53 protein-coding genes (1 of these 53 running past the window's edge) are annotated in these 56,486 nt (G+C 63.5%); 12 read left to right on the top strand and 41 right to left on the bottom strand.

What is annotated here, in order from left to right; translation table 11 throughout:
• The 3 genes in view from AAG793_RS11950 to AAG793_RS11940 are tightly spaced (at most 11 nt apart) and all read right to left on the bottom strand, a layout consistent with a single transcriptional unit that may run on beyond the window.
• Positions 1 to 118 carry the beginning of a hypothetical protein gene (locus AAG793_RS11950; protein ID WP_341908513.1) on the bottom strand. Its footprint begins 692 nt before the window's first position, so only the first 118 of its 810 coding nucleotides appear in the window; the start codon lies at positions 116 to 118; its stop codon lies off the left edge, out of view.
• Positions 119 to 129: 11 nt separating this feature from the next.
• Positions 130 to 1,263: a DUF3696 domain-containing protein gene (locus AAG793_RS11945; RefSeq protein ID WP_341908512.1), complete on the bottom strand. Its 1,134-nt coding sequence runs from the start codon at positions 1,261 to 1,263 to the stop codon at positions 130 to 132.
• Complete coding sequence (locus AAG793_RS11940; protein ID WP_341908511.1) at positions 1,241 to 2,461, bottom strand: DUF262 domain-containing protein; 1,221 nt, start codon at positions 2,459 to 2,461, stop codon at positions 1,241 to 1,243. The genes AAG793_RS11945 and AAG793_RS11940 overlap by 23 nt, the downstream gene beginning before the upstream one ends.
• Before the next feature lie 464 nt (positions 2,462 to 2,925).
• Here AAG793_RS11940 and AAG793_RS11935 point away from each other — a divergent pair, with 464 nt between their 5' ends.
• Entirely contained in the window at positions 2,926 to 3,084 is a 159-nt protein-coding gene (locus AAG793_RS11935; RefSeq protein WP_341908510.1) for a hypothetical protein, read from the top strand.
• Between the two features lie 227 nt (positions 3,085 to 3,311).
• On the opposite strand, the gene phnE is transcribed toward AAG793_RS11935, so the two are convergent.
• Genes phnE through AAG793_RS11920 form a run of 3 tightly spaced genes read right to left on the bottom strand, consistent with a single transcriptional unit; the run spans position 3,312 to position 5,866 of the window.
• Positions 3,312 to 4,121: a phosphonate ABC transporter, permease protein PhnE gene (gene phnE / locus AAG793_RS11930; protein ID WP_341908509.1), complete on the bottom strand. Its 810-nt coding sequence runs from the start codon at positions 4,119 to 4,121 to the stop codon at positions 3,312 to 3,314.
• Positions 4,114 to 4,938, bottom strand: coding sequence for a phosphonate ABC transporter ATP-binding protein (locus tag AAG793_RS11925; protein WP_341908508.1), 825 nt, complete (start codon positions 4,936 to 4,938; stop codon positions 4,114 to 4,116). Before AAG793_RS11925 ends, phnE begins: the two co-directional genes overlap by 8 nt.
• 34 nt (positions 4,939 to 4,972) lie before the next feature.
• Positions 4,973 to 5,866 (bottom strand): PhnD/SsuA/transferrin family substrate-binding protein, encoded by an 894-nt coding sequence (locus AAG793_RS11920; protein WP_341908507.1) that lies wholly within the window; start codon positions 5,864 to 5,866, stop codon positions 4,973 to 4,975.
• Between the two features lie 172 nt (positions 5,867 to 6,038).
• Here AAG793_RS11920 and AAG793_RS11915 point away from each other — a divergent pair, with 172 nt between their 5' ends.
• Both AAG793_RS11915 and AAG793_RS11910 read left to right on the top strand, forming a co-directional pair.
• A complete protein-coding gene (locus AAG793_RS11915) occupies positions 6,039 to 7,265 on the top strand; it encodes an alpha-D-ribose 1-methylphosphonate 5-triphosphate diphosphatase (RefSeq protein WP_341908506.1) in 1,227 nt (408 codons plus the stop codon).
• A gap of 92 nt (positions 7,266 to 7,357) precedes the next feature.
• Positions 7,358 to 7,912: a DUF427 domain-containing protein gene (locus tag AAG793_RS11910; RefSeq protein ID WP_341908505.1), complete on the top strand. Its 555-nt coding sequence runs from the start codon at positions 7,358 to 7,360 to the stop codon at positions 7,910 to 7,912.
• Between the two features lie 3 nt (positions 7,913 to 7,915).
• Here the strand turns inward: AAG793_RS11910 and AAG793_RS11905 are convergent, their stop codons facing one another.
• The 15 genes from AAG793_RS11905 to AAG793_RS11835 form a co-directional block, all read right to left on the bottom strand.
• A complete protein-coding gene (locus tag AAG793_RS11905) occupies positions 7,916 to 8,137 on the bottom strand; it encodes a DUF4287 domain-containing protein (RefSeq protein ID WP_341908504.1) in 222 nt (73 codons plus the stop codon).
• 58 nt (positions 8,138 to 8,195) lie between these two features.
• Positions 8,196 to 8,498 carry a HigA family addiction module antitoxin gene (locus AAG793_RS11900; protein WP_341908503.1) on the bottom strand — a complete coding sequence of 101 codons (303 nt, stop codon included), beginning with the start codon at positions 8,496 to 8,498 and terminating at the stop codon, positions 8,196 to 8,198.
• A gap of 24 nt (positions 8,499 to 8,522) precedes the next feature.
• Complete coding sequence (locus AAG793_RS11895) at positions 8,523 to 8,801, bottom strand: type II toxin-antitoxin system RelE/ParE family toxin (RefSeq protein ID WP_341908502.1); 279 nt, start codon at positions 8,799 to 8,801, stop codon at positions 8,523 to 8,525.
• A 109-nt stretch (positions 8,802 to 8,910) separates the two neighbouring features.
• Positions 8,911 to 9,378, bottom strand: coding sequence for a GNAT family N-acetyltransferase (locus AAG793_RS11890; protein WP_341908501.1), 468 nt, complete (start codon positions 9,376 to 9,378; stop codon positions 8,911 to 8,913).
• A gap of 80 nt (positions 9,379 to 9,458) precedes the next feature.
• On the bottom strand, positions 9,459 to 10,121 hold the full coding sequence (locus AAG793_RS11885; RefSeq protein ID WP_341908678.1) for an HAD family phosphatase: 663 nt from the start codon (positions 10,119 to 10,121) through the stop codon (positions 9,459 to 9,461).
• Between the two features lie 83 nt (positions 10,122 to 10,204).
• A complete protein-coding gene (locus AAG793_RS11880; RefSeq protein ID WP_341908500.1) occupies positions 10,205 to 12,022 on the bottom strand; it encodes a 7TM diverse intracellular signaling domain-containing protein in 1,818 nt (605 codons plus the stop codon).
• 150 nt (positions 12,023 to 12,172) lie between these two features.
• Positions 12,173 to 12,592, bottom strand: coding sequence for a YchJ family metal-binding protein (locus AAG793_RS11875; RefSeq protein ID WP_341908499.1), 420 nt, complete (start codon positions 12,590 to 12,592; stop codon positions 12,173 to 12,175).
• 159 nt (positions 12,593 to 12,751) lie between these two features.
• Positions 12,752 to 13,879: an acyl-CoA dehydrogenase family protein gene (locus tag AAG793_RS11870; protein WP_341908498.1), complete on the bottom strand. Its 1,128-nt coding sequence runs from the start codon at positions 13,877 to 13,879 to the stop codon at positions 12,752 to 12,754.
• Between the two features lie 4 nt (positions 13,880 to 13,883).
• Positions 13,884 to 14,555: an SDR family oxidoreductase gene (locus AAG793_RS11865; protein WP_341908497.1), complete on the bottom strand. Its 672-nt coding sequence runs from the start codon at positions 14,553 to 14,555 to the stop codon at positions 13,884 to 13,886.
• 20 nt (positions 14,556 to 14,575) lie between these two features.
• Positions 14,576 to 15,772, bottom strand: a complete 1,197-nt coding sequence (locus AAG793_RS11860) for an acetyl-CoA C-acyltransferase (protein WP_341908496.1) — start codon at positions 15,770 to 15,772, stop codon at positions 14,576 to 14,578.
• Positions 15,773 to 15,832: 60 nt separating this feature from the next.
• Positions 15,833 to 17,647 (bottom strand): bifunctional isocitrate dehydrogenase kinase/phosphatase, encoded by a 1,815-nt coding sequence (aceK, locus tag AAG793_RS11855; RefSeq protein ID WP_341908495.1) that lies wholly within the window; start codon positions 17,645 to 17,647, stop codon positions 15,833 to 15,835.
• 9 nt (positions 17,648 to 17,656) lie between these two features.
• Positions 17,657 to 18,313: a carbonate dehydratase gene (can, locus tag AAG793_RS11850; protein WP_341908494.1), complete on the bottom strand. Its 657-nt coding sequence runs from the start codon at positions 18,311 to 18,313 to the stop codon at positions 17,657 to 17,659.
• A gap of 37 nt (positions 18,314 to 18,350) precedes the next feature.
• Entirely contained in the window at positions 18,351 to 19,550 is a 1,200-nt protein-coding gene (locus AAG793_RS11845; RefSeq protein WP_341908493.1) for an isovaleryl-CoA dehydrogenase, read from the bottom strand.
• An 18-nt stretch (positions 19,551 to 19,568) separates the two neighbouring features.
• A complete protein-coding gene (locus AAG793_RS11840) occupies positions 19,569 to 20,024 on the bottom strand; it encodes a PaaI family thioesterase (protein ID WP_341908492.1) in 456 nt (151 codons plus the stop codon).
• Between the two features lie 125 nt (positions 20,025 to 20,149).
• Positions 20,150 to 20,545: a MerR family DNA-binding transcriptional regulator gene (locus AAG793_RS11835; RefSeq protein WP_341908491.1), complete on the bottom strand. Its 396-nt coding sequence runs from the start codon at positions 20,543 to 20,545 to the stop codon at positions 20,150 to 20,152.
• A 132-nt stretch (positions 20,546 to 20,677) separates the two neighbouring features.
• On the opposite strand from AAG793_RS11835, the gene AAG793_RS11830 reads away from it, so the two are divergent.
• Positions 20,678 to 21,775 carry an MBL fold metallo-hydrolase gene (locus AAG793_RS11830; protein WP_341908490.1) on the top strand — a complete coding sequence of 366 codons (1,098 nt, stop codon included), beginning with the start codon at positions 20,678 to 20,680 and terminating at the stop codon, positions 21,773 to 21,775.
• Positions 21,776 to 21,837: 62 nt separating this feature from the next.
• Here the strand turns inward: AAG793_RS11830 and AAG793_RS11825 are convergent, their stop codons facing one another.
• From AAG793_RS11825 to AAG793_RS11770, 12 genes are all read right to left on the bottom strand, one after another.
• Positions 21,838 to 23,508 (bottom strand): ATP-binding protein, encoded by a 1,671-nt coding sequence (locus AAG793_RS11825; RefSeq protein ID WP_341908489.1) that lies wholly within the window; start codon positions 23,506 to 23,508, stop codon positions 21,838 to 21,840.
• A gap of 47 nt (positions 23,509 to 23,555) precedes the next feature.
• Complete coding sequence (locus AAG793_RS11820; RefSeq protein ID WP_341908488.1) at positions 23,556 to 24,197, bottom strand: response regulator; 642 nt, start codon at positions 24,195 to 24,197, stop codon at positions 23,556 to 23,558.
• 147 nt (positions 24,198 to 24,344) lie between these two features.
• Complete coding sequence (locus AAG793_RS11815) at positions 24,345 to 28,664, bottom strand: PAS domain S-box protein (protein ID WP_341908487.1); 4,320 nt, start codon at positions 28,662 to 28,664, stop codon at positions 24,345 to 24,347.
• Between the two features lie 66 nt (positions 28,665 to 28,730).
• Complete coding sequence (locus tag AAG793_RS11810; protein WP_341908486.1) at positions 28,731 to 29,171, bottom strand: response regulator; 441 nt, start codon at positions 29,169 to 29,171, stop codon at positions 28,731 to 28,733.
• 259 nt (positions 29,172 to 29,430) lie between these two features.
• The gene (locus tag AAG793_RS11805; RefSeq protein ID WP_341908485.1) at positions 29,431 to 30,378 is read right to left on the bottom strand and encodes a SprT family zinc-dependent metalloprotease; all 948 of its coding nucleotides are present in this window, start codon (positions 30,376 to 30,378) and stop codon (positions 29,431 to 29,433) included.
• A gap of 23 nt (positions 30,379 to 30,401) precedes the next feature.
• A complete protein-coding gene (locus AAG793_RS11800; protein ID WP_341908483.1) occupies positions 30,402 to 31,163 on the bottom strand; it encodes a lysophospholipid acyltransferase family protein in 762 nt (253 codons plus the stop codon).
• A gap of 23 nt (positions 31,164 to 31,186) precedes the next feature.
• Entirely contained in the window at positions 31,187 to 31,765 is a 579-nt protein-coding gene (gmhB, locus tag AAG793_RS11795; protein WP_341908481.1) for a D-glycero-beta-D-manno-heptose 1,7-bisphosphate 7-phosphatase, read from the bottom strand.
• A gap of 15 nt (positions 31,766 to 31,780) precedes the next feature.
• Positions 31,781 to 33,898 (bottom strand): glycine--tRNA ligase subunit beta, encoded by a 2,118-nt coding sequence (gene glyS, locus AAG793_RS11790; RefSeq protein ID WP_341908479.1) that lies wholly within the window; start codon positions 33,896 to 33,898, stop codon positions 31,781 to 31,783.
• 4 nt (positions 33,899 to 33,902) lie between these two features.
• Positions 33,903 to 34,808, bottom strand: coding sequence for a glycine--tRNA ligase subunit alpha (gene glyQ / locus AAG793_RS11785; protein WP_341908477.1), 906 nt, complete (start codon positions 34,806 to 34,808; stop codon positions 33,903 to 33,905).
• Positions 34,809 to 34,945: 137 nt separating this feature from the next.
• Positions 34,946 to 36,589 carry an apolipoprotein N-acyltransferase gene (gene lnt, locus AAG793_RS11780; protein WP_341908475.1) on the bottom strand — a complete coding sequence of 548 codons (1,644 nt, stop codon included), beginning with the start codon at positions 36,587 to 36,589 and terminating at the stop codon, positions 34,946 to 34,948.
• A gap of 18 nt (positions 36,590 to 36,607) precedes the next feature.
• Entirely contained in the window at positions 36,608 to 37,474 is an 867-nt protein-coding gene (locus AAG793_RS11775) for a transporter associated domain-containing protein (RefSeq protein WP_341908473.1), read from the bottom strand.
• A 643-nt stretch (positions 37,475 to 38,117) separates the two neighbouring features.
• Positions 38,118 to 41,093 carry an L-glutamate gamma-semialdehyde dehydrogenase gene (locus tag AAG793_RS11770; protein ID WP_341908470.1) on the bottom strand — a complete coding sequence of 992 codons (2,976 nt, stop codon included), beginning with the start codon at positions 41,091 to 41,093 and terminating at the stop codon, positions 38,118 to 38,120.
• Between the two features lie 122 nt (positions 41,094 to 41,215).
• Between AAG793_RS11770 and AAG793_RS11765 the strand changes: the two genes are divergently transcribed.
• From AAG793_RS11765 to AAG793_RS11750, 4 genes are all read left to right on the top strand, one after another.
• Positions 41,216 to 41,695: an Lrp/AsnC ligand binding domain-containing protein gene (locus tag AAG793_RS11765; protein WP_341908468.1), complete on the top strand. Its 480-nt coding sequence runs from the start codon at positions 41,216 to 41,218 to the stop codon at positions 41,693 to 41,695.
• 149 nt (positions 41,696 to 41,844) lie between these two features.
• A complete protein-coding gene (locus tag AAG793_RS11760) occupies positions 41,845 to 42,984 on the top strand; it encodes an ABC transporter substrate-binding protein (protein ID WP_341908466.1) in 1,140 nt (379 codons plus the stop codon).
• Positions 42,985 to 43,104: 120 nt separating this feature from the next.
• The gene (locus tag AAG793_RS11755) at positions 43,105 to 43,662 is read left to right on the top strand and encodes a DUF3617 domain-containing protein (RefSeq protein WP_341908463.1); all 558 of its coding nucleotides are present in this window, start codon (positions 43,105 to 43,107) and stop codon (positions 43,660 to 43,662) included.
• Between the two features lie 47 nt (positions 43,663 to 43,709).
• Complete coding sequence (locus AAG793_RS11750; protein ID WP_341908462.1) at positions 43,710 to 43,973, top strand: DUF3253 domain-containing protein; 264 nt, start codon at positions 43,710 to 43,712, stop codon at positions 43,971 to 43,973.
• 19 nt (positions 43,974 to 43,992) lie between these two features.
• On the opposite strand, the gene AAG793_RS11745 is transcribed toward AAG793_RS11750, so the two are convergent.
• Positions 43,993 to 44,715, bottom strand: coding sequence for a YggS family pyridoxal phosphate-dependent enzyme (locus AAG793_RS11745; RefSeq protein WP_341908460.1), 723 nt, complete (start codon positions 44,713 to 44,715; stop codon positions 43,993 to 43,995).
• An 83-nt stretch (positions 44,716 to 44,798) separates the two neighbouring features.
• Between AAG793_RS11745 and AAG793_RS11740 the strand changes: the two genes are divergently transcribed.
• The 4 genes from AAG793_RS11740 (at position 44,799) to AAG793_RS11725 (ending at position 48,555) form a co-directional block, all read left to right on the top strand.
• Complete coding sequence (locus tag AAG793_RS11740) at positions 44,799 to 45,842, top strand: type IV pilus twitching motility protein PilT (protein ID WP_341908458.1); 1,044 nt, start codon at positions 44,799 to 44,801, stop codon at positions 45,840 to 45,842.
• A 150-nt stretch (positions 45,843 to 45,992) separates the two neighbouring features.
• Positions 45,993 to 47,129, top strand: a complete 1,137-nt coding sequence (locus AAG793_RS11735) for a PilT/PilU family type 4a pilus ATPase (protein ID WP_341908455.1) — start codon at positions 45,993 to 45,995, stop codon at positions 47,127 to 47,129.
• 95 nt (positions 47,130 to 47,224) lie between these two features.
• The gene (locus AAG793_RS11730; RefSeq protein ID WP_341908453.1) at positions 47,225 to 47,608 is read left to right on the top strand and encodes a tautomerase family protein; all 384 of its coding nucleotides are present in this window, start codon (positions 47,225 to 47,227) and stop codon (positions 47,606 to 47,608) included.
• A gap of 44 nt (positions 47,609 to 47,652) precedes the next feature.
• Entirely contained in the window at positions 47,653 to 48,555 is a 903-nt protein-coding gene (locus AAG793_RS11725) for an NAD(P)-dependent oxidoreductase (protein ID WP_341908451.1), read from the top strand.
• Between the two features lie 151 nt (positions 48,556 to 48,706).
• Here the strand turns inward: AAG793_RS11725 and AAG793_RS11720 are convergent, their stop codons facing one another.
• From AAG793_RS11720 to AAG793_RS11690, 7 genes are all read right to left on the bottom strand, one after another.
• A complete protein-coding gene (locus AAG793_RS11720; protein WP_341908449.1) occupies positions 48,707 to 49,360 on the bottom strand; it encodes a BON domain-containing protein in 654 nt (217 codons plus the stop codon).
• Complete coding sequence (locus AAG793_RS11715) at positions 49,357 to 49,956, bottom strand: phosphoheptose isomerase (protein WP_341908447.1); 600 nt, start codon at positions 49,954 to 49,956, stop codon at positions 49,357 to 49,359. Before AAG793_RS11715 ends, AAG793_RS11720 begins: the two co-directional genes overlap by 4 nt.
• 144 nt (positions 49,957 to 50,100) lie before the next feature.
• Positions 50,101 to 50,886 (bottom strand): 5'-methylthioadenosine/adenosylhomocysteine nucleosidase, encoded by a 786-nt coding sequence (locus tag AAG793_RS11710; protein ID WP_341908445.1) that lies wholly within the window; start codon positions 50,884 to 50,886, stop codon positions 50,101 to 50,103.
• Between the two features lie 156 nt (positions 50,887 to 51,042).
• Positions 51,043 to 52,731 carry a long-chain-fatty-acid--CoA ligase gene (locus AAG793_RS11705; protein WP_341908677.1) on the bottom strand — a complete coding sequence of 563 codons (1,689 nt, stop codon included), beginning with the start codon at positions 52,729 to 52,731 and terminating at the stop codon, positions 51,043 to 51,045.
• A 163-nt stretch (positions 52,732 to 52,894) separates the two neighbouring features.
• On the bottom strand, positions 52,895 to 53,548 hold the full coding sequence (locus tag AAG793_RS11700) for a 3'-5' exonuclease (protein ID WP_341908443.1): 654 nt from the start codon (positions 53,546 to 53,548) through the stop codon (positions 52,895 to 52,897).
• Complete coding sequence (locus AAG793_RS11695; protein ID WP_341908441.1) at positions 53,545 to 55,455, bottom strand: DUF294 nucleotidyltransferase-like domain-containing protein; 1,911 nt, start codon at positions 55,453 to 55,455, stop codon at positions 53,545 to 53,547. The genes AAG793_RS11700 and AAG793_RS11695 overlap by 4 nt, the downstream gene beginning before the upstream one ends.
• A gap of 76 nt (positions 55,456 to 55,531) precedes the next feature.
• The coding region (locus AAG793_RS11690; RefSeq protein WP_341908439.1) for an NAD(P)(+) transhydrogenase (Re/Si-specific) subunit beta at positions 55,532 to 56,486 on the bottom strand (955 nt) is incomplete at its 5' end.

Genomic DNA, 56,486 nt, shown 5'->3' with positions numbered 1-56,486 from the left:
ACTCGAAGGCGCTCCGCGCAAGTTCAGACCACGCTGCGTTTCGTTCCAGATCTTCAGGCGTTGCATCTTCGGGAACAGATATCTCGTTCCAATGCAGGAGGAGCGTTCGTTCTGCCACGGTCTCAGTATCTAGTCCAAAAGGGCGTCGAGACTCTTGTCCCATTGGTCGAAGAATCCGTCTGGCCAGCGATCCAATTGCCCATCGGGAAGAATCCTCGGGGATTCAACATTGCTTTCACCGCTGCGCACATCGCGCTTGAAGTAGTGCAACGCAACGTTCTCGGCATCAATCGCTTGCTGCTTCACGGCGACCCGGATTCCATTCAACAGATGGTCGCTGTGTGTCTCGACAATGATCTGTACCCCGTCTGCACAACACATCGCCAGGAGCCGCCCAAGGGCAGCCTGCCCTCGCGGATGGAGATGTGCTTCGGGGTTCTCCAAGAGCAGGAGTCCTCCTTGATCTGCGGCCAAGCATGCAACGATGATTGGAAGGCTGTAGGTAAGGCCAAATCCAACATTGCTAGGGCGATGTTCTCTGGTGCCGGATGAAATCTCAGTGCTCGTATATTGGAATCGAAGGGACGTCGCATCGGCAAGGTCCACCGGGATTGCACGCAAGCGCACTCCAGGGCTGAGCATCTGCATCCACGCTGCGGTTTGATCAGCAAGCTTCGCCGTAGGCGCAATTAGTTTGAGGAGCGCCGAATCAAGCCCAAACACATCTCCTGGGCAATGCCTACGGTCTGCGACTCGCTTACCCTCATTCCTTTGGAGGTAGTCAACAGTGAACTCACCTCGACAGCCAAGCCACCCACGCTGCTGATCAGGCGTACTCGCCTGGTCGTACTGGGCAGCTGGAGTCATCCGGTCTGCCTGGATGAACTGGAACCATCTGTTGAGTTGCTGTCTCAAGGATGCGCTGTCTCCTTCGACATAAAGATCCAGGGTGTCCGCCTCATCTTTGGCGCCACTCGAAAATCGCACACGACCCGCCGACGAGCCAACTACTAGTGTCAACTCCGACGAGTCTGCCCCCTCGAAGTGAACATCTTCGCTTCGGCCTAGACGCACAAGAGCTCCACGAAGCGGGAGTGTAGAAGGAGATTCTCCTTGATCAAGGGTCTGCTTCACAAGACCAAGCGCCTGAAGAACCGAGCTCTTGCCCGAGCCATTTAAGCCGGCCAGAACAGTCAGCGAACGAAGTTCAACGCCAAGATTCTTGGCCGATTTGAAGTTCTTAAGCTGCAGGTGATTCAGCATCGATAACCTCGCGCATGATGACGATCAATGTCTTGATCCTAGTGTTGGATGCGTTGGCTGAACCAGTTGCGTACAAGAGAGACTGGATGAAGTCATCATCGTAAGTCAGAGCATCGGCAAACTTCTGCTCGACTAGACTGCGCCTTGCTTGAACTTTCTCAAGATTCTCTGGTTTAAGCAGTCCGCATACAACAAGTTGCGCTTCAAATAAGCCCCGATTGATTGGCAAGCGTCGCTGTCCCGAAATGCTCTTGCGAAAGGCGTGTTTACCGAAGACCGATCGCGCCGCATCGATTGCATGGATAAAGGCCCTCTCCGCCTCCTGCCACTTTGTTTCAGTCCATTGGCAAAGTTGTTCCTCGACGACCGCGTTTAGGAACTCGTCCAGCGTCTGGTTAGCGGGACGCTCGTACGGCCTGCCCAGCTGCCATAGCGCGATGAAGCGAAGTACGAGTTCAACGTCTTGCTGACGCTCTGTTCTAACCTTACCGTCTGTCGCCTTAGTGAATGCGTCGGACTCGGCAAATGTCTTAATCCTCTTGCGCCATTGCCCAGGGAAAATCGCATTTCGAATTTCCTGCGCGTTTAGAGGCATACCCCCTTGATTCAGGCGCGCAAACACGTTGAACTTTACAGCTGGAGGGGTATTCGCACGAATGATGTTGGCAGTAATCTCCAGCTCCGAAATGCGTCGCTGAAACTTTCGATCCAACTCTTCGAATGTCTTGCCGTTTAGTTCTTTCAGGTATTGAAGGTCCCGAAGCTCCAAGGCGGGAAGCTTCACTCCTGTAGCGGCTGCTAGTGCCTTCGGCTTCATGAAGTGGAAGATTGCGCACAGGCGTTGGAGTCCATCAACGACAGCATAAGTGCCTTCTCCGTCTTCGCTGAAGTAGAACGACGGAAGCGGAATCCGAAGAAAAATGGACTCGATGAGTCGCGCTTTCCGTTTTGCATTCCAGACGTTGGCTTGTCGCTGGAAGTCTGGCGTGAGATCCAGCTCCATATTCTCAAGTCGAGTCTCAAGGCTACCAATCGTCATTGGTTTGACAATGATGTCGATTTTTGTCGGGTCAAATGGGACTTCGATCTCAGACCCCTCGTCTCCCTCTGGGTCCAGCCCGCTTGCATCCGACTCCTCGGCATCAACGAGATCGTCATCTTCGTCGCTTCGCGTGTTTGTTGTTTTGGGTCTGGACATATCTAAGTGACTGTGGCAAGGTGGAGACGCAGAAAAGCCCACTCAGCTTCGGTTCGCAACTCAGTGCTGCAGTTGGATATCAGCTTCACTTTAACGAATAGAGTTGTATGGTGTCGTGGATGTTTGATAGTCTATTCGATTACTACTTAGCGCGTGCCTGTAGACAGAGACGACAGTTCTTCTGCGTGCAACGGTTGATTAACGGCTGACATCCGCGCAGTTGGCGTACAAGGAGGCGGCAGGCGACGTTCGTGCGCTCAATACTGCCACTATCCGGGTAACGAGGGCGGATTACCGCGCTCGGCGAGCTGCAGAAATTGGGGTGCGTAAGTCAAGAACTTACGGGCGATCTAAATTGACAGCTCAGGAGCAGTCTCTCGCCAACGTCCGCTTCCGACCCGACACCAGCCGCTACGCAAGGTAGCGGCGCCTCATACCGAGATCCTGTCAAGTAAACCGCAGACATGCCCACCATCCCTACCTGGCTCGAATCAGCCCGCGCCCAATGGAACTGGCGCGGCCAGTCGCTGCCGCCGTTTGCCATTGCGCCCGGGCCGGGCCAAGTGTCGGTGTGGGACTTTCCCGGCCGCCACGGCTGGTGCCCGACTCACGCGAAGTGGTGATTGCCTATGGTGGCGTGGAAGTGGCTACCTCCCGCAGCGCAGTGATAGCGCTGAAAACAGCGCACCCACTCAGCTTTTAGTTACCGTCGCGTGATGTGAACCGGGCCTTGTTACAGTCAGTGCGCGGTAGCTCGCTCTGTGAATGGAAAGGGCTGGCGAGTTACTGGTCGCCCGCCAGTAACTGCGTCTGGCCGAGATGCCGGGCATCCACGGCGCGTCGCGCAGCCTCACAGCATTTTCTTGCGCAGCATTGAGCTCATTCGCTCAACCAGAACCACCAGCGCAAAAATGGCCAGGATGATGGTTGCCGCTTCGTCGTAGTTGAACAGGTCCATGGCGACCTTCAGCTCGATGCCGATGCCTCCAGCACCCACCAAGCCCAGAATGACAGACGAGCGCGTGGCTTTCTCCAGGCTGAACAATGACGTGTTGATGAATGATGGCATGGCTGCCGGAAACACCGAGCACATGATCAGGGAGAAGCGCCCTGACCCCATGGCAGACAGCGCTTCCTGGGGGCCCCGGTCTGTCTCTTCCATCGCTTCGGCAAAGAAGCGGCCACAAAAGCCAAGCTTGTCGATGACGATGGCCAGCGTTCCGGCAAACGGCCCGAGACCGACCGACACGACAAAGAGCAGCGCCCACACCAGGTCTGGCACGGTACGAAAGAAGGCAATCAGGTTGCGCGCCAGGTGATACAGCACCGGGTGCGGCGACAAATGAGGCGTCGCCAGCACCGCGATGGGCACACTCAGGAGCACGCCGACCACCGTACCCACAAATGCCATCTGGAACGTCTCCAGCAATGCCCAGCCGACCGCCTCCAGCCGCGCGGTGGAGGGTGGAAGCATTTCACCGATCAGCCGGCCCATCTGCGGGAAGCCGCCGACCAGGTCGGTGAGGGAGACGCCGGTGTTGTTCACCGACCAGATGAAGAAGGCCAGAACCACCAGGTAAGCCATGAAGGCCCCTGCGCCGATACGATCAAACCGGTCGGGCAAGCTGCTGCGGCCCGGCGCGTCAATGGCGTTACTCATAAAGGGCCCTCAATGTCGTCACATCCAGCTCACTGCACGGCGCATCAAGCACCACAGCGCCACCCCGAAGGGCCACGATACGGTCTGCATAGTTGAGGGCATGCGTCAGGTCATGCGAGGTGAAAATCATGGTCAATCCCTCTGCCCGCACCAGCTGCGAAAACAGCGACATCACTTCATCCCCCGCGACCGGGTCCAGGCTGGCGGCCGGTTCATCGGCAACGATGAGCCGGGGCCTTTGCATCAGCGCACGGGCAATGGCGATGCGCTGTGACTGTCCACCTGACAGCTTGTCTGCCCGCCGAAGCGCCACGTGCGTCAGCCCCACGCGCTCCAGACAGTGCATGGCCTCACTTCGCAGCGCCTCCGGTGCGAGGCCCTGGAACCAGGCACGGCCGAAACTCGTACGAGGGATCGCGCCGTGCAACACATTCGTCAGCGCCGACAACCGTGGCACGAGGTTGTGTTTCTGGAATACAAAACCGACCTGGGAGCGGAGCGCGCGAAGCCTGTTCGCGCTCAGACCCTCAAGCCGGGTTCCACACAGATCCACCTCTCCCGCATCGGGGCGTATGAGGTGCATGCAGCAGCGCAGCAGTGTGGACTTGCCTGCACCGTTGGAGCCAATCAGGGCGACGCGCTGACCAGCGGCCACTGCGAAGTCGATCCCGCGCAGCACGGGGGTGTGCCCGTCGTAGCTTTTGGTCAGCCCGCGCACCACAAGATCTGCCGGGGCAATTTCCCGCGTGCGCGGCACCGGCCCGGCAAGTGGCGGCGCAGCGACAAACGGCGCTGCCGGACTGAACTGGCTTGACATGGTGACCCCTGAAAAGTGTGATCGGAACAGACGCTCAATCACCGACAAAAGCGGCGTACTGCGGCTGACCGATGGTGACGTACATCCTGCGGATGTAGTCGTAATCCTTGTCAGCAATGCTTGGGATGAACTTCATGCCCTGGAACTTCTGGTTATCGTCCGGTCCGAGCAGAACTGCGGCGATGAGCGCTTCCGAGTTGTCGCTGAACACTTTTTTCATCTTTGCGACAACGTCATCGGGGACGTGCTTTCCGGCCAGCAACACGTCGTTGGGCAGGTCACGACCGCGCGCGATCACCTTGAACGCCACATCGGGGTAGCGCTTGGCAAGACCGGGCAGATCAGTGCGGTTGATGCCGATTGCGGCCACATCGCCGCGCTTCATGGCTTCGACGGCGACATTGCGGTTGATGTGCATGATCTGCATGTCCTTGCCGGGCTTGAGCCCGAGGTCGGCGAGAACCTGGATGGGTGACAGGTGACGTGAGGTGGAGCCGACGTCTCCCAGCGCGACCTTCTTGCCCTTGAGGTCCTGGACACCATCGATACCAGAGCCGACCATGGTCACAACAGAGCCGTAATACTCGGGGCGGCTGAAGCCAACGACCAGCTTCGCGTCGGTGCGTTTCTTGAACACCACGTATTCGGCGGGCCCGGTCAAGACGAGATCAACTTTCTTTGCGTTGAGTGCTTCGACTGCTGCGGTGCGGTTGGGCACGGGAAACAGCTCGACGGCCATGCCGGATTTCTCGGAGAGGATTTTCTGAAAACCTGCGTACTCGCGCTGCAGGTTTTCCAGGCCGACGATGTCGGTCACCGCGAGGCGCAGCGTCTGGGTCTGGGCGTAGGCAGAGATGGAAGGCAGAGCGGTCAGGCTTGCTACCGCAGCGATGGACGCGACAGAGAAAAGGCGACGGGTTCGGTTCATGGCTAAGACTGCGCAGGCAGCGTTGGTTAAAAGCCAAAGATTGGTGCCGCAACATGACGAAATGATGAAAATTGTGACGGTGCCCCAGCAAACCGCGCCGCGAAAGGCGTGTCGCGAAGTTGTCACATTGAGCTCCTACCTTGGGTGCTTTTTATTCGAAGGTTGTTCATTCATGGCAAACGCAGACCGCTTTTCCATTTGCGGAGGCAATGTTCTGTTGCCCCAGGGCCTTTGCCAGACAGAGCTGTGTGTTGAGGACAGCCTGATCTCGCACACAGGCAGTGCGCCGGGACGCGGCCATGTCATTGACGCGACGGGGCTGTATGTGTTGCCCGGGATCATCGACCTGCACGGTGACGCGTTCGAGCGCCAGATCATGCCGCGCCCGGGCGTGCACTTCGATCTGCAGCTGGCGTTGGCCGACACGGATCGGCAACTGGTGAGTAACGGCATTTCCACCGCGTACCACGGGGTCACTTATTCATGGGAACCTGGCCTGCGCAGCAGGGATACCCTGTTGCGCATGATGGATGCGATGGCCAACGCGGCCCGGTATCTGGCGTGCGACACACGGCTGCACCTGCGCCATGAAACCTACAACCTGGATGCAGAGGCCGAGATACTGGATTGGCTCGCCGCGGGAAAGATCGATCTGCTCGCATTCAATGACCACACGCCAGACATCTTGCGCAAGCTCACGAATCCCAAGGACTCCATGACGGTACTGCAACGCTGCGGACTGGAGCTCGGCGCGCTGCGCGAGCTGGCGGAGCGCGTGAGCGCGCGTGCTGCAGAGGTGGCCCCGTCCATCGCCCGGCTGGCCGCAGCGGCGGTGGCAGCGGGTATTCCGCAGGCCTCGCACGACGACCCCTCGCCGGAGACGAGGCAGTGGTATCAGGCCATCGGTTGCGGTATCTCGGAGTTTCCAAAGACGCGTGAGACAGCGGTACTGGCGCGGAAACTGGGCAACCATGTGGTCTTTGGCGCACCCAACGTCGTTCGAGGTGGCAGCCACCAGCCGAATAATGTTTCTGCCGCAGCGATGGCCCATGATGGCCTGTGCACGGTTCTCACGTCGGACTACTACTATCCCGCCATGCTTCCCGCCGCATTCCGCCTGAGCGACGATGGCGTGTGTACCTTGCCAGAGGCCTGGGCGATGGTCTCGTCCAACCCTGCGGAGGCCGCAGGGCTCCACGACCGCGGAACGCTGGCGCCCGGAAAGCGCGCCGATGTCTTGCTGGTGCAGGCGCCTGCAGGCAGAGCGCCGTCGGTAGTCGCCCACCTGATCGGCGGGCGGGTTGCCTATGCGGCTTCTGGTTCAAGGGCGTCCCTGTTTTCGACAAACCGGCCCGAGTCGGCTGACGTGGAAGCCGTGCAGGCCGCCGTTGTGGCATAGGCCCGGTGCCCGTCCCATCTGGCGGCAGCACCCCTTGAAAATCAGGTGGCTGGCGCGTGCTTTACGCGCTACCCTGTCCAATCATCGCCACCATGCCGACAACCCCCACCTGGCTGGAATCTGCCCGCGCCCACTGGAACTGGCGCGGTCAGTCGCAGCCGCCGTTTGCCATTACGCCCGCACCGGATCAGGTGTCGGTGTGGGACTTTCCACGGCCGCCCAAGTTGGTGGCGGACACACGCGAAGTAGTGATTGCGTGGAACAGCGTGGAAGTGGCCCGCACCCGCAGCGCAGTGATGGTGCTGGAGACGGCGCACCCGCCCAGCTTTTACCTGCCATGGCGCGATGTGAACCGCGCCTTGTTGCAGCCAGCGCGCGGCAGCTCGTTCTGTGAATGGAAGGGGCCGGCGAGCTACTGGTCACTTGTGAATGGCGGGCAGAGCCTGCCCCATGTGGCGTGGAGCTACCCGCAGCCTTTGCCCGGCGCAGAAGCCCTGGCCGACTGCGTGGCGTTTTACCCGACGCATCTGGAGTGCACAGTGAATGGCGAGAAGGTGCTCGCGCAGCCGGGCGGCTTTTACGGCGGGTGGATCACGCCGGAGCTGGTGGGGCCGTTCAAGGGCGAGCCCGGCACAGAAGGCTGGTGAGCTTCAGCTGCCTTGCTGAGTACGGTAATAGGCCACCAGCGCATTGGCGTGGCCGTGGCCGTGGCCCAGTTGGTGTTTGGTCTTGAGGAAAGCCACCTGTTCGGAATGCTTTTTGTCGCGCACCGAATCCAGCAGCTTGAACCAGTGGCTGACCGGCTTGCCGTAGGTCTTTTCGATGGAGGGGAAGTACGAAGCCGGCCCTTTGACTTTGGCATCAGTGGCCATATGGGTGCTCCCGTTGAACGTGATCTACGGCACTGAGCATCTACAGTTTTTCAGCCCCTCATGCTGAAACAGCACGAGCTACCGCAGGCCGCTTGGCCTTCTTCACTTTCGGTTCACCTTTTTTCTTCGCTTGCCAAAGGTCGTACTGGCCCTGCATGCGAAGCCAGATCTCGGGGCCATTGCCGATCCACTTGCCGACGCGAAGTGCCATGTCGGCGGTGAGGGCGGAACGGCCATTGATCAAACGCGACAAGGTGACGCGCGACACGCCCAACTGCTCTGCGGCCTCGTTCACGCTGAGCTGAAGTTCAGGCAGTACGTCATCGCGAATGATCAAGCCGGGGTGGGAGGGGTTGTGCATGGTCATTTCATCAACTTTCTATCGCTAGTGGTAATCCTGATAATCAACCAGAATGGCGTCTTGGCCCTCAAATGCAAAAGTCAACCGCCAGTTCCCGTTGACCCAAACAGACCAATGGCCATTCATGCCACCGGCCAGCGCATGAAGCCGCCAGCCCGGGATATCCATCTGCTCTGGGGCAGCCGCCTGATTCAAGGCGGTAAGTTGGCGATTGAGTTTTTCAGCATGATGCGGCTGTATGCCCGCCTTGCTACCTCTCTCAAAGAACGCCTGAAGCCCCCTGTGGCGAAACGATTTGATCACCGGTGCATTGTATCACGTAGCGATACACCAGGCAAAGTGGCTATCTGGCTTTTTCCCTGAGCGATTCGGACTGCGCCGTGAACGGTGAGAAGGTTACCGCGTGGCCGGATCAGCCCGGGGCCGAGAGCCGCAACTGCATAAAGACGCTGTAGGGGTCTTCCTTGTAACTGCCGAAGGGGCCGCAGCATTCAAAGCCATGGCTTTCGTAGAGCTTGCGTGCCGGCTCAAAGCCGGGCTGGCTGCCTGTCTCCAGGCTGAGCAACTGGTACCCGCGCTGCGTTGCCACTTTGACCACGTGCTCCAGCATTTGGCGACCAGCACCACGGCCTCGGCGCGCGGAGGGCGTCCGCATGGATTTGATTTCGCCGTGCACCGGGCTGAGTTCCTTCAGGGCGCCGCAGCCCATCAACTGGCCGTCTCGCCAGATGGTCCAGAAGGTGATTTCGGGCGCCTTGAGTGCTTCGAGGTCCAGCGCAAACACGCACTCAGGCGGAGACCACTGGTACATGTTCTGGAGGTGCTGCTCCAGCAGTTCGGCAATCTCCGGGCCGGACAGGTCATCTTGCTTGATGTGCATGGCGCGATGATGCCAAAAAACAAGTGCAAAAAATGATGACTAAAGGAGTGGCTTAAAGGAGTGGCTTTCAGGCCCGGCATTCAGGCGAGCAGCGCCGGCAGATCCTGCATCGCCGTGAACACCCGTACCGCACCGGTCTTCAGCAAGGCCTGCGGCGCATCGTGCCCGGCCTCGGGCGGGCTGTAGCCAAACACCGTGCAACCTGCCGCCACGCCTGCGGTGACGCCGGTCACCGTGTCTTCGACCACGGCGCAGCGCTTCGGGTCCACGCCCAGTGCGGCGGCAGCGGCCAGGTACACGTCCGGGGCGGGCTTGGAACGGGGCAACTCGTGGCCGCTGAAGATATGGCCCTTGAAGTAGGGCATGAGGCCGCACTTGTCCATCTGCAGTTCGACCTTGAAACGGTCTGCACCCGAGGCGCAGGCGATGCGGCCGCCGTAGAGCGCATGAATCTTCGCCACGGCCTGCACCGCGCCGGGGATAGGCGCCACATCGCTGATGAGGCGCTGGTTGCGCCGCTCGCGGAACTGCACCATCCACTCTTCCGTGAGTGGCTTGCCGGTGTGGGCTTCGATCAGCGCAGCCTCGTCTTTCACGGCCTTGCCGAGGAAGAGGCGCATGCAGTCGGCAGAACTCAGCTTCCAGCCGCGCTCTTCAAGCATGTCGCGCAGCACGCCGTTGGTGATAGGTTCGCTGTCGACGAGCACGCCGTCGCAGTCAAACAGCACAGCGTCATATTTCAACAAGAGTGGCCTCTTTTCAGAATGCGGCCGGTTGGCCGTGGGTGGCTGTCGTCAAGTGTCACGAGCAAGGCGTGCGGTGGATGTTATCCCCGCGCGGGTGGCACGGGCACGGTGTTCTCGGGTGCGGGGCGGGGCATCTCGCCATAGCGACGCACGGGAATCGTCACGCCAGCGCTGGGTGGATTCAGGAAACGGATGGCGCGGCGGCTGCCGTCGTCGGCATGCACCAGCGCCTGCAGTGCGGCGTCGAGCTTGCTGAAGTCCCCCGTGAACTGACGGCGGCTGCCCACCGCCACAGTGAAGTTCAGCGGGATCGCCAGCGGTTCGTCGGTGTTGTGCATCAGTCCGAGCGCGATCAGGCGCGACAGCCGCGCTGTCAGTGCGTCGCCGGGCTGCAGGCCTTCCATCACGATGCCCAGCATGTTGCGGTCCATCCGGCCCACCAGGTCAAACTGCCGCGTGATGGTTCGCACCAGCCGCACGCTGCGCGCCAGCATGGCCTCGGCCTCGATGGTGTCGCTGTGGTGCTGGTCGGCCAGCTCGACGGTGACATAGACCAGCACCACATCGCTGCCCTGGCGCTCGGCAGCGTGCCAGATGCGGGTGGCGCGTTCGCGGAAGGTCTTCTGGTTGAGGAAGCCGGTCAGCGGGTCGTGCTCGTTGGCGGCCTGGGCGCGCACCGTTTCGGCATGGCGCAGGCGGGCATAGGCATTGAGGCACAGCATCATGGCGACCGCCTCGACCATGGCGGCGGCCACCGGGGTGGCGCTGGGCAACCAGGGCAGCGTGAGCAGCGCGCCGCTGTCGGCCATCGTCAACGCGACGCAACCGAGGTAAGGCACATACACCAGCAGCCAATAACCACCAAAGGCCACGCCGCGCCGCCATGCACGGAAGGCGCAGGCAATCGTGAATACAAAGATACCGAGTATCAGCAAATAGAAGGCCGGCACCAGCTGGTCGTACTGGACCACAAAGGGGCTGATGCCGATGTACAGCACGGTGGCGGCGATCAGGCCGCGGGCGACCCAATGAAAGCCGCGCCCCTGCAGACCGCCAAAAATGGACCGGGTGAACTGCAGGTTGAAGACCAGCGAGCACAGCACCGTCAGGATGGTGGCATGGCTGGCGAAGGTGGTGGCCTGCGGCCACAGGTAGCGCTGGGCTACGCCGGTGTAGCAGAGCGTGGCCAGCCCGGTGAACCAGAGATAGCCGGCATACCAAGCGTAGCTGCGGTCACGGTAGGCCAGGGCCATCTGTGCACAAAACAGGACCAGCACGGCGATCACGCCCACCTGCAGGCCCGCCCAGAGCATCTGGGCCACGTCGCGGCGGGTGGCCTCGGCCGCCTGCACCAGTAGCGGGCTCAGGTTGGCGGGCAGCCGGTGCACCACGCGCACATAAATGTCGCCAGCCGGCGCACCTGCCGCAGAGGCCGCGAGCGGGAAGCGGGGCCGCAGTGAATCGGCGGGCCATTGGCTGTGGGCGATGAAGTCGCCAGCCACGAGCCTGCACCACGCGCCGCCTGCGTCGCGCTGGTAAAACTCGTAGCGGTCAACGATGACCGTGGGGAACTCCAGCAACCACGGGGCGCCATCTGCTGTGGCCATAGGTGCGGCCATGCGCAACCACAGCGGCGTGGTCACGCTGATGGAGTAGCGTTTGCTGGTGACCAGAGGCTTGAACAGCGCTGCGTCGAGCGCCGCCACTTGCTCGATGGTGGTCTCGGCGGACAGTCCTTCCAGCACCTGCATGGCTGCAGGATAGGCGGTCACCGGGTCAGTGCCCGGCGGCGCGCTGGAGGACGCGCGGGCGGCGCCCGCCCCTACCGTGAACGCCATCGCCAACACACACAGCAGGCCAGACAGCAGGCGGGTGAGGCCATGCCGTATCAGGGGCATGAAGAGGCTGTCAATTCCAGAACGGTTGGTATGCATACATACTGACAATGGCGGGCCAGTCATCTTAACCAGAGCCTGTTCGCGCGATTTCTGCGAATGCCAACGGCATGAATAAAGTGCCCCTCCAGACGCAGAACCCCGCCCGGACCGCTATTGGAACTGCTCACCTTCTGTGTAATACCAGCGGCCCGACTCGCGCACGAAGCGGCTGCGCTCGTGCAACCGCACCGCGGGGCCACCCATCGGCTTTTGGCGCGCAACAAATTCGACCTCGGCATGCGTGTCGTCAATCGGCCGGTGGCTGCGCACCTCCAGCCCCAGCCACTTCACACCCGGCTCAAACTCAACGGAGGCCGGGCGGTGGCTGACGTGCCAGGTGGCGAGCAGGTAATCAGCGCGCTCCAGCACAAAGGCGGCGTAACGCGAGCGCATCAGCGATTCGGCATCGGGCGCCGGCGCATCGGCAAAGTGTTCGACGTACCGGCCGCAGCAGCTGGCAAAAGACAAGGGCTGCCGCGCTGCACCCAGACGCCCGCAGGGACAAGGTTTTGGAGTCTGGTTCTGAGGCATTTGCAGGATCAGCCTTCTCTCGCGGTTGCTGGGTCGTGGGCAGTAGGCACTTTCCTCATCACCCAGCAGGTGCCGCGGTACCGGCTTTGCCGGACCGCAGGCCCCGCCCCCTGCAAGGGGGGAGGAGGCTACACGCAGTGAGCCTCAACAGGGGTGCGTTCATAGCCCGCGTTGAATGATGATTTTTTGGACATCCGACGTACCTTCGTAAATCTGGCACACACGCACATCACGGTAGATGCGCTCGACTGGAAAGTCGCTCACATAGCCGTAGCCGCCCAGCGTCTGGATGGCGGCGCTACAAATCTGCTCGGCCATCTCGCTGGCAAACAGCTTGGCCATGGCGGCTTCTTTCAGGCAGGGCAGGCCGGCGTCGCGCAGGCTGGCGGCGTGCCAGATCAGCTGGCGTGCCGCTTCGAGCTGCGTGGCGCAATCAGCCAGCCGGAAACCCACCGCCTGGTGATTGATGATGGCGGTGCCGAAGCTGTGCCGCTCTTTGGCGTAAGCCAGCGCGCTTTCAAACGCGGCGCGGGCCATGCCCACACTCTGCGCGGCGATGCCGATGCGGCCACCTTCGAGAGCGCTGAGCGCGATACGGTAGCCCTCGCCTTCGGCGCCGATCAGGTTCTCTGCGGGGATGCGGCAGTTGTCAAAGTTGATCTGCGCCGTGTCGCTGGAATGCTGACCAAGCTTGTCTTCCAGCCGCGCCACCACATAGCCGGGTGTGCTGGTGGGCACGATGAAAGCGCTCATGCCTTTCTTGCCCGCACCCTTGTCAGTCACGGCGATGACGATAGCCACCTGCCCGTTTTTGCCGCTGGTGATGAACTGCTTGACGCCGTTAATGATGTACGCGTCGCCGTCTTTAACAGCGCTGGTGCGCAGTGCGGATGCATCGCTGCCCACATGGGGTTCGGTCAGGCAGAAGGCGCCCAGCATCTGGCCCTGCGCCAGCGGCGTGAGCCACTGCTTCTTCTGCTGGACGTTACCGTAGCGCATGAGGATGGCATTGACCGGGCAGTTGGTCACGCTGATGGCGGTGCTGGTGCCACCGTCGCCGGCGGCGATTTCTTCCAGCACCAGTGCGAGCGTGAGGTAGTCGAGGTTGGCGCCGCCGAACTCCTCGGGCACGCAGATGCCGTAGGCGCCCAACGCGGCCAGGCCCTTGTGGGCCTCGACCGGAAAGTGGTGCTCCTTGTCCCAGCGGGCGGCATGGGGCCACAGCTCCTGCTGGGCAAAATCGCGCACCGCGTCGCGGATCATGGTCTGGTCTTGGGTCAGCAGCATGGGGTTACCAGGTGTCGAACGGGCGCCCGTCGTAATTCAGGAACGCGCCCTTTTGAATCGGTTGAATGGAAGCGATGGTCTTGCGCATGGCGGCCACGCTGGCCTGCACCGTGAGTGGTGCGCCCTCGCCGCCCATGTCGGTCTTGACCCAGCCGGGCGAGATGGCAACCAGCGTGGCGCCGGGGTAATCCGACTGCGCGGCAGCCACCGCCATGTTCAGCGCGGCCTTGCTGGTGCGGTACACCCAGCTGAAGCTGGATTCCACGCCGCCGATCTGGCCCATCGCACTGCTGATGAAGGCGAAGGTGCCACCCGCTGCCTCGACCAGCGGCGCCACCTGCGGAATGGTCTGCATGGCGCCCAGCACGTTGGTGTGCATGACGCGGTCAAAGTCGGGCTGGGTCGGTGGTGTGGTGGCGCCGGCGCGGTCCATCACGCCCGCCACATACCAGGCGATATCAATTTTCTCGCCATCGAGTTGCCAGGCCAGACCACTGACGCTGGTCGGGCTGGCCACATCGAGGGTGAGCGTCTCGGCACCCAGTGCGCGAAGGCGCTGCAGGCCTGCCTCGTCCCGCGCCGTGGCGATGACGCGCGCACCGGCCTCGCGGTACTGGCGCACCAGTTCGAGCCCGATGCCACGGGAGGCGCCGATGACGAGGACGGTGCTGCGCATGTGAAGCTGCCGCGGTGCAGTTACAGAAGCTCAACCGCGAGCGCGGTACCTTCACCGCCGCCGATACACAGCGTAGCGACGCCCTTCTTCAACCCCCGCGCCTTCAGCGCATGCAGCAGCGTGACGATGATGCGGGCACCGCTGGCGCCGATGGGGTGGCCCAGCGCGCAGGCGCCGCCGTTGACGTTGACGATGTCGTGGCTGATGCCGAGCTCGGTCATCGCGGCCATGGGCACCACGGCGAAGGCTTCGTTGACTTCCCACAGGTCCACGTCTTTCACTGACCAGCCGATCTTCTTGAGCAGCTTGTTCACCGCACCCACAGGGGCGGTGGTGAACCACTCGGGCTGCTGCGCAAAAGTGGCGTGGCCGAGGATGCGGGCGATGGGCTTGGCACCCAGCGCTTGCGCTGTCGATGCACGGGTGAGCACCAGCGCGGCAGCGCCGTCATTGATGGACGAGCTGGAGGCGGCAGTGATGGTGCCGTCTTTCTTGAACGCCGGCTTGAGCGTGGCGATCTTGTCAAGCTTGACCTTGCCCGGGCCTTCGTCGATGGAGATCACCGTGTCACCCGCACGGCCCTTGACGGTCACCGGCGTGATCTCGGCCTTGAATGCGCCAGACTCGGTGGCGGCCTTGGCGCGGTTCACGCTGGTGGTGGCGAAGGCGTCTTGTGCCTCGCGCGTGAACTTGTACTTGTCGGCGCACTGCTCGCCAAAGGTTCCCATGGCACGGCCGGGTTCGTAGGCGTCTTCCAGGCCGTCGAGCATCATGTGGTCATAGATGCGGTCGTGGCCAATGCGGATGCCGCTGCGGCCCTTGAGCAGCAGGTGCGGTGCGTTGGTCATGCTTTCCATGCCGCCAGCGACCATCACATCGCGGCTGCCGGCAATCAGCTGGTCGTGCGCGAGCATGGTCGCTTCCATACCGGAGCCGCACATCTTCGACAGCGTGACCGCGCCCGCGCTGGCGGGCAGCCCGCCCTTGAAGCCGGCCTGCCGTGCGGGCGCCTGCCCCTGGCCGGCCATCAGGCAGTTGCCGAACAGAACTTCATCGACCTTGTCAGCCGGGATACCTGCGCGCTCCACCGCAGCCTTGATGGCGGCACCGCCCAGGTCGTGCGCCGACAGGCTGGCGAAGTCGCCCTGGAAGCTGCCCATGGGCGTGCGTGCGGCGCCGAGGATGACGATGAAATCAGAAGTGGGGGTTGTAGACATGGTGAGCTCCTTGAAAGAGGGGTTGGAATGGATGGGTGTTGTGGATGAATGGGGCGTGGGCTACTGCAGGGTCTCGCCCGCATGCTGCGCGGCAAAGCGCCGGCTGCGCTCGTAGGGAAACACGTCGTACACATGGCCGGCGCGGATGCGCTCCTGGTGGCGCTTCCAGAAACTGGCGTCCAGCAGGTCCGCGTGGTGTTTCATGAACACTTCGCGCACCGCGTGGTTGCCCAGCAGGAAGGGACCGAAGGTTTCGGGGAAGACATCCTTGGGACCGACCGAATACCAGATCTCGCCGCTCATCTCGTCTTCCTCGTTGCGCGCTGCCGGCACGGTGCGGAAGTTGCAGTCGGTGATGTACTCGATCTCGTCGTAGTCGTAGAACACCACCTTGCCGTGGCGGGTGATGCCGAAGTTCTTCCACAGCATGTCGCCGGGGAAGATGTTGGCGGCCACCATGTCCTTGATGGCGTTGCCGTACTCGACCACGGCGCGCTCGATCTGGTCGCGGGCGGCGGGCGTGTCCACACCGGCGTCGAAGGCTTCCTGCAGGTAGATGTTGAGCGGGATCATGCGCCGCTCGATGTACACATGCTTGATGATGACTTCGGTGTGACCATCGCCGTCGCGGTCGCTGATCTCCAGCTGGCTGGGCGCGTACTTTTCGAGCTCGGCAATCAGCTCGTCGTCAAAGCGCTCGCGCGGAAAGGCGACCTCGCTGTACTCCTGCGTGTCGGCCATGCGGCCGACACGGTCGTGTTGCTTGACCAGCAGGTACTTGCCCTTGATCTGCTCGCGCGTGGTGTCTTTCGGCGGCGGGTAGTGGTCCTTGATGACCTTGAACACATAGGGAAACGAAGGCAGGTCAAACACCAGCATCACCATGCCCTTGATGCCGGGCGCAATGCGGAACTGGTCGGTGCTGTGACGCAAGTGGTGCAGAAACTCGCGGTAGAACAGCGTCTTGCCCTGCTTGGCCAGGCCCAGCGCGTTGTAAATTTCGGCACGTGGCTTGCGCGGCATCAGGCTGCGAAGGAACTGCACATAGGCCGACGGAATGCCCATATCGACCATGAAGTAGGCGCGCGCAAAGCTGAACAGCATGAGCAGGTCGTCCTCACCGAACAGGGCGGCATCAATCACCAGCTTGCCGTGTTTGCCATGCAGTATGGGCAGCGCAAACGGCACTTCGTTGAAGCCGTTGATGATCTTGCCGACAACGTAAGCGCCCTTGTTTCGGAAGAACAGGCTGCAGAGCACGTGGATCTGGAAGTTGGCGCGCAGTTTCACGTCGTCAAAGCGGCCCCGCATGGCATCGACCACATAGCGGGCGTCGCGCTGCAGGTCTTCAAACGGCACCCGCAGATCAAAGCCCTGCACCACACTCGTCACGGTGTCGTGCAGGTTGTCGCGGTTGGGGTAGTAGGCGCGGTAGGTGGGCTGGGCCGTGGGTTCGTCGTTCTCGATGAATTCGGTGCTGACGGCCGGGCGGACGAAGATGAAGTCGTTCTGGAAATAGCTGCGGTGCAGGATTTTCGTGGTCACCGAGTTGAAGAAGGTCTCGGCCAGCTCGGGCTGCTGGTGGTTGACCAGCAGCCCGATGTAATGCAGCTTGACCTGTTGCCACACATCCATGGTCTGCTCGCCGGCCCTGAACTCGCGTTCCAGCCGGGTGAAGGCCTCGCGCACCCGCAGGTCGTAGAACTCGATGCGTTCGCGCTGGGCGCGCTGCTGGCCGTGCCAGTCGGCAGTTTCAAAGCGGTGCTTGGCACGTGCCGACTCGGTGCGAAACAGCTGGTAGTGGCGGTTGAAGCCGTCCATCATCGCCTTGGCTATGTCGTAAGCCTGAGGCGCGTCAAGACGGGTCGGGAACATGATCAGGTGTCAGCGCCGCGCCGCCACCACGCTGGCGACGGCCGCGCGGTACAGCGGCTCGATGGCGTCTGTGCTGGCCACCGTCATCTTCAGGTCCTGCAGCAGACCGTCGTGTACGCCGAAGGCCCAGCCGTGCACGCGCACCTTCTGGCCCTTGGCCCAGGCGTCGACCATCACGGTGCTGACGCAGACATTGACCACCTGCTCGATCACGTTCAGCTCCACCAGTGCATCGGCACGCTTTTCGGGGGCGAGTGCGTCCAGCACGGGGCGGTGACGGTCGCGCACATCCTGGATGTGGCGAATCCAGTTATCAGCCAAGCCGATGCGCGCGCCGTGCAGCGCCGCCATCACGCCGCCGCAGCCGTAGTGACCGACGACCATGATGTCCTCGACCTTCAGCATCTCCACCGCGTACTGGATGGCCGACAACGCATTGAGGTCAGAGTGCACCACCACGTTGGCGACGTTGCGGTGCACGAACACCTCGCCTGGCTCCAGCCCGGTGATCTGGTTGGCCGGCACACGGCTGTCAGAGCAGCCGATCCACATGTACTTGGGCGTCTGCTGCTTGATGAGGCCGGTGAAGAAACCGGGCCGCTCGCGCTCCATCTGGGCAGCCCAGGCGCGGTTGTGGGTGAAGAGGTCTTGGATGGATGAAGTCATGGCGCTATTTTCACTTGTGTCGATTTCATAGCCCTGACTACATCGTCTCGGCAAACAGCTCACGACCGATCAGCATGCGGCGGATTTCGCTGGTGCCGGCGCCAATTTCATACAGCTTGGCATCGCGCCACAGGCGGCCCAGCGGGTACTCATTGATGTAGCCGTTGCCGCCGAAGATCTGCACGCCCTCGCCGGCCATCCAGGTGGCTTTTTCGGCGCACCAGAGGATCACGCTGGCGCAGTCCTTGCGGACCTGGCGCACGTGGTCGGTGCCCAGCAGGTCGAGGTTTTTGCCCACCGTGTAGCAGAAGGCGCGGCCGGCCTGCAGCACGGTGTACATGTCGGCCACCTTGCCCTGGATCAGCTGGAACTCGCCAATACTCTGACCGAACTGCTTGCGGTCGTGGATGTAGGGCACCACGTTGTCCATCACCGACTGCATGATGCCAATCGGCCCGGCGGCCAGCACCGCACGCTCGTAGTCGAGGCCGCTCATCAGCACCTTGGCGCCACCGTTGAGCCCACCCAGAATGTTCTGCGCGGGCACCTCGACGTTGTTAAACACCAGCTCGCCGGTGTGGCTGCCGCGCATGCCCAGCTTGTCGAGCTTCTGCGCGACTGAAAAGCCCTTCATGCCTTTTTCGATCAGGAAGGCCGTCACACCACGCGCGCCGAGTTCGGGTTCGGTCTTGGCATAGACCACCAGCGTGTCGGCATCAGGCCCGTTGGTGATCCACATCTTGCTGCCGTTGAGCAGGTAGTAGCCGCCCCCCGAGGCACTTGGCTCTTTCCATTCTGCTTTGAGCTTCATGCTGATGACGTCGCTGCCCGCACCCGGCTCGCTCATGGCCAGGGCACCCACGTGTTCGCCGGTGATCAGCTTGGGCAGGTACCTGGCGCGCTGGGCCTCGGTGCCGTTGCGCTTGATCTGGTTCACGCACAGGTTGCTGTGCGCGCCGTAGCTCAGGCCCACGCTGGCTGAGGCGCGGCTGATCTCTTCCATCGCGATCATGTGCGCGAGGTAGCCCATGCCGGCGCCGCCGTATTCCTCGCTCACGGTGATGCCGAGCACGCCGAGGCTGCCCATCTTCTGCCACAGGTCCATCGGGAACTGGTCGCTGCGGTCGATCTCGGCGGCGCGCGGCGCGATCTCGGCCTGGGCGAAGTCGCGCACCGCATCGCGCAGCGCGTCGATGTCTTCACCGAGCTGGAAGTTGAGGCCTGGCAGGTTGGTCATAAGAGGTCCTTGTCTGTCTCAGTAGGTTTTGGGTACGGGCACCAGGGTCTGCTGCATCAGCGCGCAGGCGCTTTCCTTGCCGTCGGCGCTGACGTGGCGCACATCGGCGGTGGTCACGATGATGCGCTTGCCGGCCTTGGCCACGCGGCCGATGGCACGCAGCTCGCCACCCTGGAAGGCCGCCATGAAGTTGATCTTGTATTCAACGGTGGTGACTTCCGAATCAGCCGGCGCCACCGTGAGAGCCGCATAGCCACCGGCAATGTCGGCCAGCGCACCCATGGCACCGCCGTGGAAGCCGCCCTGTTGCTGCGTCACGCGCTCCGAGTACGGCAAAGCAATCTCGCACAGGCCGGGCTCGACGCGCAGCAGCCGGGCGCCGAGGTGCTGCATCAGGCCCTGGCGCACAAAGCTGGCTTCAATGCGTTGATACAGCTCGGTAGCGGTGGAGTCAGCAGGAGAGGAAGTGTCCATGTCGGGCTTCTCGGGTCGTGCACAAAACGATGGGGAAGAGCTATGGGGGAGAGAGTGGCTTGGCAGTCTGGCGCAACCCATTCCACGAATTGACGTTTACGTAAACGTCAATTACGGATTATGGCCTACTTTGCCTTTTCCGTCCGAGCCAGCAGGGCCCTGGCTTCTTTCTCGTGGGTGCGGATTTCATCGAGGTTGGCCTGCAGGTCCAGCATCTGCGCTTCGAGCTTCTTGCGGTGGTCGGTCAGGATGGCGAGAAACTTCTTGAGCTGCGGCGCGGTGTCGCGCGGGCTGTCGTAGGAGTCGATGATTTCCTTGGCCTCGACCAGTGACAGCCCCAGCCGCTTGGCGCGCAGCGTGAGCTTGAGCCGGGTGCGGTCGCGCGCGGTGTACACGCGGTTGCGGCCGCCCGGGCCTTCGCGCTTGGGCTGCAGCAGGCCCATGTCTTCATAGAACCGCATGGCGCGCGTGGTCAGGTCAAACTCTTTTGCCAGATCGCTGATGGTGTAGGTGGTGGCCATGGTGGAGGTCAGGAACAGGGAAATGGGCAGGAAAACAGGAGTGACGAGGTGGCGACAGCAGCGCGTGCACGCCGTCCCTACAATCGGTCAACATGACGTTTACGTAAACGTCAAATATACCGTGAATATGCCATGAACCTGCTTGAGCAACAACTCCACTACCCGCTGGGCGATGTGCTGCCCGAACCCGGTGCCTCCATCGAAGTCGCCCCCGGCGTGAAGTGGCTCCGCATGGCGCTGCCATTTGCGCTGGACCACATCAACCTCTGGCTGCTGCGCGACGAAATGCCCAGCCAGACCACCCCGGGCGAGATGCTGCAGGGCTGGACGGTGGTGGACTGCTGCATCACCCGCGATGAGGCCAGGGCGCAATGGGAGCAGGTGTTTGCCCGCGAGCTGGAAGGCCTGCCCATCCTGCGCGTGGTGGTGACCCACATGCACCCGGACCACATCGGTCTGGCGCACTGGCTGTGCGAGCGCTGGACCACCGCCACCCATGTGTGCCGGCTTTGGGCGAGTGCGACCGATTACCTGTCGGCACGCCTCGGCTCGCAAAGCACCACCGGTTTTGGCGGTGATGCGGCGGCGCGGTTTTTTGCGATGCATGGGCTCACCGACCCGGACTCGGTGGAGAAAATCCGCGCACGCACCGGCTACTACGCCGGCATGGTGCCCGCCGTGCCCGCCAGCTACTGCCGCATCATGGACGGCTCGGTCATCACCATCGGCGGGCGGGCCTGGCGCTGCATCAGCGGCCACGGCCATGCGCCGGAACACATCGCGCTGCATTCGGAAGACGCCGGCGTGCTGATCAGCGGCGACATGGTGCTGCCGCGCATTTCCACCAATGTGAGCGTGTACGAGCAGGAGCCCGAAGCCAATTCACTGGCCCTGTTCCTCGCCTCCATCGACAAGTTTCTGCCGCTGCCTGAAAGCACGCTGGTGCTGCCCTCGCACGGCAAGCCGTTCACCGGGTTGCACACCCGCATCCAGCAGCTGCACGACCACCACCGCGACCGGCTGGCCGAGGTGATGCAGGCCTGCGCGGCGCAGCCCTGCAGCGCGGCCGACATTCTGCCGGTGATGTTCCGGCGACCGCTGGATCTGCACCAGACCACGTTTGCGATGGGCGAGGCGATTGCCCACCTGCACCTGCTGTGGTTCGACGGCCAGCTGCAGCGGTGCGTGGGCGCGGACGGCATTTACCGGTTCAGTCCGAGCGGCGGCTGATCACCACGCGGAAGGTCAGCGGGCCGGTCAGCGGGTCGGCTAGGGGGACACCAGAGCGCTTGTCACTCGCTCAGCGGCGCCGGCTGAGTGCGCTCCGGGTCATCGTCGTCGAGCGTGATGATTTTCTGCGTGTCTTCTGCAGACCCGGCCGCCACGCTGTCGGGCAGGGCCATGAAGAAACTGGTGCCCGCCTGCGCCGACGTTTCAGCCCACACGCGACCACTGTGGCGCTCGGCCACCCGCTTGACGATGGCCAGCCCCAGGCCGTTGCCGGGAAACTCGGCCGAGGAATGCAGGCGCTGGAAGGGCTGGAACAGGCGGTCGGCGTAAGCGGCATCGAAACCGGCCCCGTTGTCCGACACGCAAAGCACCGTCTCGCCCGGCGTCTGGCCGGGCTGCACGCCCACCTTGATCCACGCTTCATCACGGCGGGCGGTGAACTTCCATGCATTGCGCAGCAGGCAGGTCAGCGCCAGCGAGATCAGGCGCTTGTCGCCATGCACTTGCAGCGCGGTGTCGATCTCGAAGGTGACGCTGCGCGCCGGGTCTTGCTTGCGGAAGTCGTTGGCCATGCTGTTGCACAGCGGCCCCAGCTCCAGCATCTCGGGGTGCATGCTCTGCTGCGGAATCTGGATGAAGATGCGCAGGTCTTCCACCATCACGGCCACCTGGCGCGTGCTGGCCTGGATACGGCCGACATAACGGCGGCCTTGTGCATCGAGTACGGGCGCGTATTTTTCAGCCAGCGTGGCGGCAAAACCGTTGGCCACGTGCAAGGAGCCGAGCAGGTCGTTCGAGACGGCGTCGGTGAACGCGGCCAGATCGCGCATGGCGCTTTTGAGCTGCTCGTCGCGCTCGGCAAGCGCCTGCTCCAGGTAGTCGTTGGTGCGCCGCAGCGACACCTCGGCCAGGTGGCGCTCTGACACATCGGCCAGGCTCACCAGAATCGCCTGATGGCCGTTCCAGTCGATGCGGCCCCAGGCCAGCTCGGCCAGCACCACCTCGCCGTTGGCCTTGCGCTGCTTGCACAGCCGCAGATGCGGCGGCACGTCACCACCGGGCTGGCCAAGGTGCAGCGACTGGTAAACCGCGGCCCCCTCGCCATCGGTAAACAGCGCGCCCATGTCGAGCGTGATGAACCGGCGGCGCGGGATGTCATAGAAATCAATCGCCGACTGGTTTGCTGCCAGCACAGCGCGGGATTCGGCGTCAAAAATCCACATCGGGTTGGGATTGGCGTCGAACAGCAGGTCGTTGAAACGCTCGCTGCTCTTGAGCATCAGCAGCAGGGTCTGGGTCGACGCCACATCGCGCAGGGTCACGCTGTAGCCGCCGTGGTGACGCCGGATGGTGTACTGCACCCAGCTGTCGGCCAGTGCGTCATTGGCCACGAAGGAATGGCGCGGGGATTTTTCCAGCGCCTTGTTGGTGGCGAACTGAAACTGGTCGGCAATGGTTTCCGGAACAATCTGCCAGAAGTCGCGCCCGACCACATCGGACACCGGGCAGTGCAGTAGCCGCATGGCCATGGCATTGGCCTCGGTGACCCGGCCTTCGGCGTCAAGCTGCACCTCGCCATCACGGTCGGAAGCCATGGGCCACCAGCGGTGGCCGCCTTCTGTTGACTCCCGGCTCAGGCCCTGCAGGTCGCCGCTGTGCAGTTCACCACCCAGAGCCAGCGGCGAGCGCTTGCGCTGAAGCTCCGTCCATAACTTTCTGGCGAACTTGTTCATGGGCAAACCGGAGGGCGGCGCGGTGCGATCAGGGCCTCAGCGCCACGTCAGCGCCACTTCACCTTGGCATTCACCAAAGCGGTAACGTAGCCGTGCAGCCAGTCGAAGTTGACCGGCTTGGGCACATGCTGCGCATGGGGCGGCAGGCCGCCGCGCTCCTCGATGGCCTCAATCGCCAGACCGCTGACCACCATGATCTGCATGTCGGCCAGTTGCTGGTTGCGCTTGAGCGCCTTGAGCATCTCGATGCCGTCCAGCCCAGGCATGGAGAGGTCGGTCACCAGCAGGTCGGGGCGCAGCGTGGCGATGTCCATCAGCGCGTCCATGGCCGACGGCATCCAGGTGCAGTCGAGCGGCAGGTCCCACGAGTCGAACTGCAGGCGGTACAGCTCGATGGCGTCTTCATCGTCTTCCACAATCAGCACGCGCAGGCGGTGCTTGGGGTCCAACTCGCTGCGGGCGGGCTGCGGGCCGTTCTTGCCCAGGTAGGCATTGATCGATTTCAGCGAAATGCGGCGGTGGCCGCCCAGCGTCTTCCACGCTTCGATTTCGCCTTTTTCCACCAGCGTCTGCACGGTCGCGACCGACAGGCCCATCAGCTTGGCGGCGTAGGTGGTACCGCAGTAGTCGGTGCCCGAGAAGTCGTCTGGCGGTGCCGACGCGTCCGGGGATTTGGTGTCAATGGCCATGAAGCAACTCCCAAGCAATCGGTTTTTCCAGTTTCATCACTTTTCTCAATATAGCCCCGCCCACTGCGGGCGTAAAGCGGGCAGATGCCGATGCCGCCCCAGCTCGCAAACCCTGCAGGCAGATGGGCGCCACAGCGGGTGGGTGCATCATGCGACGGCCGCCAGCGCGGTATTGGGCAGGGTGAAGTAAAAGCAGGCGCCCTCGCCAGGTTTTGATTCCGCCCATACAGCGCCCCCATGGCGCTCAATCACGCGGCTCACTGTGGCCAGACCGATGCCGGTGCCCGGGAACTCGGTGGCGGCGTGCAGGCGCTGGAAGGGTTTGAACAGCTTGTTCACATAGGTCTGGTCAAAACCGGCGCCGTTGTCGCGCACAAAAAACACCTGCTGCCCCGCTGCATCGCGCATCTGCCCGAAATGAATGTGCGCCTCGTCCATCTGCGAGGTGAACTTCCAGGCGTTGCCCAGCAGGTTTTCCAGCACCACACGGATGAGGCGGATGTCACCAAAGGCCTCCAGCCCGTCTTCAATATGCTCCACCACCCGGCGCTCTGGCTGATGGATGCGGCGGCCTTCGATGAGGTGGTGTGCCAGCACGGTCATGTTCACCATTTCGGGACGCAGGTCGATGCGGTTCACCTGCGCCAGCGCCAGCAGGTCGTCAATCAGCTGGCCCATCTGCGCGGCACCGCTCTGGATGCGGTCGAGGTAATGACGCACCTTGGGGTTGTCCAGGCCTTCGACCTGCTTGCCCAGCAGGCGGCTGAAGCCGTCGATGGTGTTGAGCGGCGACCGCAGATCGTGCGAGACCGAATAGGAGAACGCCTCCAGCTCCTGGTTGGACACACGCAGCGCGGTCTCGATGGCCTTGATCTCGGAGATGTCGGCGTCGATGCCCACCCAGAAGGCGATATCGCCCTGCTCGTCGAGCACCGGGGAAGCGCGGTAGGACATGGTGTGGTAACTGCCATCGGCCGCCAGTACGCGCCGGGTACCGACGAACTGCGACTTGCTGGCCACCGATGCACGCCAGTTGTCGCCGATGGCGGTGCGGTCATCCGGGTGAATCACGGCCAGCCATCGGTAGCCCAGCCAGTCGGCCGGTTGACCACCGACCACGCTGGACCACGCCGGGTTGACATAGGTGAGTGCGCCTTCGGTGTCAGCCGTCCACACGGTTTGCGGGGCCTGCTCGGCCAGCGCGCGGAACAGCGCCTCCTGACGCGAGAGCGCAGCGGTGCGCTCGGCGACCTTTTTCTCCAGCCCCACGTTGAGCTGGCTGATCTCATGCAGCAGCCGGGCGTTTTCAATGGCGCTGGCCGCCAGGTGAGCCAGCTCCACTGCAACGTACTGGTCCTGCAGTGTGAAGTCGCCCTCGTACTTGTCGGTCATCTGCAGCATGCCGCGGACCTCGCCATCGGAGCCAAACAGCGGCACGGACAGCCAGCCGCGCAGGCCGACGAGTTTCTCGCCCATGGAGCGCCAGCGCGGATGTTTCTGGAGGTCTGCTTCTGTCAGCAGCACCGGGCGCAGCTGATCACCGAGACCGGCGTCAAAGCCCTCAATCACGCTGCTGCCCGGCGGGTACTGGGCGGCGTATTTTTCGGACAGCGACACCGCGTTGATGGACTGCGAATGGGTGTCGCTGCCGGGTACCGTCACCACCGCCTTGTGCACGCCAATCACACCGCGTGCCTGCTCGGCCACTTCCTGCATGGCACCTGTCAGCGTGCGGTGCGAGGTGATGACCTGCGCGGCGTCGGCTGCGCGCTGCAACATGAAGAGGTGCTCCTGCGCGGCCTGCTCGGCGCGCTTGCGCGGCGTGATGTCGCGCTCCACCGCGACCCAGTGGGTGAACCAGCCGGTCGGGTCGGCAATCGGAACAATATCCAGCTCCAGCCAGAACTCCTGGCCGCTCTTGGTGTAGTTGATGAGCTCGGCACGCACTGGCTCCCACTTGCGCAGGGCCGTACCAACACGGGCCAGCTCGTCGCGCTGGGTCTTCGGGCCCTGCAGGATGCGCGGCGTCTTGCCAATCACTTCCTCGCGGCTGTAGCCGGTGCGACGCTCGAAGGCATCGTTGACATACACGATGCGCGGACCATCAGGGCCGTCCAGCGGCTCTGCTTCCGTGATCAGCACGATGTCATTCAGGCGCGCCACGGCGTGCTCCAGCAGGCGCATGCGGTCACGCGATTCGTATTCATCGGTGATGTCCTGCACGGCGCCGACCAGCTTGACGGTCTTGCCGTTCTCCTGCACCGCGCAGCCCTGGCTGCGCACCCAGATGGAGCGCTTGCTGGCGGTCAGCATGGGCAGGTCGATATCCCACGGTGTGCCGTCCTTGATGGCTGCGCGCACTGCCGCCCGGATGATGTTCTGCGCGTTGGGCGTGTAGAAGTCGATACCCTGCTTGAAGTCCATCTCGGTGTCTGGGGGCATCTCGAAAATCACGCGCAGCTCTTCCGACCAGTACGCGCGCTGGTCCTGCAGGGTGTACTCCCAGCCGCCCACCTTGGCCAGCGCACCCGTGCGGCGCAGCAGCTCGGTGCTTCGGGCGATCAGCAGCTCCGACTGTTTGCGCTGCGTGATTTCCTGGACGATGCCGGTGCGGTACTGCGGCTGGCCCTGGTCATCGAGCTTGAGGCGGTCGAACTGGTGAACCCAGCGAACCTGCCCGGCGGGCGTGGTGATGCGGTACTCGAAGTCCAGCGACTCGCCCTTGGCAAACGCGACCTCCCGCGCAGCGATGTAACGCACCCGGTCTTCAGGGGCCATGAAATCCCGGTAGGCCTGAACGTCGTCCTCAAAAGTCCCCGGTGCCACACCGAAGAGTTCATTGACCTCGTCTGACACCCAGAGCTTATTGGCACGGATGTCGTATTCCCACATGCCCAGGCGCGCCAGCCGCTGCGCATCAACCAGCTTGCGCTGGGTTTCACGCAAGCGGTTGAAGCTTTCGTTCTGCTCGCGCTGCAGCCGGTCCATGTCGCTGATGTCGGTGAACACCGTCAGCACGCCGACGATCTCGTCGCCGTGGCGCATCGGGCTGAAGTAGCAGCTGAGCAGGCGGCCTTCCGGCTGACGCTCGTTGCGGATCAGCACCAGCTCGGGGCCTCCGCTTTCGCCGCGCAGTGCGCGCGCCAGGGGCAGGTCGACGGGGCGAAACCGGGTGTCAGTACCCGGGATGAAAAAGCCCTGCTCGTCGGCCCATTGGGGCGAGAGCACCTTGGCGTCCGGTGCCACGGTGAATATGTTGCGGGCTGTATCGTTGACGGTCAAAAGCTCACCCGAAGTACTGACCGCAAACACGCCTTCCTGCATGCTGTTGACGGTGAGGTTCAGCGTGGCGAAGGCCTGGCGGTTTTTCTCCAGCTCGCGGTCGAGCTCCTGCGCGCGCTGCTCCAGCGACACCGCCATGCGGTTGATGCCGCCAGCTATCTCGCCGAACTCGTGGGGCAGCTCGGCAACCTCTGGCACCACGCGGCGATCCAGATGCCCGGCCTCCAGTTGCTGCGCAGTCCGCACAATCTCGCGCGCGGGCCGCACGATGGCACGCCCGCCGACAAACCACGCCAGCACACCGCCCAGCAGCGACATCAGCGCCAGCGCCAGCAACTCCATCCCCAACTGCTTGCGGACAGGCGTGACCACCCGGTCGCGCTCCACGCTCAACACCACGAAGAAGGGCGAGTTCTCAATGCGGCCGCTCGGCGCGTGGGCGTAGATACGGGCCACGCCACTTGAATCGCTGGCCTCCACCACGCCCGACTGCATGCCGCGCACGCGCTGACGCAGCGCCTCCACCGGCAACACCTCTCCCACGACAGCCACCGCGCCCTCAGGCGACACCAGCACCCGGCCCTGGCGGTCGGTGATGAGCAGATGCGCGCCATCAGGCACCTTGACGGATGCCGCCATATTGGCCAGCACCGTCAAGTCCAGCGCGGCAAAGGCGACGGCCCGCGGCTCACGGCTGGGCGAGAGCACAGGCAGTGCGAAGGTGACGTTGGGCTTGCCGGTGGCGCGGCCGATGAAGTAGCCGTCAGAGACAAAGCTGAGATCGGTCAGCGCCTGCTTGAAGAAGCTGCGGTCGCCAGCGTTCGGAATGTCGAGCCCACCCAAGCCGTGGCAACGGAAGTTACCATCCAACCCGATAAGGCCGAGGTTGGCAAACAGCGGGATGTCTTCGGTCAGCGCCTTCAGGTAGCGCTGGCAGTCGGCGGGGGGGCTATCGAGCAGGCCCGGCGCCTTGGCGATGGCCAGCAGGATCTGGTGGGCAGTTTGTGTGACCTGGTCCTGCCGCGCCGCGACCAGCGACACGGCGAACTGCAGGTTGTCGGCTTCGCGCTGGATGGCCGACTGCGAGTTGAGCCAGGCCTTGACAATCGCCAGCCCGAAAAGGGGCACCAGAGCGGCGATGACCAGCGCGACCAGTCGTGCACGGAGGTTGCCCTTGAAGCTCATGCGCTTACACCGTCGATGTGCAGGTCAGGGCCCCGGGCCGGCCGACTTGCAACAAGTGGCCAGAGGTCAAGCCGTGGCCAGGGACTCGTTGACATCCAGCCAGAAGGCCTGCAGACGACTGAGTTTTTCCGTGAAGTCACCGAAGTCAACCGGCTTGCGGACAAAGCCGTTGGCGCCGCTCTTGTAGCAGGCCGTCATGTCCGACAGCTCGCTCGACGAGGTGAGCATGACCACCGGCACCAGCGCGGTCAGCGGGTTGGCGCGCACACTGCGCAGCACATCGAGGCCCGAGAGCTTGGGCAGCTTCATGTCGAGAAGAATCAGTGACGGCTGCTTGTGCGTGTCACGCCCGGCGTGCGCGCCTTGACCGAACAGGTAATCCAGCGCTTCGGCGCCATCGCGTGCCACGGCGATTTCCGCTTCCATGCCCTGCTCTTCCAGCGTGAGCACCGTCAGTTCAAGATGGTCGGGGTTGTCTTCGACGACCAATATCAGCTTGTCATTCATCAGACGTCCTTTTGAGCACGATTGTCACATTTAGTAATTTTAGTAACTTGGCGCCGGTTTGGGTGGCTTTGTGCAGTCGGGCAAGTCACTGATGGACGATCACTCCCAAAAACTCACTTTATTTCCTCTTGCCGCCATGATGAGCCCTTGAGGCCTGTCGTGCAAGGGGTCGGCATTTGTACCCACCCGGTACCTTTTCCAGTTGGTACTTTTGCCGTACATCGTGGCCGTGTGTTTTGCGCCACGCAGCAATCCCCCGTCACCATCGCGGGATTCCCTCGTCCTTGAGCTGGCCACGCAGCTCGGCGTAATCCGGCACCACGGCACGCACCGTGTCCCAGAAGCGGGGGCTGTGGTCCATCACGCGCAGGTGGCTCAGCTCGTGGACCACCACGTAATCAATCACCGACATGCGGAAGTGCACCAGGCGCCAGTTCAGGCGGATGGAGCCGTCGGCGCTGGCGCTGCCCCAGCGGGTGCCGGCGCTCGACAGGCTGAGCTTGCGCCATTGCACACCGAGCTGCGGCGCGAAGTGGTTCAGCCGCTCGGTGAAGATGCGCTTGGCCTGCCGCATCAGCCAGGCCTGCACCGCATCGCGCATCTGGTCGGGCGTGGCGTGGTGCGGCAGGCCGACATGCAGGGTGCGGTGCGCCACACCGGGCAGCGCGGCCATGTCGTCAGCCGGCTCGGACAGCTTGAGCTCGGCCCCCACGCCGCCAAACGCATGGCGCGGGTCGATCACCAGCACGACGGGCTCACCGAGGAAGGGCAGCGTGGCGCCGTCTTTCCACTCGATGCGGCCCGACTCCAGACGCTCGTGGCGGGCCCGGGTTTCCTGCAGCTTGTCCAGAATCCAGCGGGATTTCTCCGCCACCGCCTTGTCGATCTCGTAGAGCGGCACCCACTTGGGCGCGCTCACCGTGAGGCCATCGGCACCGACTGAAAAACCGATGGTGCGGCGCTTGCTGCGGCGAAATTCATAGGCCACGGCCACCCGGTCGAGCAGCGCCTCGCGCGTGGCGCGGGGGTGGCGAAAGGTGGCGGGAGCGAGTGCCTCCTGCAGGGTTTGCGGGGGCAGCGTCGGTGTGGGGGCAGAAGCACTTGCGGCTGGCGCTGGAGCTGGATCAGGCTGCTGGCGTGGCGCCGGCACGGTAGCTGTCGGCTCGGGGCCGAACATGTCCAGGGTGAGCTGAAGGAGCCGCTGCATCACACCAGTTTAGCGGGCTGCGTTCACACCGGGGCGGCAGGGGCAGCGGTGCCAGGATAGGCCTCGGGGTCCAGCCGACGCATCTCGGATTCAATCCAGTCTTCGACCTCGCGCATCAGCTCGTCGGGCTTGCGGCCGGTGCTGTCGATGGGCTTGCCGATGGAAATGTCCACTATGCCCGGCTTCTTGATGAAGGCCTTGCGCGGCCAGCATTTGGCCGACGTGACAGCAATCGGGATCACCGGCGCGCCGGTTTCAATCGCCAGCCGTGCGCCACCGGATTTGTACGTGCCCTTCTGCCCGCGCGGAATACGTGTGCCCTCGGGGAACATGATGACCCAGGTGCCCTGCGCCATCAGACGCTTGCCCTGCGCCACCACCTTGTTGAAGGCCTGTGCGCGCTGGCTGCGATCGATGTGGATCATGTCCATGCGGGCCATGGCCCAGCCGAAGAAAGGCACGTACAGCAGCTCTTTCTTGAACACATAGGCCAGCGGGTGCGGCATCAGCGTGGGCATGCTGAAGGTTTCCCAGGTGCTCTGGTGCTTCAGCAGCAGCACCGCCGCACTGGTCTCGCCGGTGGGCAGGTTTTCCATGCCAGTGACGCGGTTCTGGATGCCCAGAATCACGGTGCCACCGGTGACCGCCAGGCGGAGCCAGCCGGCGCACATCCAGTACATGGTGGTGCTGCTGACAAACAGCGAGGCAATGATGACAAAGATGGCCCACGGAATCACCGTGATGGCCATCCACAGCAGGTGCACAACAGATCGGATGAAAGGCATGGGCGGTGCTGACTCTTGAATCTTCAGGAGGCCTTGGGCTCGGCCTGCAGCGCGGCACTGCGCTCAATCAGGAATTCGGCGAATGCCGCGAGGTCGTGGTGCAGCACGGTGCCGGCTGGCAAACCTTCTGGTGGCGGGCCGTTGCGGTGGCGCGCTGACTTGCCGGTCAGCACCAGATGCGGTTCACACCCCGCTGCGGCGCCTGCCTGCAGGTCGCGCAAGGAATCACCTGTTGCCGGAACACCCTTGAGCGGCACACCAAAGCGCGCACCGATCTGCTCGAACAGCCCTGGTAAGGGCTTGCGGCAGCTGCAGCTTTCCTCCGGGCCATGCGGGCAGTAAAAAATCGCGTCAACACGCCCGCCAACGGCCGCCAGCAGCTTGTGCATCTTGGCGTGCATGGCATTGAGGGCCGCCACATCGAACAGGCCCCGCCCCAGGCCAGACTGGTTGGATGCAATCACCACACGCCAGCCCGCGTGGTTGAGACGCGCAATCGCCTCCAGCGCGCCAGGCAGGGGCAACCATTCTTCGGGCGACTTGACGTAGTCGTCACTGTCGATGTTGATGGTGCCGTCGCGGTCGAGGATGACGAGTTTCATGCGGTGTGCTCAGTTTTAGGCTGCAAGCCTGGAAAGATCAGCCACACGATTAAATTCTTCGCTCAGATTTGATAGAAGCCACAAACGGTTGTTTCTCAAACCAATATCCTCGGCATTTACCATCACCGATTCAAAGAAAGCCTGAACTGAATCGTGCAAACCGGCAAGCGTCCTTAGAGACTCGGTGTAGTCCCCCTTCGCCAGGTAATTACGAGCCACAGCGCCCAATCTGTCGAGCGCTTGGTAAAGATTTATTTCAGCTGGCTCTACCAAGACACCCGCAGAGAAAGCACCCACAGGAGCATCTGACTTTTTCAAGATGTTTGTGATTCGCTTGTTGGCAGCGGCTAACGCAGGCGCCTCGGGCAGCGCAGCAAAAGCGCGCACAGCGGCCAGGCGCTTGGCCACATCGCCGAGGCGCTGCGGACGCAGTGCCAGCACGGCATCGACTTCCTGCGCGCTGTAGCCCTGCTCACGCAGGGAGCCGGCGAAGCGGTCGTAGATGAAATCGACCAGCGCAGCCGAGGCGTCCTGAATCTTGTCGCCGAACACCGGTACAGCGCCTTTGACCAGTTCGTCCAGCCCCACGCTCACTTCTTTTTCCACCAGCATGCGGATCACACCCAGCGCATGGCGGCGCAGCGCGAACGGGTCTTTGTCGCCCGTTGGCAAGTTGCCGATGCCGAACATGCCGACCAGTGTTTCCAGCTTGTCGGCGAGCGCGACGATCAGACCCACGGTGCCGCGTGGCAATGCGTCGCCGGCAAAGCGGGGCTTGTAGTGGTCTTCGATGGCGTCAGCCACATCCACACTCAAACCATCATTCAGCGCGTAGTAGCGGCCCATGATGCCCTGCAACTCAGGGAACTCACCAACCATGTCGGTCACCAGATCGGTCTTGGCCAGTTCGGCCGCACGCTGCACGGCCGCGACCAGGCTGACGTCGATGCGGTTGGCAATCGCTTCCGCGATGGCTCTGACCCGCTGCACACGCTCACCCTGCGTGCCCAGCTTGTTGTGATAAACCACCTTGTCCAGACCCGACACGCGCGAGGCCAGCGTCTTCTTGCGGTCCTGGTCAAAAAAGAATTTGGCATCAGCGAGGCGCGGGCGCACCACGCGCTCGTTGCCGCCGATCACGGCGCTGGCGTCGTCGGGTGTGATGTTGCTGACCACCAGGAATTTGTTCGTCAGCTTGCCTGCGGCGTCAAGAAGCGGGAAGTACTTCTGGTTGGCCTTCATCGTGAGAATCAGGCACTCCTGCGGCACATCGAGGAATTGCTTGTCGAATTCGCAGATCAGCACATTGGGCCGCTCGACCAGCGCGGTCACTTCGTCGAGCAGGGCGTCGTCTTCAATCGCGGTAGCGCCGCCGCCCACCTTGGCTGCGGCTGCGGCCAGCTGGCGCGCGATCTCGGCCTTGCGGCCCGCAAAGCTGGCGATCACCGCACCGTCTTTTTGCAGGGTGGCGGCGTAGCTGTCGGCGTCTTTCAGCACCACCGGGTCCACCGCCGCTTCAAAGCGATGGCCGTGCGTGGTGTTGCCGGCCTTCAGGCCCAGGGCCTCGACCGGCACGACTGTGCTGCCATGCAGGGCCACCAGACCGTGCGCGGGCCGCACAAAGCTCACGCTGCTCCAACCGGGCAGCTCGCAACCGCTTTCGAGCTGGTAGGTCATGACCTTCGGAATCGGCAGCTTGGCAATCGCTTCGAGCAGTGCTTTTTGCAGGCCGTCGGCCAGCGTCACGCCAGTGACCATGCTGTCGTAGAACAGCGCTTCGGCCTTGCCGTCGGGTGCGCGCTTGAGGCCCACCACAGCCGAGGCGTCGGCGCCCAGCGCCTGCAGCTTTTTCAGCAGCGCCGGTGTGGCATTGCCCGCAGCATCGAGGCCCACGCTGACCGGCATCAGTTTTTGCGACACCGCCTTGTCGGCGGCTTGTGCGGCCACCGCCGTCACGTGCGCAGCCAGGCGGCGCGGGGAGGCAAACGCGGCGAGTACCGCCCCTTCCGCCACCAGCCCCTGGGCTTTCAGTTGTTCAAACAGCACGCCGGCAAACGCATCGCCGAGCTTTTTGAGCGCCTTGGGCGGCAGCTCTTCCACAAACAGTTCAACCAGAAGGTTCTTCGTTGTCATATTTTTATGCAGCCTTCTTCGTCATCTGCGCCACCCATTCGCGCGGTGCCAGCGGGAAACCGAGGCGTTCACGGCTGTCGAAATAGCTTTGTGCCACGGCGCGCGCCAGGTTGCGGATGCGGCCGATGTAGGCGGCACGCTCGGTCACGCTGATGGCGCCGCGTGCATCCAGTAAATTAAAGCTGTGCGCCGCCTTGAGCACCTGCTCGTAGGCCGGCAGGGCCAGTTGCGCCTCGATCAGGTGCTTGGCCTGCTTCTCGTGCGCGGTGAAGGCGGTGAACAGGAAATCGGCGTCGCTGTGCTCGAAGTTGTAGGTGGACTGCTCCACCTCGTTCTGCTTGTAAACGTCGCCGTAGCTGAGCCCATCGGTCCAGGTCAGGTTGTAGACGTTGTCCACGCCCTGCAGGTACATGGCCAGGCGCTCCAGCCCGTAGGTGATCTCGCCGGTTGCGGGTTTGCAGTCAATGCCACCCACCTGCTGGAAGTAGGTGAACTGCGTGACTTCCATGCCATTGAGCCAGACCTCCCAGCCCAGACCCCAGGCGCCGAGCGTCGGGTTTTCCCAGTCGTCCTCGACAAAGCGGATGTCGTTCTTCTTCAGGTCAAAGCCCATCGCCTCGAGCGAGCCCAGGTACAGCTCAAGGATATTGGCCGGCGCGGGCTTGAGTACCACCTGGTACTGGTAGTAGTGCTGCAGCCGGTTGGGGTTCTCGCCATAGCGGCCGTCTTTCGGGCGGCGGCTGGGCTGCACATAGGCGGCCTTCCACGGCTCGGGGCCCAGCGCGCGCAGAAAAGTCGCCGTGTGCGAGGTGCCCGCGCCGACTTCCATGTCATAGGGTTGCAGCAGCGCGCAGCCCTGGTCGGCCCAGTAGGACTGCAGCTTGAGAATGATTTGCTGGAAGGTGAGCATAAGGAGTCAGGGTAAGGCGTAGGCAGGGTCTCTGCGACGCACCAGACGCATCACAGGCGCCTTTCGGCGGGCCAAACCCTTGATTTTACGCGGCAGGAACGGGTTCGGCGCTGGTCCAGTGCCGATCCGGTGCCATGTCAACGCCTGCGGAACACCAGCGCCAGCGCGACCAGTGCCAGGCAAAGCCCCCACAGCGGCCACAAGCCGTAGCGCGACACCCACTGCGCGTACGGCGTGATGCCGGTCCGGCCCACCACCTCGCCCACCAGCGCGCCACGGGTGTGCGGCGGCAGCGAATGGGTGACCTGCCCCCGGTGGTTGATGATGACGGTGGCCCCGGTGTTGGTGGCGCGGATCATGGGGCGGTCAAACTCCAGGGCGCGCATGCGGGAAATGTGCAGGTGCTGGTCAATCGCCACGGTGTTGCCGAACCACGCGATGTTGCTCACGTTAACGAACACCGTCGGCGCCCGCGCCGGGTCGGCGAAGCGCGCACCCAGCTCCTCGCCAAACAGATCTTCGTAGCAGATGTTGGGCGCCAGACGCTGGCCCTGCCATTCAAACGACACCTGTCCGACGGCACCACGGCTGAAGTCACCCAGCGGAATGTTCATCATGTCGATGAACCAGCGAAAGCCGGGCGGCACAAACTCGCCAAACGGCACCAGATGGTGTTTGTCGTAGCGATAGGGCTCGGAACGCGCAGCGCCCGGCGCGGCGGGCTTCAGGCCAATCACCGAGTTGGCGTAGCCCGAGGTGGTGTTGCCCAGCGGCAGACCGATCAACGCCGCCTGCTGGCCACTGGCAAACCGGTCCGTCAGGGCAGTCCAGTACGGGGCGGGCAACTGCTGGGGCAACAGGGGAATCGCCGTCTCAGGCGCCACCACCAGCGGCGTGCGGGCCGCCTGCAGCTGCTCGCCGTACCAGCGCAGCGCGGTCGCAATGCCGGTGCCGCTCTCGAATTTCTGGTCTTGCGGAATATTGCCTTGTAGCAGGGTGACACCCATGGCCGGGGTGGAGCGACCCTGACCCGCCACGCCCACCCCATCGGCTGGCCAGCGGGCCAGCACCACAGAGGCAGCGACGATGGCCGTGGCCATGACCCAGGCGGTGCGCTGCGCGCGAAGCGCCATGGCCAGCCAGGCGGCGGCAAACGCGGCGAGGAAAGTCAAGCCATGCACGCCCACCCACTCCGCCAGCTGGCGAGCCCAGCCGTCCACATGCGCATAGCCGCCTTCGCCCCACGGAAAGCCGGTGAAGATCTGCACACGGGCCAGCTCGGCCATCAGCCACAGCGCAGCAAACACCAGGGCACGCGGCACGCGCAGGCGCGGCGCGAGCAGCGCAAACAGCCCGGCAGCAATGGCGTAATACAGCGCCAGCGCGGCCGCCAGAAGAAACACGGCCAGCAACGTCAGCGGCGCGGCCAGCCCGCCGTAGTTGTGCATCGAGATGTACAGCCACCAGAAGGTGCTGCAGAGCATGGCCGTGCCAAACAATTCGCCCAGCCACGCCGCGCGCTTGAAAGAACGGCAGCCATCGAGCTGGGCGGTGAACATCATCATGGCCAGCAGTTGCAGCCACCAGACGGGCTGCCCTGCCGGCAGGCCAAACGACCAGGGCCACGCCATCGACACCGCGTGGGCACAGCCGGCGAAGACCACCAGAAACCCCTGGAGCCAATGAAACCCGCGCGATGGTGGCGCCGTGTTAGCGTGCTCCAGCAGTGCCGGCAAGGTCGGCAGCGCGGAAATCATGCTGTGGATCGGCTGCCGGGCCATGAACGTGCTCGGGCGACGTCAGCCGGCAGTGCTGGCGGGCGCCGGCAGCGGCGACACCTTGAACCACTTCACCGCACCGCCCTTGGTGTGCAGCACGGTGAACTGCAAACCGGCCAGCCCATGCTGCTCGCCTTTTTTCGGCACATGGCCCATCTCGTGCGCCACCAGACCACCGATGGTTTCAAAGTCGGTCTCGGGCAGGGTCACGCCAAAGGCTTCGTTGACACGCTCGATAGAGGTGTCGCCGCTGACGCGATAGGTGTGGTCGGCCAGGCCAAATATGTCGCCTTCGTCTTCGGCAATGTCGAACTCGTCTTCGATCTCGCCAACGATCTGCTCCAGAACGTCTTCAATGGTGATGAGCCCCGCGACACGGCCAAACTCGTCAATGACGATGGCCAGGTGGTTGCGGTTGCCCCGGAACTCGCGCAGCAGGTCGTTGAGGCCCTTGCTCTCAGGCACAAACACCGCAGGACGCAACAGCGCACGGATGTTGAGCTCGGGCGCGCGCTGCAGCTTGAGCAGGTCCTTGGCCATCAGGATGCCGAGGATGTTTTCCTTGTCGCCCTCGTAGACCGGAAAGCGCGAGTGGGCGGTGTCAATCACCAGATGCAGCAACTCATCAAAAGGTGAGTCGATGTTGATCACATCCATGCGTGGTGCGGCCACCATGACATCGCCAGCGGTCATGTCCGCCATGCGGATCACGCCCTCCAGCATTTCGCGGCTCTGGGCGCCAATGACTTCGTTGTCCTGTGCCTCCACCAGCGTTTCGATCAACTCGTCTTTCGAGTCAGGGCCGGGATGGAGCATTTCAGCGAGCTTCTGCAAAAAGCCGCGTTTGTCTTCTGTTTTGGAAGACCGACTGGGGGGAACGTCGGACACGTGTGGGCGGTCGGGAGTTGTGAAGCCGTCAAGGATAGCTGAAATTGTTGACAGGGCTTGGGGGTGGGGTTTGGGGATGGCTGTGGCTTATGCACCGGGCGGAGGCCGGGGGTTGCCCGGCGGCAACTTACTTTTCTTTTGCGTCGCCAAAAGAAAGTAACCCAAGAAAAGGCGACCCTGGTGCCTGCGTCCCCTCCGCTTGCGCTACGGGGCAACCTGCGGTGCTCGGTCCAGGCGGGGTCTGGCTAAACTCGCCTTCGGCTCAGACAACGCCAGCCCTGATCCGCCTGGCCCTGTGCTCCTCGGCGCATTCACAAGGGGTGGGGATTCAAAGACAAATACCGACCCGGCAAGGACACGCTGCGGCGTGCCCTTGTTTGTATTGGTTTCCGCTCCCGCTTGCCCCGTGTGGCTGGGCCGAGCAGCGCAGATGGAGGCGGGGTCAGGGCCGCAGTTATTTGAGCGCAGCGAGTTCTGCGGACCCCCGCCGGAGTCGAGCAGCGCAGGTTGCCCGTAGCGCAAGCGCAGGGACCCAGACTTCGGGTCGCCTTTCTTTTGGGTACTTTTCTTTGGCGAAGCAAGAGAAAGTAAGTCGCCCGCCGGGGCGAGTCCCGGCCTCAGGCCTAAACAACAAACCCGAAACTCACCGAACACCCGCCAACAACGCCGCATTCCCCCCCGCCGCCGTCGTATTCACCGTCACCGTCTGCTCCGCACAAAAACGATACAGATAATGCGGCCCACCCGCCTTCGGTCCGGTGCCTGACAGGCCCTCACCACCAAACGGCTGCACCCCCACCACCGCGCCAATCATGTTGCGGTTCACGTAGATGTTGCCCACGTGCGCAGCAGCGGCGAGCGCTTGTGCGCGGGAATCGATGCGGGTCTGGACGCCCAGCGTGAGGCCGTAGCCCAGCGCGTTGATCTGGGCAATCACCGCCTCGGGGGTGGCCAGCTCGCCGCTGCCCCAGCGCACGATCTGCAGCACCGGGCCGAAGATTTCGTCTTTCACATCGGCGAGGCGTGGCACTTCAAACGCTGTGGGGGCAATCACGTGCGGCAGGGCAGCGGTTGCGCGCCCTGATGTGTTCAGCACACGGGCCGATGCGCCCAGGCGCTGCAGATGCCGCTGGATGTTGTCGTAAGCCTCGCGGTCAATCACCGGACCGAGGTCGGTGGCCAGATCGGCGGTGGCGCCCACCACCAGTTCTTTTGCGGCGCCTTCGATCATCTCGATCACATGGTCGGCAATGCCTTCGTGCAGGCACAGCAGGCGCAGGGCGGAGCAGCGCTGGCCGGCCGAGCGGAAGGCGCTTTGCACCACCGCGTCAACTACCTGCTCGGGCAGCGCGGTGCTGTCAACCAGCATGGCATTGATGCCGCCGGTCTCGGCGATCAGCGGCACGATGGGGCCCTCTTTGGCGGCCAGCGCGCGGTTGATGATTCTCGCGACCTGGGTGGAGCCGGTGAACACCACACCGGCCACCTGCGGCGCTGCAACCAGCGCCGCGCCCACGGTTTCACCCGGGCCGTGCAGCAACTGCAGCACACCCGCAGGCACGCCAGCGGCATGCATCAGATCCACCGCCGCTGCAGCAACACCCGGCGTCTGCTCGGCAGGCTTGGCCAGCACCGCATTGCCGGTGGCGAGCGCCGCTGCCACCTGGCCCATGAAAATCGCCAGCGGGAAATTCCACGGGCTGATGCAGACCCAGGCGCCGCGCGCCGTCAGCCGCAGGGCATTGGTCTCGCCGGTCGGGCCAGGCAAGGCCACGGGTTGCATGATGCGCTCGGCTTCGTTGGCGTAGTAGCGCAGGAAATCAACCGCCTCGCGCACTTCCGACACCGCATCGCCCCAGGTCTTGAAGGCTTCCTTGATCAGCAGGGCGCAGAAGGTGGGCATCTGCTGCTGCAGCGCGTCGGCCGCGCGCCGCAACACGGCGGCACGTTCACCCACCGGCAGGGTGTTCCACGCGGGCTGGCTGGCCACCGCGCGCTTCACGGCCGCTGCCGCCTGTGTGTGGTCAAACACCGGCACCAGGGGCACCGTGGTGGTGTTCAAGGCCGCCAACAGCGGCGCGCGCATGCTTTGCACCGTGAGGTCGAGGCCCAGGCTGTTGGGACGGTCAGCGCCGTAGAGGGCGGGCGGCAAGGGCAGCGATGGCTCAGGCTCCAAGCGCAGCGGCGAGGTCAGCAGCTCGCCCATACCCACCGACTCGTCGGCGAGCTGGTGCACAAAGGAGGAGTTGGCGCCGTTCTCCAGCAGACGGCGCACCAGGTAGGCCAGCAGGTCGCGGTGCGCGCCGACTGGGGCATACACACGGCAGCTGATCAGCGGGTTCTTCAGCACCTCGCGGAACACGCCTTCGCCCATGCCGTGAAGGCGCTGCAGTTCGAAGGGTACTGCGTTGCGCGAAGCCATCTGCAGGATGGCGGCAATCGTCGCGGCGTTGTGGCCGGCAAACTGCGGGTAGATGGCATCGGGCGCATCGAGCAGGGCCTGCACGCAGGCGAGGTAGGACACATCGGTGTGGTGCTTGTGCGTGAACACCGGGTAGTGCGGCAGACCCATTTCCTGCGCACGCTTGATTTCGGAATCCCAGTAAGCGCCCTTGACCAGACGGCACATCAGGCGCAGCTGGTATTTGCGCGCAATTGCGGTGACGTGCTCAATGAGTTCCAGCGCGCGGGTCTGGTAGGCCTGCATCGCCAGACCAAAGCCCTGCCACTGCGGGTGGTGCTGCGCCACTTGCGCGGCCAGCGCCTCGAACACGTCGAGCGAGAGCTCCAGCCGGTCCACCTCTTCGGCGTCGATGGTGAGGTTGATGTTGGCGCGGGCCGACAGTTCGCACAGCCCCCAGACACGCGGCACCAGTTCGGCCATCACGCGGTCGCGCTGGGCGTCTTCATAGCGCGGGTGCAGCGCACTGAGCTTGATGGAGATGCCGTCGTTCTGCTCGGTGGCCAAATTCGTCTGCGCGCCCTTGGCAATCGCCTGGATCGCGTCGGTGTAGCTGGCCAGATAGCGCAGTGCGTCCTTGTCGGTGCGGGCGCCCTCTCCCAGCATGTCGTAGCTGAAACGCAAACCGGAAATTTTCTTTCGGGCATCGTCGGCCTCGTCCATCGCGTCGCCAATCGTTTGCCCGAGCACAAACTGCCGACCCAGCAGCTGCACCGCGCGCAAGGTCGCCGCCACCACGGTGCGCGCGCCCAGCTTGCTCATGATGTTGGGCTGGCCCCCCTCCGGCAAAAACATCTTGGACATGGCAATCGCCGACGCCGACAGGCGCGCCATCACGCCGTCGCCCGCGCCGTCAAAGTCGGCCCGGCCCAGCTGGTCGGCCGTCAGCGCAATCGCGGTTTCGGCGTCGGGCACACGCAGCAGGGCCTCAGCCAGCCGCATCAGCGCCAGGCCTTCAGCGCTGGAAATCGGGTACTCCTTGAGCAGGCTTTCCATGGCCCAGAACGGCGGCGGGTTGTCGCGCACCGCCTGCACCCAAGGCTGGGCCGACTGGGCGGCAGCGGCCCAGTCGAGCGCACCGGCCAGCCGCTGCAGGTCAGTGGCAACGATGTCGGCTTCGGGGCGGTACGGGGAAGGCAGGCGGGGTGAGGTGAACATGAAAAGCTCCTGAGGAATCATTCGGCAAGGTGGCTTTGGCCACCGACAATTCGCCTATGTTGCTTGCAGTGCCGATGAATTTCACGCTAAATTCAAGGCTTTTACCGAATATTTCACTATCCATGTTCGAACCCTCGCCCGATCTCGACCGCATCGACCTGAAAATCCTGAATGTCCTGCAGCAGGACGGGCGCATCTCCAACCTGAAGCTGGCCGAGAGCGTGGCGCTGTCGCCCACAGCCGTGCTGGCACGCGTGCAGCGCCTCAGCCGCGACGGCTACATCCTCGGCTACGAGGCGCTGCTGAATCCCCTCAAACTGGGCGCCGGCATGATGGTGTTTGTTGAAGTGCTGCTGGACCGCACCACGCCCAACGTGTTCGAGGCCTTCAAGGCCGCGGTGCAGGTGCGCCACGAAATCATGGAATGCCACATGGTCGCCGGCGGCTTTGATTACCTGCTCAAAACCCGCATGGCCGACATGGCGGCCTACCGGTCTTTTGCGGGCACGGTGCTGTGGCAATTGCCCGGTGTAAGAGAAACGCGTACGTACGCAGTGATGGAAGAAGTCAAAAGTACGCAGCGGCTGGCACTGGGGATTTAATCACTGCGGCAAAGCGCCGCATTTGTATTGCCATGTGTGAGCGAGTGCGTTAAGTTGTACAGCCCGAACACTGCGGTGTTCGGCCCTGTGCACGATCAGCGCGATCCACACGATCCGCGCTTCCAGTCATGACCCGAAAGGAAACTGCGATGACGCTCAAACCATGGCCCGCCCTATTGGCATTGCTTCTTGGATGGAGCGCAGTGACCGCGCAAGCCGCCGACCCCGGCGTGAGCGACAACGAAATCCGCATCGGCCAGTTCGCAGCGCAGACCGGCCCGGCGGCAGAACTCGGCAAGCGCATGCAGGTCGGCATCCTCGCGCATTTCAGTGCGGTGAATGCGGCCGGCGGCATCAACGGCCGCCAGCTCAAGCTGATCTCGCGCGACGACGGCTACGAGCCCGAAAAAGCGGCCGCCGCCGTGAAGGCACTGATTGAAGAAGACAAGGTGTTTGCGCTGATCGGCTCGGTCGGCACACCGACCACGCTGGCGGCAGTTCCGGCGATCAACGCCGCAGGCATTCCGCTGATCGGCCCGTTCACCGGCGCGCAGGCGCTGCGCGAGCCCTTCAACCGCAACCTGTTCCACGTGCGCGCCAGCTACTTCGACGAGACCGAGCGCATCGTGCAGCACCTCAGCACACTGGGCATCAAGAAGATCGCCGTGTTCTACCAGAACGACTCCTACGGCAAGGCCGGGCTGGCCGGGGTGGAGCGGGCGCTGACCAAGCGCAACCTCAAGCCGGCAGCAGCCGTGACGGTGGAGCGTAACAGCGTGGACGTGACAGCGGCACTGGCCGAAATCCTGAAGGCGGCGCCCGAGGCAGTGATCCAGATCAGCGCCTACAAATCCTGCGCGGCACTGATCAAGCAGGCCCGCGCCAAAGCCTACGGCGGACAGTTTTTCAATGTGAGCTTTGTCGGTTCGCAGGCGCTGGCCAATGAACTGGGCGACGCGGGTGTCGGGGTGACGATTTCGCAGGTGGTGCCCTTCCCCTACATCGCGTCGTCGGTCGTGGTGCGTGAATACCAGCAGCGCATGACGGAGGCCGGTCAGAAGGAATTCGACTTCTCCAGCATGGAGGGCTTTCTGGCCGCCAAGGTGTTCACCGAAGGGCTGCGCCGCACCGGCAAGAACCTCACCCGGGACGGCCTGATGACGGCGCTGGAGTCGCTGCGCGACCTGAACATGGGCGGCTTCACCATCAACTACGGGCCGAAGGAACACGAGGGCTCGCGCTACACCGACCTCACCATCATCGGGCGCGGCGGCAAGTTCATGCGTTGACGCCTGTACTAGCGACCCATCGCCGCACGGTACGCGCGGTGATCAGGCCACGCAGGTGATTTACAGACTGAGGCGCCGGACCAATAATCCGGCTCATTGCCAACTTCCGGGAGACCCCTCATGAACCACCGCCGCCTGCTGTGCACCACCGCACTGGTGCTGGCCGCCGCCTCAACCGCCCACGCCCAGAGCATGAAGCCGGGCCTCTGGGAAGTGAACAACAAGATGGGCGGCAGCCCCGAGATGGACAAGGCCATGGCCCAGATGCAGCAGCAGATGGCCAGCATGTCGCCTGCGCAGCGCAAGCAGATGGAAGACATGATGGCCAAGCAGGGCATGAGCATGGGCGGTGCGGCCAACGGCGGCATGGTCATGAAGATGTGCATGACCAAGGAGATGGCCGAACGCAACGAGGTGCCGATGCAGCAGCAGGGCAACTGCACCACCACGACCAGCGACAAGACCGCCACCGGCATGAAGATGAAGTTCACCTGCACCAACCCGCCTTCCAGCGGCGAGGGCCAGATGACGTTCTCCGGTGACAGCGCTTACACGATGAAGATGAAGATCAACAGCAGTGGCCAGGGCGGCCCCAAAACCATGACCATGGACGCTTCGGGCAAGTGGCTGGGCAGCGACTGCGGTGCCATCAAGCCGATGACGATGCCGAAGAAGTAAGGGTTTCATCACGGGCCGGCCGACTGGACCACCGTGCGGCACACCCCATGGAAACTCCAGACAACAAGGCGATTGCCGATGCGGTGCTCGCGCTGGTAAGCCAGCGCGGGGCATCGTCCAGCGCCTGCCCGTCCGAGGTGGCACGCAGGCTGGCGCCCGACCACTGGCGACAGCTGATGCCGCAGGTGCGCGAGGTGGCCTCCCGGCTGGCGACTCAGGGTGAGATCGAGATCACGCAGCGCGGCGTCGCCGTGTCACCGCAGGGCCCGTGGACGGGCCCGATCCGGCTGCGGCAGCCACCCGACACATGACACCGGCCCAGGCGCTGACTCAGCCCCGGCCACCAAAAATGGCCGTGCCCACCCGCACCATGGTGCTGCCCGCGTGAATGGCCGCTTCCAGATCCGACGTCATGCCCATCGACAGGGTGTCCATCGGCCTGGGCAAAAAGCCGGCGGCGTTGATGCTGTCGAACAGGTCTTTGGTCTGGCGGTGAACGGCGAGCGCCGCCTCAAAGCTGTCGGCAGGCTCCGGAATCGCCATCAGGCCGCGCAGCGTCAAGCACGGGAGCGCCGCCACCTCCCGCGCCAGCGCGAGGGCTTCATCGGGCGACACACCGGACTTGTTGGCGCCGCCGTCGATATTGACCTGCAGACACAGCTGCAGCGGTGGCAACTCTGGCGGCCGCTGCTCGCTCAGGCGCTGCGCGATCTTCAGGCGGTCCACCGACTGCACCCAATCAAAATGCTCGGCCACCAGCCGGGTCTTGTTGCTCTGCAGCGGACCGATGCAATGCCACTCCAGCGGGGCACCAACAGAGCCGGGGTGATCGCCCTGCCAGGCCCGCAGCGCCAGGATTTTCTCGACGCCCTCGGCCACGTAGTTTTCGCCAAATGCCCGCTGACCGTCAGACATGGCGTCGATCACCGCATCGGCACCAAAGGTTTTGGAGACCGCCAGCAGACGCACCGCAGCAGGGTCGCGGCCAGCGGCCACGCAGGCGGTGGTGATGCGGTCGCGCACACCTTGGAGATTACGCACAATCATGGTCATAATCGAACTGTAAACCGGTCTGGACACTGCGCGTCTGGACGCCGCACCCTGCCATGAACACCGACTAGCAAGGATCCCGAGGGATGGACATCACCCAACTGTTGGCCTTTAGCGTCAAGAACAAAGCCTCTGACCTGCACCTGTCGGCTGGGCTGCCCCCGATGATCCGCGTGCACGGCGATGTGCGCCGCATCAACATCGATCCGCTGGACCACAAGCAGGTGCATTCCATGGTGTACGACATCATGAACGACACCCAGCGCAAGACCTACGAGGAATTCCTCGAGGTCGACTTCTCGTTCGAGATTGACGGCCTGGCGCGCTTTCGCGTCAACGCCTTCAACCAGAACCGCGGTGCCGGTGCCGTGCTGCGGACGATTCCCTCCAAGATTCTTTCGCTGGAGCAGCTGAACGCGCCCAAGATCTTCGGCGATCTGGCGCTCAAGCCGCGCGGCATGGTGTTGGTCACCGGCCCGACCGGCTCGGGCAAGTCCACCACGCTGGCGGCCATGGTCAACTTCCTGAACGAGACCGAGTACGGCCACATCCTCACGGTGGAAGACCCGATCGAGTTCGTGCACGAATCCAAGAAATGCCTGGTCAACCAGCGCGAGGTCGGCCCGCACACGCTGAGCTTCAATGCCGCGTTGAAGTCTGCACTGCGGGAAGACCCCGACGCGATTCTGGTCGGCGAGATGCGCGATCTGGAAACCATTCGCCTCGCCATGTCCGCCGCTGAAACCGGCCACCTGGTGTTCGGTACGCTGCACACCTCGAGCGCCGCCAAGACGGTAGACCGGATCATTGACGTGTTCCCCGCCGAAGAAAAGGAAATGATCCGCGCCATGCTGTCTGAATCGCTGCAGGCGGTGATTTCGCAGACGCTGTGCAAGACCAAGGACGGCCAGGGCCGCGTGGCGGCGCACGAGATCATGCTCGGCACCAGCGCCATCCGCAACCTGATCCGTGAAGCCAAGGTGGCGCAGATGTACTCGTCCATCCAGACTGGCAACAGCGTGGGCATGCAGACGCTGGACCAGAACCTGACTGACTTGGTCAAGCGCAATGTGATCTCCGCTGCCGAGGCGCGCAGCAAGGCCAAAATCCCCGAGAACTTTCCAGGGTGAACATGGGCCACACTCGCAGAACGGACTTGTTCCCTTCAAGCAGGAGCCGCGGAACCGGCTTTGCCGGGCCGCAGGCGGAGCGGCCCCCTCGGGGGGCAGCGAACCACACGAAGTGGGGAGCGTGGGGGCAGTATTTTTTAGGAGTCGTTCATGGAACGCGACCAGGCCAGTAAATTCATCAACGATCTGCTCAAGCTGATGGTCAGCCGCAATGGCAGTGACCTGTTCATCACCGGTGACTTTCCGCCCGCGATGAAGGTCGACGGCAAGGTGACCAAGGTGTCGCCGCAGCCGCTCAATGCCGGGCACACGCTGGCGCTGGCGCGCGCCATCATGAACGACAAGCAGGCCGCCGAGTTCGAGCGCACCAAGGAATGCAACTTCGCCATCTCGCCGCCCGGCGTGGGCCGCTTCCGTGTGAATGCCTTTGTGCAGCAGGGCAAGGTCGGCATGGTGATGCGGACGATTCCGGCCACGCTGCCCACCATCGACGGGCTGGGCGTGCCGCAGGTGCTAAAGGACGTGGTGATGTCCAAGCGCGGCCTGACGATTCTGGTGGGCGCCACCGGCTCCGGTAAATCCACGACGCTGGCCGCCATGGTGGACTGGCGCAATGAGCAGTCCTACGGCCACATCATCACGATTGAAGACCCGGTCGAGTTCGTGCACGCGCACAAGAACTGCGTGATCACGCAACGTGAAGTGGGTCTGGACACCGACAGCTGGGAAGCCGCGCTGAAGAACACCCTGCGCCAGGCGCCCGATGTCATCCTGATGGGCGAGATTCGCGACCGTGAAACCATGGAGCATGCCATCGCCTTTGCCGAAACCGGTCACCTGTGCCTGGCCACGCTGCATGCCAACAGCGCCAACCAGGCGCTGGACCGCGTGATCAACTTCTTCCCGGAAGAGCGCCGCGCCCAGTTGCTGATGGACCTGTCGCTCAACCTCAAGGCGATGATCTCGCAGCGGCTGGTGCCCAAGCAGGACGGCAAGGGCCGTTTTGCAGCGGTGGAAGTGATGCTCAACTCGCCGCTGATTTCCGACCTGATCTTCAAAGGTGATGTTTCCGAGATCAAGGAGATCATGAAAAAGAGCCGCAACCTGGGCATGCAGACTTTCGACCAGGCGCTGTTCGACGCCTTCGAGGCCAGTCACATCACCTACGAAGACGCGCTACGCAATGCCGACTCGGTGAACGACCTGCGCCTGCAGATCAAGCTCAACTCCCAGCGCGCCAAGTCCAGCGACCTGTCGGCCGGCACGGAGAACTTCGCGATCGTTTAACGGCGTTGCGCTGCCCGCAAAACCGATTTGCACAGGGCAGCGTTTCGCATCTGGCTAACGCCGGGCACAGTCGGGCATTCCTTCAGGAGAATGCCATGCCTTATGTTCGCATTGAATTGCCGCCAACGATCGCACCGGAGCGCGCCCACCCCATCGGTGATGCCGTGCACGACGCGATGGTCGAAACCATCGCCGTCCCGGTCGATGACAAATTCCAGTTGATTACCCGACATCCGCCGGGCGCCATCGTCTGCACGCCCGAGTACCTGGGCGTCAAGCACACCGCGCAGGCGCTTTTCATCCAGATCTTCCTGGCGCCTGGCCGCACGCTTCAGCAGAAGCGCGCCCTGTACGCCATGATTGCACGCGACGTGTCCGCGGCGGCGCAAGTGGGCCCATCGGACGTGCTCATCAGCCTGGTCGAAACCCTGCGAGAGAACTGGTCGTTCGGCGATGGGGTGGCTCACTACACGTTGTGAGCTGCGCGCCTAGAATTGCCTCTTCACTCCAGGAGCCGCGACCGATGTCTTCGACAAACACCAAAACCTACGAACCCTCCACCCCCTGCAAGGTTGCCTTTCTGGGCCTTGGCGTCATGGGCTTTCCCATGGCTGGCCATCTGGCGCTGGCAGGGCATCACGTCACCGTGTACAACCGCAGCGCGGCGAAGGCCGAGGCCTGGGTGGCTGAGTTCAAGGGCCAGTCAGCAGCCACGCCCCGCGAAGCGGCAGCGGGCGCCGACATCGTCTTTTGCTGCGTCGGCAACGACGACGACCTGCGCGGCGTGGTGCTGGGCGCCAATGGTGCACTGGCAGGCATGAAGCCCGGCGCGGTGTTCGTGGACCACACCACCGCCTCGGCCAGTGTGGCGCGCGAGCTGTACACCGCCGCCAAAAACCTCGGTCTGCACTTTGTCGATGCGCCGGTGTCGGGCGGTCAGGCCGGTGCACAAAATGGCGCGCTCACCGTCATGTGCGGTGGCGACAAGGCCGCTTTTGACGCGGTGCGTCCTGCGGGCATGGCTTTTTCCAAGGCCTTCACCCTGATGGGCGACAGCGGCGCCGGCCAGCTCACCAAGATGGTCAACCAGATCTGCATCGCCGGTCTGGTGCAGGGGCTGAGCGAGGCGATTGCCTTCGGCCAGAAAGCCGGGCTTGACGTGAACCTGGTGCTGGACGTGATTGGCAAGGGCGCCGCCCAAAGCTGGCAGCTGGACAACCGCGGCAAGACCATGGTGGCTGACAAGTTCGACTTCGGTTTTGCGGTGGACTGGATGCGCAAGGACCTCGGCCTCGTGCTGGATGAGTCCAAACGCAACGGAGCACGCCTGCCCGTCACTGCACTGGTGGACCAGTTCTATGCCGACGTGCAGGCCATGGGCGGCCAGCGCTGGGACACCTCCAGCCTGATTCGCCGGCTGAAGTAATCAGCCACGGCCATCAACGAAAAGGGCCTTCGCGCCTCCCCTCTCGTCCGGGTGGCAATCACCAGCAGGTGCTGCGGGACTGGCTTTGCCGGACCGCAGGCGCCGCCCCTTGGGAGAACAGGCTACACGCAGTGAGCCTGGACGGGGGTTTTTATGGTTTGTTGGCAGTCGCCGGCTGCGGCTTGGCTGGGGTCGGCAGCATGCGCGCCAATTCGTCTTCGCTGATGATTTCAAACATGCGCACCACCCGCTGCACGCCCGGCGTGGAGCGGACCAGTGCCGTGGCGCGATCCGCCTCGCGCTGGGTCACGCGCCCCATCAGGTAAGTGGTGCCGCGCTCGGTAACGACCTTGAAGGCGTTCGAGAACAGGTCCCTCGCGTCCAGCAGGTTCGCCTTGACGCGTCCGGTGACCAGCGCGTCGGAAGAGCGCTGCGCCAGCGTGGAATTACCGCTGATGGCCAGCTCGTTCACCACGCCAGTGACGTTCTCCACACGGGTCACGATCTGCTCGACCAGTTGCTTGTCCTGTTCATTGGGCACCTCGCCGGTCAGCAGGACCTGGCGGTTGTAGCTGGCCACATTCACATGCACGCGGTCACCCACGTTGGTGCGGATGCGGCTGGCAGCACGCAGCTCGATGCCTTCGTCCTCGAGCTGGGCACCCGAGGTGCGGCGGTCCGTCGCCACCAGGGCGCCACCGGCGACACCGCCGGCAAGGATCGGGAAACAGCCCGTCAGGACAACGGACAGTGTGGCGGCGGTCAGGGCCGTCAGGGCCAGACGCCGGATCGCGATACGTTTCATGCTGAAGACTCCTGATCACCAAGTAACTGGGTGTCCACACCATCGCAAATGCAATGCAGGACAAGAAGATGCACTTCCTGGATACGGGCAGTGCGCTCATGCGGCACGCAGATGTGCACATCGGTCTCGCGCAGCGCCTGGGTCATCTTGCCGCCACCCCGGCCGGTCAGCGCCACCACCGTCATCTCGCGCTCATGCGCCGCCTCGACGGCCGCCAGCACATTCGCCGAGTTGCCGCTGGTGCTGATGGCCAGCAGCACGTCGCCGGCGCCGCCGAGCGCACGCACCTGCTTGGAGAAGATCACGCTGAAGTCGTAGTCGTTGCCAATCGCGGTGAGGATGGAGCTGTCGGTCGTCAGCGCAATTGCGCCCAGTTCAGGCCGCTCCCGCTCATAGCGGCCGACAAACTCGGCTGCGAAATGCTGGGCGTCTGCCGCCGAGCCCCCGTTGCCACAGGCCAGGACCTTGCCGCCGCTGGTCACACTGGCGAGGATGGCTTGGACCGCCGCCGCAATCGGCTTGGACAAGACCTGAGCCGCCTGGTACTTCAGGTCGGCGCTGTCGATGAAGTGCTGTTCAATGCGTTGTTCGAGCATGTGGCAATGATAGCGGGTCGTGCCACGCGCCATCGCCTGCAGCCAGGCCCCTTGCACTCTGTCACCCCGTACGCAGCGATACGCGGATTTGCGACGATTTGTAAGCCATGGCCGTGCGCCACCGCACGCTGCTGCGGTCGCTCGCTAAGGCTGACCTGGCAGTGTGGCCAGCAAATCCCCGATGATGTCGCGCGCGTAGCGGCTGGCCACATGCTCGACAAAATGCGCGAAATCCACGTGCGCAGTGTCATCGGCCCGGTCGGAGATGGTACGCATGGCTGCGAAAGGAATGCCGTAGTCCACACACACCTGTGCCACGGCGGCGCACTCCATCTCGACGGCCAGCACCGCATGCCCTGCAGCGGTGAGCACACCGTGCAACGCACTGGACTCGTCTCCGCCAGAGACAAAGCGGTCGCCGCTGGCAATCAGGCCCCGGTGCACCCGGGCACCGGCAAACTCGTCGCCATGCCCACGCCGTGCGAGCACCCGGTTGGCGGCAGCCCACATGAGCTCGCCCAGTGCCTCATCAGCGTCGAAACGGGCTTTGCCGTAAAAGGGCACTTCGAATCGAGGAAAAAGGGGCGAGACATCGAGGTCGTGTTGCACGAAATCGGTGGCAACCACCACATCCCCCACATTCACCGCCGGGCCCAGACCGCCGGCCACACCGGTGAACACGATGCGGCCGACACCGAAACGCTCGATCAGTGCGCTGGCCGTGGTGGCTGCGGCCACCTTGCCGATTCGCGACAAGGCCAGCACCACCGGGTGCCCATGCAGCTGACCGAGCCAGAACTCCCGACCGGCGTGCGTCACACGGCTGGGAGCCTGAAGCACATCCACCAGACCGCGCTGCTCCTGCGGCAGGGCGCTAAGGATGGCGGTCGGTGCAACGTTGGAGCCGGCAGATGAGGGCATGAAAGACATGAAGGGATTTTGCCGGTAAACAGAGGGAGACGGCAGAATACAGAACGCACTGACGGCACATGTGACACTGCGCTCGTCTGCGCTGACAGGGCAGAGACACGGACGAAAAAAAGGGCGACTTGCGCCGCCCGGAAAAATCACGTGCCGACGTGCGGCTTATTTCTTGTCGCGCAGCTCGCGGCGGAGAATCTTGCCCACTGGCGTCTTGGGCAGATCGGTGCGGAACTCCACCACCTTGGGCTGCTTATAGCCGGTGAGATTGGTTTTGCAGAACTCGCGCACCTGCGCTTCAGTGAGGTCGGGGTTCTTCTTGACGATAACGAGCTTGACGGCTTCGCCGGACTTGTCGTCCGCCACGCCAACGCAGGCGCATTCCATCACGCCGTCGAGCTTGGCCACCACATCTTCGATCTCGTTCGGGTAGACGTTGAAGCCGCTGACCAGAATCATGTCTTTCTTGCGGTCGACGATCTTGAAGAAGCCCTGGTCGTCGAGGATGCCGATGTCGCCGGACTTGAAGTAGCCGTCGGGCGTCATGACCTTGGCGGTCTCATCGGGCCGCTGCCAGTAGCCGGCCATGACCTGCGGGCCCTTGATGGCGATCTCGCCCGGCTGGCCCTGAGGCACTTCGTTGCCGTCGTCGTCCAGCAACTTGAACCAGGTGCCCGGAATCGGCACCCCGATGGTGCCGGTGAAGGCCTTGCTGATGGTCGGGTTGCAGCTGGCCGACGGAGAAGTTTCCGACAGGCCGTAGCCTTCGCAGACCGGGCAACCGGTTTTCTCCAGCCACAGCTTGGCCACCGCGCCCTGCACGGCCATGCCGCCGCCGAGCGACACCTTCAGGTGCGACCAGTCCACGGTATTGAAGTCGGGGTGGTTGGCCAGGCCGTTGAACAGGGTGTTCACGGCAGGGAAGCTGTGGATGCGGTGCTTGGACAGCTCCTTGAGCACCGCCGGCAGATCGCGCGGATTGGGAATCAGGATGTTCTTGGCACCGGTGCGCATGCCCAGCATCATGTTCACCGTGAAGGCGAAGATGTGATACAGCGGCAAGGCACACACATAGGTGGGCTGCTCGCCCGCCGGCATGGTAGCCATGGCCGGGCTGTTCCAGGCTTCGGACTGCAGCAGGTTGGCGATGATGTTCCGGTGCAGCAGCACTGCGCCCTTCGATACCCCGGTGGTGCCACCGGTGTACTGCAGCACGGCCACGTCGTCGGGTTTGATGTCGGGGCGCTTGAGCGTGACGCGGGTACCACGGGCCACCGCGTCATTGAAGCGCACGGCCGTCGGCAGGTTGAACGCAGGCACCATCTTCTTGACGTTACGTACCACGTAGTTCACCAGCGCGCCCTTGAGCATGCCCAGCTGGTCGCCCATGGCGGCCAACACCACATGCTTGACTGGCGTGTTCGCGATGCACTGCTCCAGCGTGTTGGCGAAATTCTCGATGATGATGATGGCCTTGGAGCCCGAGTCCTTGAGCTGGTGCTCCAGTTCGCGCGGCGTGTACAGCGGATTGACGTTGACCACCACATAACCGGCGCGCAGGATGGCGGCGACCGCCACCGGATACTGCGGCACGTTGGGCATCATGATGGCGATGCGGTCGCCCTTGGAGAGACCCAGCGTCTGCAGGTAGCCACCCAAGGCAACCGACAGGCTGTCGGTCTGGGCAAAGGTGACTTCCTTGCCCATGAAGCTGTAGGCCACGCGGCTGCCGAACTTCTGGAAGCTTTCCTCCATCAGCGCCACCAGCGACGCGTACTGCGACGGGTCGATGTCAGCCGGGACGCCCGGAGGATAGGCCTTGAGCCAGGGGCGCTCGAGGAGGGCCGCGTTCATCGGTGCATTCATGTTGTCTCTCCTTGACTGTTTTCTTACTGCCACGAATTCTCACGGCGCGCCGTCTGCATGGCTATTGTGTTTTCCCTAGGGAACCCGGGAAATCAGAAGGGACACCTCCCTAATTTCGACGACGCTGTCGCCCTCTCCTGTCGCCCCCTCATCAGGCGCGTGCAATCCAGCGCTGCCGGGCGGCCAGCTTTTCAACGTCCTGCCAGCATGCGCACTGCGTGGCCACGCGAGGCCAGATGCGCAGCAACAACTCGCACTCGGCCAGTGTGTCGGCGGCGGCCTGATGCCGATTGGCGCAGACGATGCCAAAGTGGGCCAGCCACTCGTCCAGCGCACGTGCCCTGACTGTCTCGTGGGTGACTGCACACAGCTGCTCGATATCAAGCCAGCGGTTGGGCAGGGCAGCGCCCAGGTGCGCCAGCGCATGACGGCCAATCATGGCCTGGTCGAAAGGCGCGTGAAAAGCCAGCAGCGGCGAATTGCCGACGAATTCTGCAAACGCGCGCAACCCGTCGGGCATGGGTTCCCCTTCGCGCTGGCGCTGCAGGCCAATGCCGTGCAGCAGGATGTTGCCCTTGTCAGAGACCACATCCGACTGGCGGAGCACCACCTCAAAGCTGTCGCCAAGGCTGACGCTCACGCGCCGCGCCGCCCAATCCACCTGAACGGCAATGGCAGCAATCGCCAGCAACTGGTCGCGCTGCGGGTCCAGTCCGCTGGTTTCGACATCCAGCACCACCCAGCGCGCTTCGTTCACTGCCGCCCGGGCACCCCACCAGCCGCGCAGCCGGTCGCCCCAGTTCATCGTGCGTAGTCCATTTGCAGGCGCTGCTGCAGTGAACGGGCCACACGAAACGATTCGCGCAGGATGCGCCGGTCGATGTCGTTCAGGCGCGCCACTTCGATGTGATTGGGCTGTTGCGGCGAGGCCGTACCTTCGAGCTGGATGCGCAGCCGCAAGGTCTGCAGAAACTCAAAACCGCTGACCCAGGCCTCGTACTCCGGCGGGGCCAGTCCAAGCAGCGCGCCAATTGCCTCCAGCCGCTCGCGGGTATTGGTGACAGTGACGCCGTGGCTCAGTGAATAAATGCGCGCCACATCGACAAAAATCGCTGCACCCTGCAGCTTGAGGTCAATCAGCCCCGCATCGTCCACCGCGATGCTGCCGGTCCAGTTCAGTGGCACGCTGTGGGTCAGGGCATTGAGCGTCAGTTGCTTGATGAAGCGCGGTGCGCGGCGCGCAGCGTCGGTGACCTCGCGGCGCAGGGCCGCCGCCAGGCCCGCATCGCCAGACAGCACACGGAAATCGAAGTAAATGCTGGCCTGCAACAAGTCCTGCGGCGCGCCGTGTTCGATCCAGTGCGCAAAGCGCTCGCGCCACTGGCGCAGCGTCAGGCAGCAGGCCGGCTCACCGGCCATGATGCCGCCGCGGCACAAGGGGTAGCCACAGACGTCCAGCGCCAGATTGACCTCGCGTGCGAACCGCAACGCCGCTTCGCGGTCGGATGGCGTGATGTCGTCCGGCAGGATCAGTGCGTTGTCCTGATCGGTGGCAATCGTCTGTTCGCTGCGCCCTTCCGATCCCAACGCCAGCCAGCAGAGACGCGTCAGGTCGATGCCATGCTCCTTCGCCTTGATCTCGAGCAGGCGCGCGGTCAGCACGTCGTTCAAGTGGCTGATCAGCGCGGTGAGCTGGCGCGCATGCACACCCTGGCCGAGCAGGCTGTGCGCAAACCGGCGCATGTCCTGTGCCACCAGCTTGAGCGTCTCCACATCAACCGCCGACCGGATCGAGGTGCTGACCTGCTTCAGGCTGAGCCGCTGCATCGCGAACAGATCGCGCTCCGACACCATCCCGACCACCGCCCCGCCGCGTGTCACCGGCACATGGCGGATACCGTGCTTGCTCATCAGCAACGCCGCGTCGAGGGCGGTGTGCTCGTGACCCAGCGTCAGCACCGGTTGCACCATCACCTGGGCAATCGGGGTGTCAAGGGGCAGCCCCGGCAACGTGACCTTGCCCAGGATGTCGTAGCGCGTGAGGATGCCCAGGGGCTGCAGCTGCGCGTCGGTCACCAGCATGGAGCCTATGCGCCGCTGGTGCATCATCGCCAGCGCCTCGCGCAGCGGTGTGTCGGGCAGGCAGGTCACAGGCGCCTGACGCGCGACGTCACCCAGCGGCGTTTCCAGCGACTGCTCCGCGAGGGCCTGCGAGGCATAGGCCACCTGCAGCGCGCGCCGCGAGAGGTCCAGAAACTTCAGGATGCGCCGGTTCAGGAAGTCGGCAAACGGCGGGCTGAGCACAGCCAGCGCGCGCATCGCATCGAGCGGCAGGGCCAGCACGAAGGTGTCGGCCACCGCCTTGTAGCTGGCCGTGACCGCCCGCTGGGCCACCGCAGCACTGACCGGAAACAACTCCCCGGGTTCGTAATGAAACGCGCCGCCCGAAAGCTCGGCCAGGCCACGCTCGCCAATCACTGCGCCCTGGCGAATGAAAAACAGGTGTTGCACCAGCCCGCTGTCGGGGTCGATCAGCCGTTCGCCGGGGGCGTAGTAGTTTTCGGTGGAATGACTGAGGAAGAAGTCGACATGCTCGGCCGACATCTGCGCAAACGGCGGGTGCTGCATCAGCGCCAGGCGCAGATTGGCCAGCAGGCTGCTGGACGGACTCTGGTCGGCTTGGAGGGGCGAAAGCGGCGGGTCTGCATCCATCACGGTTGTCCCTTCGATTTTGAATCGACGGTCACGAGCAGACCCGCTGCGCCCTCAGGCCCGGCTACGGCACCGCTTACTCGATGGCCTTGCCCATGTCTTCGATGACCTTCTTCGCATCACCGAACACCATCATGGTCTTGTCCATGTAGAAGAGCTCGTTGTCGAGGCCCGCGTAGCCGGCAGCCATCGAGCGCTTGTTGACGATCACTGTCTTGGCCTTGTAGGCCTCGAGGATCGGCATCCCGTAGATCGGGCTGCCCTTGGTGTGGGCCGCAGGGTTCACCACGTCGTTGGCGCCCAGGATGATGGCCACATCGGCCTGTCCGAACTCGGCGTTGATGTCTTCCATCTCGAACACCTGGTCGTAGGGCACTTCGGCCTCGGCCAGCAGCACGTTCATGTGCCCAGGCATGCGCCCGGCCACGGGGTGGATGGCGTATTTGACGGTGATGCCCTTTTCGGTCAGCTTGGCGGCCAGTTCCTTCACGGCATGCTGCGCGCGCGCCACAGCCAGGCCGTAGCCGGGCACGATCACCACGGTTTCGGCATTGCTCAGCACAAAGGCCGCGTCGTCGGCGCTGCCGCTCTTTACAGTGCGCTGCACTGCGCCACCGGCTGCGGCCGTGGTGGCCTCCCCGCCAAAGCCGCCCAGGATCACGTTGAAGAAGCTGCGGTTCATGGCCTTGCACATGATGTAGCTCAGGATCGCACCCGAGCTGCCCACCAGCGAGCCGGCGATGATCAGCATGCTGTTGTTCAGGCTGAAGCCAATGCCCGCGGCCGCCCAGCCCGAATAGCTGTTGAGCATGGACACCACAACAGGCATGTCGGCGCCGCCGATCGGGATGATGATGAGTACGCCCAGCACAAAGGCCAGCGCCAGCAGCAGCCAGAAGTCCACGCGTGCCTCGCTGATCGTGTAGCCCACGATGAAGAACAGCGTGGCCAGGCCCAGCACCAGGTTCAGGATGTGCTGGCCCTTGAACTGCACCGGCGCGCCCTGGAACAGGCGAAACTTGTACTTGCCG

The organism is Polaromonas sp. YR568 (assembly GCF_943372955.1).
Taxonomy (GTDB): domain Bacteria; phylum Pseudomonadota; class Gammaproteobacteria; order Burkholderiales; family Burkholderiaceae_C; genus Polaromonas.
Note: the sequence above shows the minus strand (reverse complement) of the source record. Positions and strands in the feature narration are given on the sequence as shown.

Bases quoted from the DNA above. Each gene is read 5' to 3' on its own strand.
- AAG793_RS11945 (WP_341908512.1), bottom strand. From the start codon at position 1,263: ATGCTGAATCACCTGCAGCTTAAGAACTTCAAATCGGCCAAGAATCTT.
- AAG793_RS11940 (WP_341908511.1), bottom strand. From the start codon at position 2,461: ATGTCCAGACCCAAAACAACAAACACGCGAAGCGACGAAGATGACGAT.
- AAG793_RS11935 (WP_341908510.1), top strand. From the start codon at position 2,926: ATGCCCACCATCCCTACCTGGCTCGAATCAGCCCGCGCCCAATGGAAC.
- phnE (WP_341908509.1), bottom strand. From the start codon at position 4,121: ATGAGTAACGCCATTGACGCGCCGGGCCGCAGCAGCTTGCCCGACCGG.
- AAG793_RS11925 (WP_341908508.1), bottom strand. From the start codon at position 4,938: ATGTCAAGCCAGTTCAGTCCGGCAGCGCCGTTTGTCGCTGCGCCGCCA.
- AAG793_RS11920 (WP_341908507.1), bottom strand. From the start codon at position 5,866: ATGAACCGAACCCGTCGCCTTTTCTCTGTCGCGTCCATCGCTGCGGTA.
- AAG793_RS11915 (WP_341908506.1), top strand. From the start codon at position 6,039: ATGGCAAACGCAGACCGCTTTTCCATTTGCGGAGGCAATGTTCTGTTG.
- AAG793_RS11910 (WP_341908505.1), top strand. From the start codon at position 7,358: ATGCCGACAACCCCCACCTGGCTGGAATCTGCCCGCGCCCACTGGAAC.
- AAG793_RS11905 (WP_341908504.1), bottom strand. From the start codon at position 8,137: ATGGCCACTGATGCCAAAGTCAAAGGGCCGGCTTCGTACTTCCCCTCC.
- AAG793_RS11900 (WP_341908503.1), bottom strand. From the start codon at position 8,498: ATGCACAACCCCTCCCACCCCGGCTTGATCATTCGCGATGACGTACTG.
- AAG793_RS11890 (WP_341908501.1), bottom strand. From the start codon at position 9,378: ATGCACATCAAGCAAGATGACCTGTCCGGCCCGGAGATTGCCGAACTG.
- AAG793_RS11880 (WP_341908500.1), bottom strand. From the start codon at position 12,022: ATGCCCCTGATACGGCATGGCCTCACCCGCCTGCTGTCTGGCCTGCTG.
- AAG793_RS11875 (WP_341908499.1), bottom strand. From the start codon at position 12,592: ATGCCTCAGAACCAGACTCCAAAACCTTGTCCCTGCGGGCGTCTGGGT.
- AAG793_RS11870 (WP_341908498.1), bottom strand. From the start codon at position 13,879: ATGCTGCTGACCCAAGACCAGACCATGATCCGCGACGCGGTGCGCGAT.
- AAG793_RS11865 (WP_341908497.1), bottom strand. From the start codon at position 14,555: ATGCGCAGCACCGTCCTCGTCATCGGCGCCTCCCGTGGCATCGGGCTC.
- AAG793_RS11860 (WP_341908496.1), bottom strand. From the start codon at position 15,772: ATGTCTACAACCCCCACTTCTGATTTCATCGTCATCCTCGGCGCCGCA.
- aceK (WP_341908495.1), bottom strand. From the start codon at position 17,647: ATGTTCCCGACCCGTCTTGACGCGCCTCAGGCTTACGACATAGCCAAG.
- can (WP_341908494.1), bottom strand. From the start codon at position 18,313: ATGACTTCATCCATCCAAGACCTCTTCACCCACAACCGCGCCTGGGCT.
- AAG793_RS11845 (WP_341908493.1), bottom strand. From the start codon at position 19,550: ATGACCAACCTGCCAGGCCTCAACTTCCAGCTCGGTGAAGACATCGAC.
- AAG793_RS11840 (WP_341908492.1), bottom strand. From the start codon at position 20,024: ATGGACACTTCCTCTCCTGCTGACTCCACCGCTACCGAGCTGTATCAA.
- AAG793_RS11835 (WP_341908491.1), bottom strand. From the start codon at position 20,545: ATGGCCACCACCTACACCATCAGCGATCTGGCAAAAGAGTTTGACCTG.
- AAG793_RS11830 (WP_341908490.1), top strand. From the start codon at position 20,678: ATGAACCTGCTTGAGCAACAACTCCACTACCCGCTGGGCGATGTGCTG.
- AAG793_RS11825 (WP_341908489.1), bottom strand. From the start codon at position 23,508: ATGAACAAGTTCGCCAGAAAGTTATGGACGGAGCTTCAGCGCAAGCGC.
- AAG793_RS11820 (WP_341908488.1), bottom strand. From the start codon at position 24,197: ATGGCCATTGACACCAAATCCCCGGACGCGTCGGCACCGCCAGACGAC.
- AAG793_RS11815 (WP_341908487.1), bottom strand. From the start codon at position 28,664: ATGAGCTTCAAGGGCAACCTCCGTGCACGACTGGTCGCGCTGGTCATC.
- AAG793_RS11810 (WP_341908486.1), bottom strand. From the start codon at position 29,171: ATGAATGACAAGCTGATATTGGTCGTCGAAGACAACCCCGACCATCTT.
- AAG793_RS11805 (WP_341908485.1), bottom strand. From the start codon at position 30,378: ATGCAGCGGCTCCTTCAGCTCACCCTGGACATGTTCGGCCCCGAGCCG.
- AAG793_RS11800 (WP_341908483.1), bottom strand. From the start codon at position 31,163: ATGCCTTTCATCCGATCTGTTGTGCACCTGCTGTGGATGGCCATCACG.
- gmhB (WP_341908481.1), bottom strand. From the start codon at position 31,765: ATGAAACTCGTCATCCTCGACCGCGACGGCACCATCAACATCGACAGT.
- glyS (WP_341908479.1), bottom strand. From the start codon at position 33,898: ATGACAACGAAGAACCTTCTGGTTGAACTGTTTGTGGAAGAGCTGCCG.
- glyQ (WP_341908477.1), bottom strand. From the start codon at position 34,808: ATGCTCACCTTCCAGCAAATCATTCTCAAGCTGCAGTCCTACTGGGCC.
- lnt (WP_341908475.1), bottom strand. From the start codon at position 36,589: ATGGCCCGGCAGCCGATCCACAGCATGATTTCCGCGCTGCCGACCTTG.
- AAG793_RS11770 (WP_341908470.1), bottom strand. From the start codon at position 41,093: ATGTTCACCTCACCCCGCCTGCCTTCCCCGTACCGCCCCGAAGCCGAC.
- AAG793_RS11765 (WP_341908468.1), top strand. From the start codon at position 41,216: ATGTTCGAACCCTCGCCCGATCTCGACCGCATCGACCTGAAAATCCTG.
- AAG793_RS11760 (WP_341908466.1), top strand. From the start codon at position 41,845: ATGACGCTCAAACCATGGCCCGCCCTATTGGCATTGCTTCTTGGATGG.
- AAG793_RS11755 (WP_341908463.1), top strand. From the start codon at position 43,105: ATGAACCACCGCCGCCTGCTGTGCACCACCGCACTGGTGCTGGCCGCC.
- AAG793_RS11750 (WP_341908462.1), top strand. From the start codon at position 43,710: ATGGAAACTCCAGACAACAAGGCGATTGCCGATGCGGTGCTCGCGCTG.
- AAG793_RS11745 (WP_341908460.1), bottom strand. From the start codon at position 44,715: ATGACCATGATTGTGCGTAATCTCCAAGGTGTGCGCGACCGCATCACC.
- AAG793_RS11740 (WP_341908458.1), top strand. From the start codon at position 44,799: ATGGACATCACCCAACTGTTGGCCTTTAGCGTCAAGAACAAAGCCTCT.
- AAG793_RS11735 (WP_341908455.1), top strand. From the start codon at position 45,993: ATGGAACGCGACCAGGCCAGTAAATTCATCAACGATCTGCTCAAGCTG.
- AAG793_RS11730 (WP_341908453.1), top strand. From the start codon at position 47,225: ATGCCTTATGTTCGCATTGAATTGCCGCCAACGATCGCACCGGAGCGC.
- AAG793_RS11725 (WP_341908451.1), top strand. From the start codon at position 47,653: ATGTCTTCGACAAACACCAAAACCTACGAACCCTCCACCCCCTGCAAG.
- AAG793_RS11720 (WP_341908449.1), bottom strand. From the start codon at position 49,360: ATGAAACGTATCGCGATCCGGCGTCTGGCCCTGACGGCCCTGACCGCC.
- AAG793_RS11715 (WP_341908447.1), bottom strand. From the start codon at position 49,956: ATGCTCGAACAACGCATTGAACAGCACTTCATCGACAGCGCCGACCTG.
- AAG793_RS11710 (WP_341908445.1), bottom strand. From the start codon at position 50,886: ATGTCTTTCATGCCCTCATCTGCCGGCTCCAACGTTGCACCGACCGCC.
- AAG793_RS11705 (WP_341908677.1), bottom strand. From the start codon at position 52,731: ATGAACGCGGCCCTCCTCGAGCGCCCCTGGCTCAAGGCCTATCCTCCG.
- AAG793_RS11700 (WP_341908443.1), bottom strand. From the start codon at position 53,548: ATGAACTGGGGCGACCGGCTGCGCGGCTGGTGGGGTGCCCGGGCGGCA.
- AAG793_RS11695 (WP_341908441.1), bottom strand. From the start codon at position 55,455: ATGGATGCAGACCCGCCGCTTTCGCCCCTCCAAGCCGACCAGAGTCCG.